General features: G+C 70.4%; 58 protein-coding genes (1 of these 58 cut by a window edge). 27 read left to right on the forward strand and 31 right to left on the reverse strand.

Features of this window, described 5'->3' with window-relative positions:
- Positions 1-97 precede the first annotated feature (97 nt).
- From RTL41_RS11760 to mmcB, 4 genes are all read left to right on the forward strand, one after another.
- The gene (locus RTL41_RS11760; RefSeq protein WP_312164575.1) at positions 98-421 is read left to right on the forward strand and encodes a YnfA family protein; all 324 of its coding nucleotides are present in this window, start codon (positions 98-100) and stop codon (positions 419-421) included.
- A 101-nt stretch (positions 422-522) separates the two neighbouring features.
- Positions 523-1,653: a ferritin-like domain-containing protein gene (locus tag RTL41_RS11765; RefSeq protein ID WP_312164576.1), complete on the forward strand. Its 1,131-nt coding sequence runs from the start codon at positions 523-525 to the stop codon at positions 1,651-1,653.
- A gap of 105 nt (positions 1,654-1,758) precedes the next feature.
- On the forward strand, positions 1,759-2,280 hold the full coding sequence (locus tag RTL41_RS11770) for a lipocalin family protein (protein WP_312164578.1): 522 nt from the start codon (positions 1,759-1,761) through the stop codon (positions 2,278-2,280).
- Between the two features lie 41 nt (positions 2,281-2,321).
- Complete coding sequence (gene mmcB, locus RTL41_RS11775; RefSeq protein ID WP_056024864.1) at positions 2,322-2,777, forward strand: DNA repair putative endonuclease MmcB; 456 nt, start codon at positions 2,322-2,324, stop codon at positions 2,775-2,777.
- On the opposite strand, the gene RTL41_RS11780 is transcribed toward mmcB, so the two are convergent.
- Positions 2,774-3,331, reverse strand: a complete 558-nt coding sequence (locus RTL41_RS11780) for an ActR/PrrA/RegA family redox response regulator transcription factor (RefSeq protein WP_312164584.1) — start codon at positions 3,329-3,331, stop codon at positions 2,774-2,776. The genes mmcB and RTL41_RS11780 overlap by 4 nt on opposite strands.
- Positions 3,332-3,411: 80 nt before the next feature.
- Positions 3,412-4,737 carry an ActS/PrrB/RegB family redox-sensitive histidine kinase gene (locus RTL41_RS11785; RefSeq protein ID WP_312164585.1) on the reverse strand — a complete coding sequence of 442 codons (1,326 nt, stop codon included), beginning with the start codon at positions 4,735-4,737 and terminating at the stop codon, positions 3,412-3,414.
- 148 nt (positions 4,738-4,885) lie between these two features.
- Here RTL41_RS11785 and RTL41_RS11790 point away from each other — a divergent pair, with 148 nt between their 5' ends.
- Complete coding sequence (locus tag RTL41_RS11790) at positions 4,886-5,491, forward strand: SCO family protein (RefSeq protein ID WP_312164587.1); 606 nt, start codon at positions 4,886-4,888, stop codon at positions 5,489-5,491.
- Between the two features lie 7 nt (positions 5,492-5,498).
- Here the strand turns inward: RTL41_RS11790 and RTL41_RS11795 are convergent, their stop codons facing one another.
- Positions 5,499-6,656 carry a hypothetical protein gene (locus RTL41_RS11795; protein WP_312164589.1) on the reverse strand — a complete coding sequence of 386 codons (1,158 nt, stop codon included), beginning with the start codon at positions 6,654-6,656 and terminating at the stop codon, positions 5,499-5,501.
- A gap of 127 nt (positions 6,657-6,783) precedes the next feature.
- Here RTL41_RS11795 and RTL41_RS11800 point away from each other — a divergent pair, with 127 nt between their 5' ends.
- The 3 genes from RTL41_RS11800 (at position 6,784) to RTL41_RS11810 (ending at position 10,981) form a co-directional block, all read left to right on the forward strand.
- On the forward strand, positions 6,784-8,055 hold the full coding sequence (locus tag RTL41_RS11800) for a polyhydroxyalkanoate depolymerase (protein WP_312164590.1): 1,272 nt from the start codon (positions 6,784-6,786) through the stop codon (positions 8,053-8,055).
- 9 nt (positions 8,056-8,064) lie between these two features.
- Positions 8,065-8,802 (forward strand): SprT family zinc-dependent metalloprotease, encoded by a 738-nt coding sequence (locus RTL41_RS11805; protein WP_312164592.1) that lies wholly within the window; start codon positions 8,065-8,067, stop codon positions 8,800-8,802.
- A 349-nt stretch (positions 8,803-9,151) separates the two neighbouring features.
- On the forward strand, positions 9,152-10,981 hold the full coding sequence (locus RTL41_RS11810) for a PBP1A family penicillin-binding protein (RefSeq protein ID WP_312164594.1): 1,830 nt from the start codon (positions 9,152-9,154) through the stop codon (positions 10,979-10,981).
- Positions 10,982-10,990: 9 nt separating this feature from the next.
- Here RTL41_RS11810 and RTL41_RS11815 read toward each other — a convergent pair whose 3' ends face one another.
- The gene (locus RTL41_RS11815; protein ID WP_312164596.1) at positions 10,991-12,958 is read right to left on the reverse strand and encodes a penicillin-binding protein 1A; all 1,968 of its coding nucleotides are present in this window, start codon (positions 12,956-12,958) and stop codon (positions 10,991-10,993) included.
- 188 nt (positions 12,959-13,146) lie between these two features.
- On the opposite strand from RTL41_RS11815, the gene RTL41_RS11820 reads away from it, so the two are divergent.
- From RTL41_RS11820 to RTL41_RS11870, 11 genes are all read left to right on the forward strand, one after another.
- Positions 13,147-14,631 (forward strand): FAD-binding oxidoreductase, encoded by a 1,485-nt coding sequence (locus RTL41_RS11820; RefSeq protein ID WP_312164598.1) that lies wholly within the window; start codon positions 13,147-13,149, stop codon positions 14,629-14,631.
- Between the two features lie 56 nt (positions 14,632-14,687).
- Positions 14,688-15,701: a MerR family transcriptional regulator gene (locus tag RTL41_RS11825; protein ID WP_312164600.1), complete on the forward strand. Its 1,014-nt coding sequence runs from the start codon at positions 14,688-14,690 to the stop codon at positions 15,699-15,701.
- 356 nt (positions 15,702-16,057) lie between these two features.
- Positions 16,058-16,399 (forward strand): CC_3452 family protein, encoded by a 342-nt coding sequence (locus RTL41_RS11830; RefSeq protein ID WP_312164602.1) that lies wholly within the window; start codon positions 16,058-16,060, stop codon positions 16,397-16,399.
- A gap of 168 nt (positions 16,400-16,567) precedes the next feature.
- Positions 16,568-16,855 (forward strand): hypothetical protein, encoded by a 288-nt coding sequence (locus RTL41_RS11835; protein ID WP_312164603.1) that lies wholly within the window; start codon positions 16,568-16,570, stop codon positions 16,853-16,855.
- A gap of 186 nt (positions 16,856-17,041) precedes the next feature.
- A complete protein-coding gene (locus tag RTL41_RS11840) occupies positions 17,042-17,596 on the forward strand; it encodes a F0F1 ATP synthase subunit delta (protein WP_312164605.1) in 555 nt (184 codons plus the stop codon).
- Between the two features lie 4 nt (positions 17,597-17,600).
- Positions 17,601-19,136 carry a F0F1 ATP synthase subunit alpha gene (atpA, locus tag RTL41_RS11845; protein ID WP_312164607.1) on the forward strand — a complete coding sequence of 512 codons (1,536 nt, stop codon included), beginning with the start codon at positions 17,601-17,603 and terminating at the stop codon, positions 19,134-19,136.
- 20 nt (positions 19,137-19,156) lie between these two features.
- On the forward strand, positions 19,157-20,026 hold the full coding sequence (locus tag RTL41_RS11850; RefSeq protein WP_312164609.1) for a F0F1 ATP synthase subunit gamma: 870 nt from the start codon (positions 19,157-19,159) through the stop codon (positions 20,024-20,026).
- 19 nt (positions 20,027-20,045) lie between these two features.
- Positions 20,046-21,638, forward strand: coding sequence for a F0F1 ATP synthase subunit beta (gene atpD, locus RTL41_RS11855; RefSeq protein WP_312164611.1), 1,593 nt, complete (start codon positions 20,046-20,048; stop codon positions 21,636-21,638).
- A gap of 5 nt (positions 21,639-21,643) precedes the next feature.
- The gene (locus RTL41_RS11860; RefSeq protein ID WP_312164613.1) at positions 21,644-21,910 is read left to right on the forward strand and encodes an ATP synthase F1 subunit epsilon; all 267 of its coding nucleotides are present in this window, start codon (positions 21,644-21,646) and stop codon (positions 21,908-21,910) included.
- A 199-nt stretch (positions 21,911-22,109) separates the two neighbouring features.
- A complete protein-coding gene (locus tag RTL41_RS11865; RefSeq protein WP_312164615.1) occupies positions 22,110-22,733 on the forward strand; it encodes a hypothetical protein in 624 nt (207 codons plus the stop codon).
- Positions 22,734-22,911: 178 nt separating this feature from the next.
- Complete coding sequence (locus RTL41_RS11870; RefSeq protein WP_312164616.1) at positions 22,912-24,843, forward strand: S9 family peptidase; 1,932 nt, start codon at positions 22,912-22,914, stop codon at positions 24,841-24,843.
- Between the two features lie 364 nt (positions 24,844-25,207).
- Here the strand turns inward: RTL41_RS11870 and RTL41_RS11875 are convergent, their stop codons facing one another.
- The 15 genes from RTL41_RS11875 to RTL41_RS11945 all read right to left on the reverse strand — a co-directional run bounded on the left by RTL41_RS11875 (position 25,208) and on the right by RTL41_RS11945 (position 38,494).
- The gene (locus tag RTL41_RS11875) at positions 25,208-25,972 is read right to left on the reverse strand and encodes an alpha/beta fold hydrolase (protein ID WP_312164618.1); all 765 of its coding nucleotides are present in this window, start codon (positions 25,970-25,972) and stop codon (positions 25,208-25,210) included.
- A 5-nt stretch (positions 25,973-25,977) separates the two neighbouring features.
- Positions 25,978-26,469 carry an RNA pyrophosphohydrolase gene (locus RTL41_RS11880; RefSeq protein ID WP_312164620.1) on the reverse strand — a complete coding sequence of 164 codons (492 nt, stop codon included), beginning with the start codon at positions 26,467-26,469 and terminating at the stop codon, positions 25,978-25,980.
- Positions 26,470-26,479: 10 nt separating this feature from the next.
- A complete protein-coding gene (locus RTL41_RS11885) occupies positions 26,480-27,631 on the reverse strand; it encodes a divergent polysaccharide deacetylase family protein (protein WP_312164622.1) in 1,152 nt (383 codons plus the stop codon).
- A 115-nt stretch (positions 27,632-27,746) separates the two neighbouring features.
- A complete protein-coding gene (locus tag RTL41_RS11890) occupies positions 27,747-29,144 on the reverse strand; it encodes a S41 family peptidase (RefSeq protein ID WP_312164624.1) in 1,398 nt (465 codons plus the stop codon).
- Between the two features lie 97 nt (positions 29,145-29,241).
- Positions 29,242-30,111, reverse strand: coding sequence for a peptidoglycan DD-metalloendopeptidase family protein (locus RTL41_RS11895; RefSeq protein WP_312164625.1), 870 nt, complete (start codon positions 30,109-30,111; stop codon positions 29,242-29,244).
- Between the two features lie 11 nt (positions 30,112-30,122).
- Positions 30,123-30,587, reverse strand: coding sequence for a 23S rRNA (pseudouridine(1915)-N(3))-methyltransferase RlmH (gene rlmH, locus RTL41_RS11900; protein ID WP_312164627.1), 465 nt, complete (start codon positions 30,585-30,587; stop codon positions 30,123-30,125).
- Between the two features lie 196 nt (positions 30,588-30,783).
- Entirely contained in the window at positions 30,784-31,197 is a 414-nt protein-coding gene (gene rsfS / locus RTL41_RS11905; RefSeq protein WP_312165112.1) for a ribosome silencing factor, read from the reverse strand.
- Between the two features lie 123 nt (positions 31,198-31,320).
- Positions 31,321-31,971, reverse strand: a complete 651-nt coding sequence (locus RTL41_RS11910; RefSeq protein WP_312164629.1) for a nicotinate-nucleotide adenylyltransferase — start codon at positions 31,969-31,971, stop codon at positions 31,321-31,323.
- Positions 31,972-31,986: 15 nt separating this feature from the next.
- Entirely contained in the window at positions 31,987-33,552 is a 1,566-nt protein-coding gene (locus tag RTL41_RS11915) for an aldehyde dehydrogenase family protein (protein WP_312164630.1), read from the reverse strand.
- Between the two features lie 67 nt (positions 33,553-33,619).
- Positions 33,620-34,744: a glutamate 5-kinase gene (gene proB, locus RTL41_RS11920; RefSeq protein WP_312164632.1), complete on the reverse strand. Its 1,125-nt coding sequence runs from the start codon at positions 34,742-34,744 to the stop codon at positions 33,620-33,622.
- Positions 34,741-35,790: a GTPase ObgE gene (gene obgE, locus RTL41_RS11925; RefSeq protein ID WP_312164634.1), complete on the reverse strand. Its 1,050-nt coding sequence runs from the start codon at positions 35,788-35,790 to the stop codon at positions 34,741-34,743. The genes proB and obgE overlap by 4 nt, the downstream gene beginning before the upstream one ends.
- Before the next feature lie 195 nt (positions 35,791-35,985).
- Positions 35,986-36,522: a GNAT family N-acetyltransferase gene (locus RTL41_RS11930; RefSeq protein WP_312164636.1), complete on the reverse strand. Its 537-nt coding sequence runs from the start codon at positions 36,520-36,522 to the stop codon at positions 35,986-35,988.
- Positions 36,523-36,655: 133 nt separating this feature from the next.
- Positions 36,656-36,922, reverse strand: coding sequence for a 50S ribosomal protein L27 (gene rpmA, locus RTL41_RS11935; RefSeq protein ID WP_312164638.1), 267 nt, complete (start codon positions 36,920-36,922; stop codon positions 36,656-36,658).
- Positions 36,923-36,950: 28 nt separating this feature from the next.
- The gene (gene rplU, locus RTL41_RS11940; protein WP_312164640.1) at positions 36,951-37,484 is read right to left on the reverse strand and encodes a 50S ribosomal protein L21; all 534 of its coding nucleotides are present in this window, start codon (positions 37,482-37,484) and stop codon (positions 36,951-36,953) included.
- Positions 37,485-37,576: 92 nt separating this feature from the next.
- Positions 37,577-38,494 carry a cation diffusion facilitator family transporter gene (locus RTL41_RS11945; protein ID WP_312164642.1) on the reverse strand — a complete coding sequence of 306 codons (918 nt, stop codon included), beginning with the start codon at positions 38,492-38,494 and terminating at the stop codon, positions 37,577-37,579.
- Positions 38,495-38,608: 114 nt separating this feature from the next.
- On the opposite strand from RTL41_RS11945, the gene RTL41_RS11950 reads away from it, so the two are divergent.
- Complete coding sequence (locus RTL41_RS11950) at positions 38,609-39,682, forward strand: GTP-binding protein (RefSeq protein WP_312164644.1); 1,074 nt, start codon at positions 38,609-38,611, stop codon at positions 39,680-39,682.
- A gap of 144 nt (positions 39,683-39,826) precedes the next feature.
- Here RTL41_RS11950 and RTL41_RS11955 read toward each other — a convergent pair whose 3' ends face one another.
- A complete protein-coding gene (locus RTL41_RS11955; RefSeq protein WP_312164646.1) occupies positions 39,827-40,258 on the reverse strand; it encodes a biopolymer transporter ExbD in 432 nt (143 codons plus the stop codon).
- 205 nt (positions 40,259-40,463) lie between these two features.
- On the opposite strand from RTL41_RS11955, the gene RTL41_RS11960 reads away from it, so the two are divergent.
- Positions 40,464-41,429: a WD40 repeat domain-containing protein gene (locus RTL41_RS11960; RefSeq protein ID WP_312164647.1), complete on the forward strand. Its 966-nt coding sequence runs from the start codon at positions 40,464-40,466 to the stop codon at positions 41,427-41,429.
- Here RTL41_RS11960 and RTL41_RS11965 read toward each other — a convergent pair.
- Complete coding sequence (locus RTL41_RS11965) at positions 41,426-42,091, reverse strand: nitroreductase (protein ID WP_312164649.1); 666 nt, start codon at positions 42,089-42,091, stop codon at positions 41,426-41,428. The genes RTL41_RS11960 and RTL41_RS11965 overlap by 4 nt on opposite strands.
- A gap of 79 nt (positions 42,092-42,170) precedes the next feature.
- Between RTL41_RS11965 and mtgA the strand changes: the two genes are divergently transcribed.
- Together mtgA and ald are read left to right on the forward strand one after the other, a co-directional pair.
- Positions 42,171-42,875 (forward strand): monofunctional biosynthetic peptidoglycan transglycosylase, encoded by a 705-nt coding sequence (mtgA, locus tag RTL41_RS11970; protein ID WP_312164651.1) that lies wholly within the window; start codon positions 42,171-42,173, stop codon positions 42,873-42,875.
- A gap of 54 nt (positions 42,876-42,929) precedes the next feature.
- Positions 42,930-44,048, forward strand: coding sequence for an alanine dehydrogenase (ald, locus tag RTL41_RS11975; protein WP_312164654.1), 1,119 nt, complete (start codon positions 42,930-42,932; stop codon positions 44,046-44,048).
- A 169-nt stretch (positions 44,049-44,217) separates the two neighbouring features.
- Here ald and RTL41_RS11980 read toward each other — a convergent pair whose 3' ends face one another.
- The gene (locus RTL41_RS11980; protein WP_312164657.1) at positions 44,218-44,925 is read right to left on the reverse strand and encodes a cytidylyltransferase domain-containing protein; all 708 of its coding nucleotides are present in this window, start codon (positions 44,923-44,925) and stop codon (positions 44,218-44,220) included.
- Between the two features lie 37 nt (positions 44,926-44,962).
- Positions 44,963-45,838, reverse strand: a complete 876-nt coding sequence (locus RTL41_RS11985; protein WP_312164660.1) for a bifunctional regulator KidO — start codon at positions 45,836-45,838, stop codon at positions 44,963-44,965.
- A 101-nt stretch (positions 45,839-45,939) separates the two neighbouring features.
- Here RTL41_RS11985 and RTL41_RS11990 point away from each other — a divergent pair, with 101 nt between their 5' ends.
- On the forward strand, positions 45,940-46,923 hold the full coding sequence (locus RTL41_RS11990; protein ID WP_312164662.1) for an XdhC family protein: 984 nt from the start codon (positions 45,940-45,942) through the stop codon (positions 46,921-46,923).
- 33 nt (positions 46,924-46,956) lie between these two features.
- Here RTL41_RS11990 and glp read toward each other — a convergent pair whose 3' ends face one another.
- The 6 genes from glp to moaA are packed head-to-tail and all read right to left on the reverse strand — an operon-like array spanning position 46,957 to position 50,887.
- Positions 46,957-48,147 (reverse strand): gephyrin-like molybdotransferase Glp, encoded by a 1,191-nt coding sequence (glp, locus tag RTL41_RS11995; RefSeq protein WP_312164664.1) that lies wholly within the window; start codon positions 48,145-48,147, stop codon positions 46,957-46,959.
- On the reverse strand, positions 48,144-48,614 hold the full coding sequence (gene moaC / locus RTL41_RS12000; protein ID WP_312164667.1) for a cyclic pyranopterin monophosphate synthase MoaC: 471 nt from the start codon (positions 48,612-48,614) through the stop codon (positions 48,144-48,146). Before moaC ends, glp begins: the two co-directional genes overlap by 4 nt.
- Positions 48,614-49,162, reverse strand: a complete 549-nt coding sequence (gene moaB, locus RTL41_RS12005) for a molybdenum cofactor biosynthesis protein B (protein ID WP_312164668.1) — start codon at positions 49,160-49,162, stop codon at positions 48,614-48,616. Before moaB ends, moaC begins: the two co-directional genes overlap by 1 nt.
- A complete protein-coding gene (locus RTL41_RS12010) occupies positions 49,159-49,611 on the reverse strand; it encodes a molybdenum cofactor biosynthesis protein MoaE (RefSeq protein ID WP_312164669.1) in 453 nt (150 codons plus the stop codon). The genes moaB and RTL41_RS12010 overlap by 4 nt, the downstream gene beginning before the upstream one ends.
- Complete coding sequence (locus RTL41_RS12015) at positions 49,608-49,847, reverse strand: MoaD/ThiS family protein (RefSeq protein ID WP_312164671.1); 240 nt, start codon at positions 49,845-49,847, stop codon at positions 49,608-49,610. Before RTL41_RS12015 ends, RTL41_RS12010 begins: the two co-directional genes overlap by 4 nt.
- 5 nt (positions 49,848-49,852) lie before the next feature.
- Positions 49,853-50,887, reverse strand: a complete 1,035-nt coding sequence (gene moaA, locus RTL41_RS12020) for a GTP 3',8-cyclase MoaA (RefSeq protein ID WP_312164672.1) — start codon at positions 50,885-50,887, stop codon at positions 49,853-49,855.
- A gap of 29 nt (positions 50,888-50,916) precedes the next feature.
- Here moaA and RTL41_RS12025 point away from each other — a divergent pair, with 29 nt between their 5' ends.
- Positions 50,917-51,525, forward strand: coding sequence for an NTP transferase domain-containing protein (locus RTL41_RS12025; RefSeq protein ID WP_312164674.1), 609 nt, complete (start codon positions 50,917-50,919; stop codon positions 51,523-51,525).
- Here the strand turns inward: RTL41_RS12025 and RTL41_RS12030 are convergent.
- Both RTL41_RS12030 and RTL41_RS12035 read right to left on the reverse strand, forming a co-directional pair.
- On the reverse strand, positions 51,522-53,708 hold the full coding sequence (locus RTL41_RS12030) for a xanthine dehydrogenase family protein molybdopterin-binding subunit (protein ID WP_312164676.1): 2,187 nt from the start codon (positions 53,706-53,708) through the stop codon (positions 51,522-51,524). The two genes, RTL41_RS12025 and RTL41_RS12030, sit on opposite strands and share 4 nt — an antisense overlap.
- A 14-nt stretch (positions 53,709-53,722) precedes the next feature.
- On the reverse strand, positions 53,723-54,187 hold the full coding sequence (locus tag RTL41_RS12035; RefSeq protein WP_312164678.1) for a 2Fe-2S iron-sulfur cluster-binding protein: 465 nt from the start codon (positions 54,185-54,187) through the stop codon (positions 53,723-53,725).
- Between the two features lie 119 nt (positions 54,188-54,306).
- Between RTL41_RS12035 and RTL41_RS12040 the strand changes: the two genes are divergently transcribed.
- On the forward strand, positions 54,307-54,618 hold the full coding sequence (locus RTL41_RS12040) for an MliC family protein (protein WP_312164681.1): 312 nt from the start codon (positions 54,307-54,309) through the stop codon (positions 54,616-54,618).
- On the forward strand, positions 54,619-55,255 hold the 5' portion of the coding sequence (locus tag RTL41_RS12045) for an NAD(P)-dependent oxidoreductase (RefSeq protein WP_312164683.1). Its footprint extends 257 nt past the window's final position; the window shows 637 of its 894 coding nt (coding positions 1-637); it begins with the start codon at positions 54,619-54,621; the stop codon falls past the right edge of the window.

Genomic DNA, 55,255 nt, shown 5'->3' on the forward strand with positions numbered 1-55,255 from the left:
AACGCCGTCCTCAGAGACCTAACAGCCCCAAAAACTCAACTGACTTGATGACACCCGAGGGGTTGCGGGGATGGACCCGCTGGCGCCATGTCCCCTCATGACCGCCATCGTCTACATCGCCGCCGCCTTGGCCGAGATCGCCGGGTGCTTCTCGTTCTGGATGTGGCTGCGCGAGGGCAAGCCGGTCTGGTGGATCGTGCCGGGCGTGGCCAGCCTGATGCTGTTCGCCTGGTTGCTGACCCTGGTGGACGCCGCCGCGGCGGGGCGGGCCTATGCGGCCTATGGCGGGGTCTATGTCGCCGCCTCGCTGCTCTGGCTGCTGGCGGTGGAGGGGGTGCGGCCCGACCGCTGGGACCTGATCGGGGCGGCGGTGTGCATCGCCGGGGCCGGGATCATCCTGCTGGGGCCGCGCGCGGCCTAGCTTTTGGCGGAAGATTACAAATCTGACGGGTGCGTCATTTTCCTTTGACCCCGCATAACATCGATGTTGGAGTTTCGCCCAAGGAACCAGGGAGAGACGTCATGGCCGCTGACGGCAACATCACCAAGGACATCCTCTACGACGCGGTGGCGCCGGACGACTTCGAGTCGATGCTCGACCTCGACCGCTACAACAACCGCTCCTCGGCGTTCGACAAGATCATCTCGGCGACGCACGACCACTTCTGGGATCCGCTGGACCCGAAATACATCGACTTCTCGGCGCCCTGGGACATGCAGAGCCAGCCGCTGATCAGCGAGGATCTGAACGTCGCGCTGCACACCGACTATGTGAAGGAACGGCTGAACACGCCCGAGCTGCGGGCGCAGTTCGTCAACAAGTCGCTGCTCTATTCGTTCTCCTCGATCCTGCACGGCGAGCAGGGGGCGCTGAACCTGTCGGCCAGCCTCTGCCACGTGCTGCTGGACCAGGGCGCGCAGGAGTACGCCGCCAACCAGACCCGCGAGGAGGCGCGGCACGTCACCGCCTTCGCCAAGTACATCAAGGCCCGCTGGGGCCGGCCGATCCAGTGCAGCAAGGTGCTGCAGGACCTGCTGGTCGACATCATCGGCAGCCCCGAGGTCTACAAGAAGATCATCGGCATGCAGATGCTGGTCGAGGGCCTGGCCATGGGCGCCTTCGCGACCTTCTACCAGAAGCTCAACGACCCGCTCGGCCGCCAGCTCATGCAACTGGTGATGACCGACGAGGCCTTCCACCACAAGTTCGGGAAGATCTGGGCCGACCGCACCATCCCGAAGCTGTCGGAGGCCGAGCACAACATCGTCGAGGACTGGGCCGCGCACTGCTTCCAGATCCTGCTGTTCAACCTGGTCTCGCCCAGCGAGCAGACGGCGCTCTACGAGGAGTTCGGGCTCGATCCGGCCAAGGTGCTGGAGGAGATCCAGACCATCGCCACGGACGACGTCCGCCGCGAGGACATGAAGGAATCCACCAACATCTTCCGGGTGCTGATCAAGACCCTGCTGAACGCCGGGATCATCACCGACCGCACCCGGGCCTTCTACGGCATGTATGTCGACATGGAGGAGCTGAAGGCGGAGGGCGACCGCATGGTCGGCGACGACATCGCCGAGGAGGGGATCAAGTACCTCCAGAAGATCAACTTCAAGGACCGCATCGCCGCCAACGTGACCCTGGCGGCGGAATAGGCGCGCCCGCCGCCGCGGAACGGCCAAAATTTGCGTTGATATTGTGTGGAGGCCCGCGAGAGATTCCGCGGGCCTTGCCGATTCCAACGAGATATTCCGTCAGTCATGCGCGTCCTTGCCTCCATGGTCCTCGCCTTCGTCCTCGCCGCGGGGTCCGCCATGGCCGCGCCTCCGGCGCCGACCCAGAAGATCGAGCTGACCCAGATGATGGGCCGCTGGTACGAGGTCGCCCGCCTGCCCAACAAGATCCAGACCGGGTGCCAGGGCGGCACGTCCGACTGGCAGCGGGCGGCCGACGGGTTCGCGGTGGTGCAGGCCTGCCACAAGGGCTCGCTGTCGGCGCCGGTGACCGAGTGGAAGGCCAAGGCCAAGGTCCTCGACCCCGCGACCAACGCCAAGCTGCAGATGACCTTCTTCAACGGCCTGGTGCGCCAGGAGTACTGGGTGCTCGACCACCGCGCCGACCAGGGCTGGCTGATCCTGGGCACCCCCGGCGGGCGCTCGGTCTGGCTGATGTCGCAGCGCCCGACCCTGCCGGCCGGCGTCAAGGCGCAGGCGGTCGCGCGGCTGAAGCAGCTCGGCTACGACGTCGGGCGCCTGGAATTCCCGCTGCCGGCCCGCAACTGACGGGTCTTGCACCTCGAACGAAACCGGAACATGGTTTCGGCATGGACGTCACCATCGTCACCGTCACCCGGCCGGAGATCACCGCCAACGTCACCCGCGGCGCGGCGCGGCTGCTGGTCGACCTGGGCTATGCGCCGCTCAGCGAAGTGACCCTGCCGAACGGGCGGCGCGCCGACCTGATGGCCCTGTCGCCCCGGGGCGAGATCGCCATCGTCGAGGTGAAGTCGGGGATCGAGGACTATCGCGTCGACCGCAAGTGGCATGAGTACCTGCCCTATTGCGACCGCTTCGCCTTCGCCGTGGCGCCGGAGTTCCCGCGCGAGATCCTGCCCGAGGAGCCGGGGCTGATCGTCTGCGACGGCTTCGGCGGGGCGGTGCTGCGCGAGACCCCGGTCACACCGCTGGCCCCGGCCCGGCGCAAGGCCCTGACCATCGCCTTCGGACGGCTGGCGGCGATGCGGGCGGCGGGCGTGGCGGCGGTGCAGCTCGAGGGCTAACGCGGGGCGCGCTTGGCGAGGATGCGCTGCAGGGTGCGGCGGTGCATGTTCAGCCGCCGGGCGGTTTCGGAGACGTTGTGGCCGCAGAGCTCGTAGACCCGCTGGATATGCTCCCAGCGCACGCGGTCGGCGCTCATCGGGTTTTCCGGCGGGGCCGGGGCCTCGTCCTTGCGGGCCAGCAGGGCGCGGGCCACGTCGTCGGCGTCGGCGGGCTTGGAGAGATAGTCGATGGCGCCGGACTTCACCGCCGCGACGGCGGTGGCGATGTTGCCGTAGCCGGTCAGCATGACGACCTTGGAATCGGGCCTGGCCTCGCGCACGGCTTCGACGACCTTCAGGCCGGTGCCGTCCTCCAGCCGCATGTCGAGCACCGCGTAGGCGGGAGGATGGGACTTCACCGCCGCCAGGGCCTCGGCGACGCTGCCCACCAGGACGATGTCGAAACCGCGTTGCTCCAGCGCGCGGCCCAGGCGCGTGCGCAGGGGCGCGTCGTCATCGAGGACGAGCAGGCTTCTGTCCGGAAGGGCGGCGATATCGGCGGAGAGATCGGTCATGCGCAACCTCCGATAGGGGCGTTCTTTTCACACGCTCCTGCGGCATCATGTCGCTGCTTGGCGCAGCTTCGCAAGTGTCTTCACGCTGAGGGGGCCTTCACTTCGATACGGGCGCGGGGCCATCGGGCCGCGACGATGGCGCCGCGCGGTCTACCGTTCTGGAAATTCACTGTGGCCCCGGTTCGTTCCAGCAGGGTCTTGGCGATGAAGAAGCCAAGGCCCATGCCGACATGGCCGGTCCGGCCGCCGGCGACGCCGGGGCGGCTGGTGACATAGGGCTCCCCGAGCTTCGACAGCACTTCGGGCGGAAAGCCGGGGCCGTCGTCGCGGACCTCGACGCCGACGTTCTCGGCGTCGAAGCGCACGGTGACCAGCACCTCGGATTCGGCGAAGTCGATGGCGTTCTCGACGAACGAGGTCATGGCGTGCAGCACCTCGGGCATGCGCCAGATGTCGGGGGCCGCGACGCCGGGGGCGCCGGAGACGATGGCCTCGACCCGCACGCCCTTCACGTCGGCCTGGGGCTCGATCACCTCATGGACCAACTGCAGCAGGCTCATCCGCTCGTGCACCTCGTCGGAGGCGGCGGCCGGGGCGTCGGTCAGGCGCCGGAGGATCTCGCCGCAGCGCTCGGCCTGGGCGATCAGCAGGTCGGCGTCCTCCTTGACGCTGGCGGTGGGCGCCTCGCGGGCCAGCTCCTTGGAGACGATGGAGATGGTCGCCAGCGGCGTGCCCAGCTCGTGGGCGGCGGCGGCGGCCAGGGCGCCCAGGGCCGACAGCCGCTGCTCGCGCGCCAGCACCGCCTGGGTGACGTCGAACGCCAGGGCCATGCGCGAGGACTCCTCGGCCGCCTGGCGGACGGTGCCGGCGATGACGATGATCCCGGCGATGTTGGCGATGGCGCAGCCGATCATGAACGCCATCGGCAGCTCGGCGTAGACGCCGTTCAGCCCCGGCAGCGGCGCGTGCACGAAGGCCAGCAGCACCGAGGCGGCGATCGCCAGGCCGGCCAGCAGGTTCACCGAGCGCGGGGCGAGGGTCGCCGCGCCCAGGGTCACCGGCGCCAGCAGCATCAGGATGAAGGGGTTGGCGGCGCCGCCGGTCAGGAACAGCAGCAGCGAGATCTGGCCGATGTCGAAGCCGAGCTGGGCCACCGCCTCCCAGCCGCCGATCAGCCGCTGGCCGGGGGAGGCGACGCCGGTCAGCAGGTTCACCCAGGCCGAGGCGCCGATCACCGTGAAGCAGAGGGTGTAGGGCGCGTCGAAGCCGAGCAGCAGGCCGCCGAGGGCGAAGACCAGCAGCTCGCCGGCGATGATCATCCAGCGCAGGGTGACCAGGGTGCGCATGCGCAGACGGCCGCCGCGGGTCCCGGCCAGGTTCCAGCCTTCGACCCCCCAGCCGGCCACGCCGAGGTCGGCGACGCCTTGCGCAGGATCGGTCGTTTGCCTATCGAGACCGCGCGACGGCTGCGACGGCGACGGGTTCCGGATGGACGCCATTATGCCGCGAGCATCGCGCCTAACGTCGCGCCTGACGAGCCCCAAAGGTCTGCCCATGTCCCGCCGCAACCTGATCCTCATCGCCGCCTGCGTCGTCGGCCTCGTCCTGATGGGCGCGCTGGCCTGGCGCGCGGGCGTGTTCGACGGCCAGGGCCCGGCCGCCCGCGGCTCGGGCGCGGCGCTGGTCGGCGGCCCGTTCCAACTGGTCGACCAGGACGGCAAGCCGGTGGACGAGAAGATCCTGAAGGGCAAATGGTCGGCGGTGTTCTTCGGCTTCACCTACTGCCCGGACGTCTGCCCGACGACCATGCAGGTCCTGGGCGCGGCCCAGCAGCAACTGGGTCCCAAGGCCGACAGGCTGCAGGTGGTGTTCATCTCGGTCGATCCCGAGCGCGACACGCCCGAGCAACTGAAGGCCTATCTCTCCAACGAGGTGTTCCCGAAGGGGACCATCGGCCTGACCGGCGCCCCCGAGCAGGTGGCGGCCGCGGCCAAGGCCTATCGCGTCTATTACAAGAAGAACGGCGAGGGCTCGGACTACCTGATCGACCACTCGACCCCGGCCTATCTGATGAACCCCAAGGGGCAGTTCGACCGGGTGCTGCCCTATGGCATCTCGCCGGAGGAAACCGCGCGCCAGATCGCCGACGCGATGCGCTAGGGACCTTTCAGCCGCCGGCGGCGGCCTCCAGCTCGCGAAGCCACGCGACGATGAGCGGCGCGGCGGACAGCATGGACGGATCATGGCCGACCGGCCCGACGTCGACGGCGCTCACCTTGCCGCCCCGGGCGCGCATGGATCGGGCGGCGGCGAGCGATTCCTCCGGGACGACGTCGAGGTCCGCCGATCCGTAGTAGAGCCGCACCGGCGCGCGCGGCGTCAGGTCGGTCAGGTCGTTGGCGGCGACGGCGTCCAGGAACCAGTGCGGCCGGTCATGGTCGAAGGCCTGCAGCAGGGCGGGGTCGAACATCGCCCGGGGGTCCTTCGGCAGCTCCGCCATGATCTGCTTGGGCGGGGTGCCGCTGAACAGCCGCTCGACCCGTTCGGCGTAGGCGGGGGTCAGGACGCTGTCCAGCGGGCGGCCATAGTGGTCGGCGTAGCCCCAGGCGAGATAGGCCAGATAGAGCGAGTGCGCCGGGGCGCCGCCCTTCATCGCCGCTGGCAGCGAGATGCGCCGCAGGTCGTAGGCGCCGGCGACGGCCGCCGCGCCCAGGACCGGCCGGCCTTCGTCCTCGAGCATGCGCAGGGCGGCGAGCGTGGCCCAGCCGCCTTCCGAGAAGCCGGCCAGGAACACCGGCGCGGCCGGCGCGCCTTCCAGCCGCCCGGCCGCCTCGATCATGGCGGTGACGGAAGGGCCGATGGCCTGGGCCACATAGTAGGGATGCCGGCCGGGCGCGGTTCCCATGCCCGGATAGTCGGGCGCGATCAGCATGTATCCGGCGCCGGCGAAGACGACGGCCGCGGCCAGGCCCGTGCCGTCGGGCTTCGAGGGCACGGCCGTGCGCGTGGTGGCGGTGCCGTGCTGGAAGCTCACCAGCCGGCGGGCGGGCGCGCCGCGCGGCAGCGCCAGGAGGCCGCTGAGCCGGACCGTTCCGCCGTTCCCGTCGCTCGCCGGATACTCCATGCGATAGCAGTCCACCGGGTAGGCGACGGATGCGCGCACGCCCGTCAGGCGCAGCAGGATCTTGGCTTCGAGCGTGGAAATCGTGCGGAGCGGGGTCAGCCGGACGCCCTCGGGCGCCGGTCGCGCCGGCGGGCTCATGCAGCCGGCCAGCAAGGCGGCGGCCGCCGCCAGCAAGATCGCCCAGGGCCAGATCGTGCGCATCGGTCGTCATCCCCGACAGCGGCTTGAGCGTCGCCAGCTTCACCTTGTCGCGTTTTCGAGCGGCTTTCCACTGGACTCCCTTAATCTTCGCCGTGCTATGCTGCGCCGCAGCAATGAGGACTCGGCGATGCTCTACACGCTCTATGAGGCCGGCTATTACGCCTCCACCCCGCTGCGCTGGGCCGCGCGGGCCACGCGAGACTTCTGGTCGTCGCCGCTCAATCCGGCCAAGGACTCCGATCTGGGGCGGCGGCTGTTCGCCGGTTCGGACCTGTTCGCCAACCTGACCCGCCGCTATGGCCGGCCGGACTGGAACGTCGATTCCGTCCGGATCGAGGGCGAGAACGTGCGGGTGCGGCCGACCGAGGTGTGGTCGACGCCGTGGGTGAAGCTGATCCACTTCAACCGCGACATGGCCGACATGCGCCGGGCCGGGCGCCGCGAGCTGGAGCCGGCGGTGCTGATCGTCGCGCCGCTGTCGGGCCACTATGCGACGCTGCTGCGCGGCACGGTCGAGGCCTTCCTGCAGGACCACGAGGTGTTCATCACCGACTGGTCGAACGCCCGCGACGTGCCGGTGATGGAAGGCCGCTTCGACTTCCACGATTTCGTCGACCACGTCCGCGACATGCTGCGCCAGATGGGCCCGCGCCCGCACGTGGTCGCCGTCTGCCAGCCGGGCCCGGCGGTGCTGGCGGCCGCCTCGCTGATGGCCGAGGACGGCGAGGACTGCCGCCCCGGGACCATGACCATCATGGGCTCGCCGATCGATGCGCGGCTATCGCCGACGGTGACCAACAAGCTGGCCGAGGAAAAGCCGTTCGCCTGGTTCAAGTCGACCATGATCGACACCGTGCCGGCGCCCTATCCGGGCATGGGGCGGCGCGTCTATCCGGGCTTCGTGCAGCTCTATTCGTTCATGTCGATGAACGCCGAAAAGCACCAGGACGCGCACCGGCGCTACCTGGAGGACCTGATGAAGGGCGACGGCGACGCGGCCGAGAAGCACCTGGAGTTCTACGACGAGTACCTGTCGGTGCTGGACCTGCCGGAAGAATTCTATCTCCAGACCATCGACTACGTGTTCCAGCAGTACCTGCTGCCGAAGGGCGAGCTGGCGCATCGCGGCCGGCCGATCCAGCCGGGCTCGATCAACGACATCGGCCTGCTGACCGTCGAGGGCGAGAACGACGACATCTCCGGCATCGGCCAGACCCAGGCGGCGCATGCGCTGTGCACCGGGCTGTCGGACGACTTCAAGGAGGACTATGTGCAGCCGCATGTGGGCCACTACGGGGTGTTCAACGGCCGCCGCTTCCGCGAGGAGATCTATCCGCGGGTGCGCGCGTTCATCCGCCGCATGGAAGGCGCTATCGAAAAGGCCCGCGACGCAGCCTAGGCTGGCGCCATGAGTCTCTTCGGCCGCTCGCTGGCGGACGGCGACCGGCTGGAGGTGGCCGGCGCCACGGTCCGCCTGAAGGTTCACAGCCGCGCGCGGCGGATCTCGCTGCGCCTCGACCGCACGAAGCGTGAGATCATCGCCACCGCGCCCTCGCAGCGGCGGCTGCCCGAGGCGGCGGCCTTCGCGCGCGACCGCGCCTCCTGGATCGCCGAGCGGCTGGCCGAGCTGCCGCAGGGCCAGCCCATCGCGCCGGGCATGACCATCAGCCTGTTCGGGACGCCGTGCCGGCTGGAGGCCAGCGACAGGCCGGCCCGGCTGCACGCCGCCACCGACGCGGCGCCGATGCGGATCAGCGCCCGCGGCGAGGGGGCGACCTTCGCCAACGCCGTGATCAGGATCATCAAGCGCGAGGCGCTGCGCGTCTTCACCGAGCGCACGACCTTTCACTGCGACCGGCTGGGGGCCAGGCTGCCCAGCGTGACCATGATGGACGCCCGCGCGCGCTGGGGCTCCTGCCGGCCGGGACTGCCCGGCAAGCCGGCGGCGATCCGCTATTCCTGGCGGCTGGCCCTGGCCCCGTTCGAGGTCGCCGACTATGTCGCCGCCCACGAATGCGCCCATCTGCTGGAGCTGAACCACGGCCCGAAGTTCTGGGCCCATGTCGGCGCCCTGGTCGGGGACGAGAAGCCGCACCGCGCCTGGCTGCGGGCCGAGGGCGCGCGGCTGCACGCGTTCGGGCGGTAGGGATGTCTCGTGTCCGTTGAGTTTTTGGGGCGGGGCCGCGCCTCATTCGTCAGGCGCGGCGCGAATGGGTCCCGGACAAGCCCTGCGGGCTTTCCGGGATGACACGGGGAGGAGACCCGCGACAAACGCGCCAAAGGCGCACTGGTGTTTCAAAATCCGCCGAGCAGCTTGCGCCAACCGCCACCGGAGAAAAACAGGTGTCATCAAGTCAGTTGAGCTTTTGGGGCTGTTAGGTCTCCGAGGACGGCGTCGTCGGGACGCGACCATTACCGCGAATTATCTTGGTTCCACCCCGAACCGGGGGGAGAAGGAGCCATGGCCGCGCGTGCGGCCGCCGGAGCCTTAAGACTTGATCTCCTTCGCGCTCGCCGCGGCGCTGTCGCTGACTGCGCCCGAACTGCCGCCGCTGCCGCCGATCAAGCGCGAGGCGCAGGTGGTCTATGTCGACCGCGCTGGCGCGGTGCTGGGGGTGCGGGGCGGCCGCTATGGGCCGCCGGTCGACACGGCCAAGCTGCCCGCCTATGTCCCCGCCGCCTTCGTCGCCATCGAGGACCGGCGCTTCTACGAGCACGGCGGGTTCGATCCGATGGGCATCGCGCGGGCCATCGTGGTCAACGCCGAGCAGGGCCGCGCGGCGCAGGGCGCCTCGACCATCACCCAGCAACTGGCGCGCAACCTGTTCCTGACCTCCGACCAGACCATGGAGCGCAAGGCCAAGGAGGTGATGTACGCCGTCCAGTTGGAGCGGACCTATTCGAAGAAGCAGATCCTGGGGCTCTATCTCAGCCGGGTCTATTTCGGCTCGGGGGCCTATGGGATCGAGCAGGCCTCGCGGCGCTATTTCGGCAAGAGCGCGGCCAGGCTGAGCCTGCGCGAGGCCGCCACCCTGGCCGGGGTGCTGAAGTCGCCGACCAACTACAATCCGATCGAGGCGCCGCAGAACGCGGCGGCCCGCGCCGACCTGGTGCTGGCCGCCATGGTCGAGACCGGCGCGATCACCCCGGCCCAGCGCAAGCAGGCCATGGCCCAGCCGCTGAAGCTGGCGGGCGGGGCCTACAGCTCATCGGCCAACTACTTCATCGACTGGCTGGACGGCCAGCGCCGCCAACTGGTCGGCGCGCCCAAGCAGGACATCATCGTCGAGACGACCCTGGACATGGAGCTGGAGGTCGCGGCCGCCGGGACGGCGCGGGCGGTGGTCGAGCGCTACAAGGCCCAGAACGTCAGCCAGGCGGCGCTGGTGGCGCTGGACGGCCAGGGCCGGGTGCGGGCCATGGTCGGCGGGATCGACTATGTCGCCGCGCCCTACAACCGCGCGGTCACCGCCCGGCGCCAGGCGGGCTCGGCCTGGAAGCCGTTCGTCTACCTGACCGCCCTGGAGGCGGGGCGCACGCCGGACATGACCGTGGTCGACGAGCCGATCACCATCGGCGCCTGGTCGCCGCAGAACTACAGCGACACCTATGCCGGGACCCTGACCCTGGAACAGGCGGTGGCGCAGTCGACCAACACCGTCGCCGTGCGGCTGGCCGACGAGGTCGGGCGCGGCAATGTGGCGGCCACGGCCAGGCGGCTGGGGATCGTCTCGGCGGTGAACACCGACCCGGCCATGGCGCTGGGCACCAGCCTGGTCTCGCCGCTGGAGATGGCCCAGGCCTATGGCGCGTTCGCCAACGGCGGCGACCGGGTCCAGGCCTATGGCATCGAGCGCATCCGCAGCGTCGGCGGCCAGGTGCTCTATCAGCGCAAGGCGGGCGCGGCGGTGAACGTGATCGGCAATCCGGCGCTGAGCGACCTCAACCGCATGCTGCGCGGCGTGGTCGCGGCCGGCACCGGGACGCGGGCGAAGATCCCGGGCTACGACCTGGCCGGCAAGACCGGCACCACCAGCGACTACAAGGACGCCTGGTTCGCCGGCTACACCGGCGGCTTCGTCACGGTGGTCTGGATGGGCGACGACAACGGCGCGCCGATGCGGCGGATCACCGGCGGCGGCGCCCCGGCCGAGCTGTGGCGCGGGTTCATGGCCACGGCGCTGAAGCGCAATCCGCCCCAGGCGATCCCATTCGGCCCGCCGCCGGCCGCGCCGCCGCCCCAGACCATCGAGACGTTGCTGGAGGCCCCGGAGGCCGCCCCGGCCACGGCCACGGCCGAGGTGATCGACGCGCCGCCGATCTAGCCCGCCGATCTAGAACGGGATGTCGTCGACCGGGACCTTCGGCTGCGGCGCCTGCGGCTGGGCCGCGGGCGGCCCGCCGATCCCGATCGCGTCGGCGATGCCGTCCACCAGGTCGCCGATCGGGTCGCTGGGGGCGGGCGGCGTATAGGTCCCGCCGGGAATGGCCTGGACCTTCAGGCGCGGCAGGGCCTGGCCCATGAAGTCGCGCCAGATGCCGGCCGGGGCGCCGCCGCCGCTCACCCGCTTCATCGGCTTGTTGTCGTCCTTGCCGACCCAGACCGCAGTGACGAAGCCGCCGGTGTAGCCGACGAACCAGGCGTCGCGGTAATCGCTGGTGGTGCCGGTCTTGCCGGCCAGGTCGTAGCCGGGAACCCTGGCGCGGGTCCCGGTGCCGCTGGTCACCACCTGGCGCATCATCTGGTTCATGTACTGCAGGGCCGGCGTGCCGACGACCTGGGTGCGCTCGGTCCTGGCGACGCTGTGGTCGTAGAGGATCTTGCCGCCGGCGGTGCGGATGCGCTGGATGCCGTAGCCCTTGGCCAGGAAGCCGCCGTTGGCGAACGGGGCGTAGGCCTGGGCCATCTCCAGGGGGCTGACCTCGACCGCGCCCAGCGCCATCGAAGGGTCGAGCTGGATGTGGGAGTTGACGCCCAGGCGGCGGGCGGCGGCGGCGACGTTGCCGGTGCCGACGTCGTTGGCCAGCCGCGCGGCGACGGTGTTGATCGACTGGGCCAGCGCGGTCTGCAGCGTCATCGGCCCGCGAAAGTCGTTGGTGTAGTTCCGCGGCGACCAGGTCCCGATCCTGATCGGCTCGTCGACCACCATGTCGCCGGGCGTGCGGCCGGCCTCCATGGCCGCCAGATAGACGAACGGCTTGAACGCCGAGCCGGCCTGGCGGCGGGCGGTGGTGGCGCGGTCGAACTGGCTGTCGGCGTAGCTGACGCCGCCGACATAGGCGCGGATGCGGCCCTCGCCGTCGATGGCGACCAGGGCGCCCTGCTCGACCCCCTGGGCCTTGCCGGTCTCCACGCCCTTGCGGATCGCCTGCTCGGCGGCGGTCTGGATCGGCAGGTCGAGGGTGGTCTCGACCACCAGGTCCTCGGTCGGCTCGCCGACCAGGCTGCGGACCTGGTCGTCGACCCAGTCGGTGAAGTACTGGGCGCGCTGGTTGGCCAGGGTCGGGTTGACCCGCACCGGGGTCTTGAAGGCCGCGTCGCGTTCGGCCGGGGTGATCGCGCCGATGCGGACCATCTCGTCCAGCACGATGGTGGCGCGGCGCTCGGCGCGGTCGGTGGCCGAGACCGGCGAATAGCGGCTGGGGCCCTTCATCATGCCGGCCAGCAGGGCGCTTTCCCCCAGGGTGAGCTGCGAGGCGGGCTTGCCGAAATAGCGCTGCGAGGCGGCCTCGATCCCATAGGCGCCGCCGCCGAAATAGACCCGGTTCAGGTAGAGGGCGAGGATCTCCTTCTTGGAGAACTTGGCCTCCAGCCACATGGCCAGGATCAGCTCCTGGGCCTTGCGCCGGTAGTTCTGGCTGGGGGTCAGGAAGAGGTTGCGGGCCAGTTGCTGGGTGATGGTCGAGCCGCCGCGCAGCGGGCCGCCCTTGTTCTGCATGTTGTAGATCTGCGAGCGCAGGATGCCCCACGGGTTGAACCCGGGGTGCCAGTAGAACCAGCGGTCCTCGATGGCGATGAACGCCTTGGGCACATAGGCCGGCAGCGTGTCGAGATCGACCGGCGGGGTGTTCTGGCTGCCGCGCACGGCGACGAGCGCGCCGGACTGGTCGAGGTACGACACCGAGGGCTGGCGCTGGACGTCATAGAGCTTGGAGGTGTCGGGCAGGTCGACCGCGAACACGGCGAAGAAGGCGACCACGAAGATCAGCCCCCAGACGCCCAGGACCGCGGTCCAGTAGAGAAGCGCCTGCAACGGGGTGCGCTGGGCCGGCCGGCGAGGGCCCGGTCCTGACTTGGCCATGTGTCGTCCTAAAGAGTTCGCCGATTACCCGCCCCGACGCGGAGAGATAACCTAGACGCACCAAATGCGCGACATGATTGATGGGAGGTGAACAAGCTTGGCTATCGGTCTCGCTCAAGGGGTCGGCTGTCCGCCGTCGCCGCCGAGGCTTGCCGATCGCGACCAGGCGGCGCAATGCTCAAGCTTAGGTGGTGTTTCGCGGGCGAGACTACATGCAAAACCTTTCGCGGCGCAGCGCGCTGGGCGTGACGGCGGCGGCGCTGGCGAGCCATGGGTGCAGCAAGCCCGCAGCGGAGTCCGGGATCGGGCTTGCGCTGAACGATGCGAGCGGCCTCAGTCCGACACGCGTGAAACGCCATTGGCGGCCGGGCGGCCGCGAGCGGAGTCTTGAGGATCTGCTTCGGCGCGAACTCGGCGACGCCAGGGCCGCCGGTCGGCCGGTCTGCGTCGGCGGCGCGCGGCACTCCATGGGCGGACAGAGCCTTGCCGCGGGCGGGACGGCGATCACCCTGGATCGGGGCTGGTGCGATCCCGACACTCAGGCGCAGACCTATCGCGCCAGCGCGGGCGTGCGCTGGAACCAGGTGATCCGCACGCTTGACCCGATCGGCTTCGCGCCGAAGGTCACCCAGGCCAACAGCGACTTCACGCTGGGCGGAGCCTTTTCGGTCAATGTCCACGGATGGGCAGTGCCGCAAGGGCCGATGGGGTCGACGGTGCGCGCCATCACCATGATGCTGGCGGACGGCGAGATCGTTCGTTGCTCGCGCGAGGAGGCGGCCGACCTGTTCCGGCTGGCGATGGGCGGTTACGGCCTGTTGGGCGTGATCATGGAGCTGGAGGTCGAGATGGTCCGCAACGTCCGGCTGGCGCCGCGCTTCAGCCGGATGACCGCAGACAGGTTTGGCCCGGCCTTCCACAAGGCGGTGCGTGAGGCGAGGACCAGGATGGCCTACGGCCGCGTGTCGGTGGGACGCGAGGGTTTTCTGGAAGAGGCCCAGATGGTGACCTATCAGGAGCTGCCAGGCGATCCGGCGCCGCTGGCCGAGGGTGAGCGCGATCCGCTCGACGGGATTACGCGTAGCATCTATCGCGCCCAGATCGGTTCGGACGCGGCGAAGGCGTTCCGCTGGTATGCGGAGACCGAGGTCGGGCCAGGTCTGCAAAAGGGGCCGACGACCCGCAGCCGGCTGATCAGCACCCCGGTCGAGGTGCTGGCCGAGCGCGATCCGCGCCGCACCGACATCCTGCACGAATATTTTCTGCCGCCGGATCGGCTGAGCGGATTCCTGGAAGCCTGTCGCACGGTGATCCCCAAAGCGGAGGGGGAGCTGCTCAACATCACCCTGCGCTATGTCGGGGCCGATCCGGACAGCGTCATGGCCTTTGCTCCCGGCGACCGCGTCGCGGCGGTGATGTCATTCTCCCAACGCAAGACCCAGGAGGCGGACGCCGGCTTCAAGGGCATGACCCAGGGGCTGATCGACGCTGCGCTGGCGCATGGCGGCTCGTTCTATCTGCCCTATCGGCTGCACGCGCGAGCGGACCAGTTGGATCGCGCCTATCCGCGGCTGGACGAGTTCCTGGCGGCCAAGCGTCGGTTCGACCCCGGCGGCCTGTTCCGGAATACGATGTGGGATCGCTACTTCGCTCCACGCCTCGCCGCCGCTTGACCCGGCCCCTGGGGCCGCTCCCATGAAGGCGACGGTCAGCGATGGCGAGGTGATTCGTGAGCGGTTCCGTTGAATTCCTGAGTGCTTCCGAGGCGGCCCGGCGGCTGGGCGTGTCGGCCAAGGCGCTGCGGCTCTACGAGCGGCGTGGACTGGTGACGCCGGTGCGCACGGCGGCGGGCTGGCGCGCCTATGGCCCGGGCCAGATGGCGCGGGCGGGCGAGATCGCGGTGCTGCGCGCGCTGGGCCTGAGCCTGGCGCAGGTGGCGCGGGTGCTGGACGGGGATCCGCGCGACCTCGAGCCGGCCCTGGCCGCGCACCAGGCGGCGCTCGAAGGCCAGGCCCGCGATCTGGCCGGGACGCTGGAGAAGGTCCGCGGGATGCGGGCCCGGCTGACCGGCGGCCAGGCGCCGGCCGCGGGGGACCTGTCGGGGCTGGTCGGCGCCGGGCCCAGCGTGGCCTTCGACCTGCCGTGGCCCTGGGGCGGGGAGCGGTTCGAGCTGCGCGACATCGCGCCCCTGACCTACATCGTCGGGCCGCTGGGCAGCGGCAAGACGCGGCTGGCCATGCGGCTGGCGCAGGAACTGCCGGGCGGCGGCTTCCTGGGGCTCGATCGCGGCAAGGAGGGGGCGTTGGCGCGGCTCGCGGCCGATCGGGAGCTCAAGGCGCGGGTCGAGCAGGTCCTGGCCTGGCTGGTCGAGGACGGCGCCCGCCCCAGCGAGGCCATGAGCGTCCTGCTGGTCGGCCTGGAGTTCGACGGGCCGCTGGTGGTCGACATGGTCGAGCAGGGGCTGGACGAGGACGCCCAGGCCGCGCTCATCGCGCACCTGCGCCGCCGCGCGCCCGGCCGGCCGCCGCTGTTCCTGATGACCCGCTCCAGCTCGATCCTGGATCTCGCGGCCGTGGGTCCGAACGAGGCGATCCTTCTCTGCCCGGCCAACCACGCCGTCCCGACCCGCGTCGCGCCCTGTCCCGGCGCCCCCGGCTACGAGGCCGTCGCCACCTGCCTGGCCCCGCCGGAGGTGCGGGCGAGGACGGAGGGCGTGATCGCCTGGCGGCCGGACGCGGCCTGACGGCGTGGTGAGCCCAGCTCACCAACCATGCGGCCAAAGCATCGTTTGATCGGCGGCGCTCGCCGTGGCGCACTCGGCTTCGAAAGGAGGGCGCCTGTCGCGCTGCCCGCCCCGGCGCAACCGGGCGTGGGAGGGGGCCGCTTACATGGGAACGACGTTATCCCATTGCACCCCCACATTTTCGCATAACCGCGGTGCGAAAAAAGCGGTTGCCGATGATCTTAACACTGTTATCTTAGCGATGCTTAGTTCAACTCGCGCGGCCGGTGGGGATACCGGCTGCGGAAATCCCGGATTGCGCCGAGCCGTGTCCCGCAAGGACTCGCCTTTTCTCCCCGATTGCTGGAGGGCTTTCGATGAAGCTCCGTACCCTCGCGGCCGCCTGCGCCGCCATGATGTCCGTCTCCTTCGCCGCCGGCGCGGCGATGGCCGACGACCCGATCACCGCCAAGCTGCAGACCCCGGTCGCCGAGAAGACCAAGTTCATCGCCGGCGGCGCCGTCTTCCTCTGTGAAGGCGACACCTGCCTGGCGGCGGCGCCGTCATCGCGCACCTACGGCGCCACGACCTGCAAGGAAGTGGCCAAGAACGTCGGCGCGGTCGTCTCGTTCGGCGGCGCGCGCAAGCAACTGGAAGCGGCCAAGCTCGAGCAGTGCAACACCGCGGCGCTGCCGGCCCAGCAGGTCGCCGGCCGCTAAGGCTGGCAGGAACCCAGGTTCGCGCAAATCTAGGCGCGCCTCCCAGCCGCTAGTCTAGTCGAGCCTGTAACTCGGGCGCCGGAAGCCATGCTCCGGCGCCCGTCTTTCTATGTGCGCATGGCCTTGGGCGCTTGGCCCCGGCCGACGCGGCGCTTATGACCGGCCGCCATGACCGACGACGTGATTTCCAGACAGACCATTTTCCCCGAAGGCCCCGCGGCGCTCGCGGGCCTGCTCGAACCCGCCCTGGCCCAGGCCGCCGGGCCGGACGCCGAACCCGTCTCCCTGACCATCGACTATGGCCTGGCCGCCCAGCCGGGCGCGGCGGTGAACGTCGAGGCGGGGGTGGACCGGGCGACCCGCACCCTAGTGTTCGCCTATGGCCGCGTGCTGAACGGGGAGGGCGCGGTGCTGGCTACCGGGGCCGCCGTGTTCCGTAGGGTGAAGGCCAGATAATACAAGGTGTCGCGGCCGGTTTGGTTGCGACGCCGAAAATCGCGTGCTATCAGGCGCGCGGCTTCGGGCCAGGGGCTTTTCCAGTCTCGATGGCCATTGTGCTTTTCCAAGCGCTTTCAAGCCTTTAGGGTCGCAGTGGAGATTTCTTCGCCGCGGCCTTTTGCGCGCACCGGGCGGACAAAATAAGTGGCGGACGATTCCAAGGCTTCGAATGTGGGCGGCAGATATGCACAAGCCCTGTTCGATCTCGCGAACGATGAAAAGAAATTGTCGGCCGTCGAGGCCGACCTCAAGGCGCTGAAAAGAATGAGCGCCGACAGCAAGGATCTGCGGACCTTGCTGGCCTCGCCGGCGTTCAGCGCCGACGACAAGGGCAAGGCCTTGGCCGCCCTTGGCGTGAAGGCGAAGCTTGATCCCACCACCCGCAAGTTCCTGGGACTGCTGGCCGCCAACGGCCGCGCCTCGGCCTTGCTCGCGGTGATCACGGCCTTCGAAAGCCTGGCGGCGAGCGCGCGTGGCGCGGTCTCGGCCCAGGTGACCACGGCCGTGCCGCTGACCCCGGCTCAATCCAAGGGCGTCGCCGCCGCGTTGCGAACCGCGCTCGGCAAAGACCCCGAAATCGAGACCCGCGTCGATCCGGCCCTCCTGGGCGGGATCAAGGTGCAGGTCGGTTCCCGTCTGTTCGATGCTTCGCTGCGTTCGAAGCTCGACTCCCTCAAGTTCGCCCTGAAGAGAGCGTAAGCCCATGGACATCCGCGCCGCCGAAATTTCGGCCATCCTCAAGTCGCAGATCGCCAATTTCGGCGAAGAAGCCGACGTCTCGGACGTCGGTTCGGTTCTGTCCGTCGGTGACGGCATCGCCCGCGTCTTCGGCCTCGACAACGTCCAGTCGGGCGAAATGGTCGAGTTCCCCAAGGCCGGCGTGAAGGGCATGGCCCTGAACCTGGAAAAGGACAACGTCGGGGTCGTGATCTTCGGCGAAGACCGCGCCATCTCGGAAGGCGACGAAGTCCGCCGCCTGTCGGAAATCGTGGACGTGCCGGTCGGCAAGGGCCTGCTGGGCCGCGTCGTCAACCCGCTGGGCGAGCCGATCGACGGCAAGGGCCCGATCCAGAACGTGGCCGAGCGCCGCCGCGTGGACGTGAAGGCACCGGGCATCATCCCGCGCAAGTCGGTGCACGAGCCGGTGCAGACCGGCCTGAAGGCCATCGACTCGCTGATCCCGGTCGGCCGCGGCCAGCGCGAACTGATCATCGGCGACCGTCAGACCGGCAAGACCGCCGTGGCGATCGACACCATCCTGAACCAGAAGTCGATCAACGAAGGCGATGACGAGAGCGCCAAGCTCTACTGCATCTACGTCGCCATCGGCCAGAAGCGCTCGACCGTCGCCCAGATCGTCAAGACGCTCGAAGAGCGCGGCGCGCTGGAATACACCATCGTCGTCTCGGCGACCGCCTCGGAACCGGCCCCGCTGCAGTTCCTCGCCCCGTTCGCGGGCTGCGCCATGGGCGAGTGGTTCCGCGACAACGGCATGCACGCCGTCATCATCTACGACGACCTTTCCAAGCAGGCCGTCGCCTATCGCCAGATGTCGCTGCTGCTGCGCCGCCCGCCGGGCCGCGAAGCCTATCCGGGCGACGTCTTCTATCTGCATAGCCGCCTGCTGGAGCGCGCCGCGAAGCTGAACGAAGACAACGGCTCGGGCTCGCTGACGGCGCTGCCGGTCATCGAAACCCAGGCCAACGACGTGTCGGCCTACATCCCGACCAACGTGATCTCGATCACCGACGGCCAGATCTTCCTGGAAACCGACCTGTTCTTCCAGGGCATCCGCCCGGCCGTGAACGTCGGCATCTCCGTCAGCCGCGTGGGCTCCTCGGCCCAGATCAAGGCGATGAAGCAGGCCTCGGGCCCGATCAAGGGCGAGCTGGCCCAGTATCGGGAAATGGCCGCCTTCGCGAAGTTCGGTTCGGACCTCGACGTCACCACCCAGCGCCAACTGGCGCGCGGCGAGCGCCTGACCGAGCTGCTGAAGCAGCCCCAGTACTCGCCGCTGAAGGTCGAAGAGCAGGTGGCGGTGATCTACGCCGGCACCCGCGGCTACCTCGACGGCGTGGCGACCGCCGACGTCGGCCGCTATGAGGCCGAACTGCTGGGCCGCCTGCACTCCAAGCACCAGGACATCCTGGACACCATCCGCACCAGCAAGGAGCTGAAGGCGGACACCGAGGCCAAGCTGAAGGAAGCTCTCGAAGCCTTCACCAAGAGCTTCGCGTAAGTCAGCGGGGCTTTTAGGAGATGGCCAGCCTCAAGGAGATGCGCAATCGGATCGGAAGCGTGAAAGCCACGCAGAAGATCACGAAGGCGATGCAGATGGTGGCGGCGGCGAAGCTTCGCCGCTCGCAGGACGCTGCGCAAAACGCCCGGCCCTACGCCCAGCGCATGGCTTCGGTCATCGCCAACCTGGCGGCCGGGGTGTCGGGCGACGGCGCCCCCAGGCTGCTGGTCGGCACCGGCCGCAGCGACCGCCATCTGGTGGTCGTGGCGAGCTCGGACCGCGGCATGGCCGGGGGCTTCAACACCTCGATCATCCGCGCCGCGCGCGAGCGGATCAACGAGCTGACCGGCCAGGGCAAGGACGTGAAGATCCTGGTCGTCGGCAAGAAGGCCCGCGACCAGCTCAAGCGTCAGTACGGCGACAAGATCGTGGCCTTCTTCGAGGCCGGCGTTCCGTCGATGGCGAGCGCCCAGCCGGTGGCCGACAAGATCACCGAGCTGTTCGAAGCCGGCCAGGTCGACGTCGTGACCCTCGCGTTCAGCCGCTTCAAATCGGTTGTGTCGCAGGTTCCGACCCTGACCCAGCTCATCCCCGCCCAGGTTCAGGAGGGCGGCGCGACCGTCGACCTGAAGGGCGCGGCCTACGAGTACGAGCCGGGCGAAGAGGAAATCCTCGAAACCCTGCTGCCGCGGAACCTGACCGTTCAGGTGCTGTCGGCCATGCTCGAGAACCAGGCCGGGTTCTACGCCTCGCAGATGACGGCGATGGACAACGCCACCCGCAACGCCGGCGACATGATCGCCAGCATGACCCTGCAATACAACCGTTCACGCCAGGCGCAGATCACCAAGGAGCTGATCGAGATCATCTCCGGCGCCGAAGCGCTCTAACCCGAAAGAGTCCGAACCCATGGCTACGACCCCCAAGGCTCCCGCCAAGAAGCCCGCCGCCCCGAAGGCGGCCGCCGCGCCGAAGGCCGCCGCCGCCAAGGCCGCGCCGAAGGCTGCTGCTCCGAAGGCTCCCGCCGCCGCCAAGAAGACGACCGCCGCTCCGGCCGCCGTCGCCGGCGTCGCCACCGGCCGCATCTCGCAGATCATCGGCGCCGTCGTCGACGTCGAGTTCGAAGGCCACCTGCCGGCGATCATGAACGCGCTGGAGACCAGCAATACCGACCAGCGGACCGGCGCGCCGTTCCGCCTGGTGCTGGAAGTCGCCCAGCATCTGGGCGAGAACACCGTCCGCACGATCGCCATGGACACCACCGAGGGCCTGACCCGCGGCCAGCCCGTGACCGACACCGGCCGCAGCATCACCGTGCCGGTCGGCCCGGCGACCCTGGGCCGCATCATGAACGTCATCGGCGACCCGATCGACGAAGCCGGCCCGATCAACACCCAGTTCTACGCCCCGATCCACCGGGAAGCCCCGAGCTTCGCCGAGCAGTCGACGGCGGCCGAAGTGCTCGTCACCGGCATCAAGGTCATCGACCTGCTCTGCCCCTACACCAAGGGCGGCAAGATCGGCCTGTTCGGCGGCGCGGGCGTCGGCAAGACCGTGACCATGCAGGAGCTGATCAACAACATCGCCAAGGCCTACGGCGGTTACTCCGTGCTGGCCGGCGTGGGTGAGCGCACCCGCGAAGGCAACGACCTCTATCACGAGATGATCGAGTCGAACGTGAACCAGCCCGGCGGCGGCGGCGACAGCCGTTGCACCCTGGTCTACGGCCAGATGAACGAGCCCCCCGGCGCCCGCGCCCGGGTCGCGCTGACCGGCCTGGCCCAGGCCGAGTACTTCCGCGACCAAGAGGGCAAGGACGTGCTCCTCTTCATCGACAACATCTTCCGCTTCACCCAGGCCGGCTCGGAAGTGTCGGCGCTGCTGGGCCGCATCCCCTCGGCCGTGGGCTATCAGCCGACCCTGGCCACCGAGATGGGCAACCTGCAGGAGCGCATCACCTCGACCTCCAAGGGTTCGATCACCTCGGTCCAGGCCATCTACGTTCCCGCCGACGACCTGACCGACCCGGCCCCGGCCGCCTCGTTCGCCCACCTGGACGCCACCACCGTTCTGTCGCGCGACATCGCCGCCCAGGCCATCTTCCCGGCCGTGGACCCGCTGGACTCGACCTCGCGGATCATGGACCCGCTGGTGATCGGCGACGAACACTACGCCGTGGCTCGCCGCGTCCAGGAAACCCTGCAGGCCTACAAGGCCCTGAAGGACATCATCGCCATCCTGGGCATGGACGAGCTGTCGGAAGAGGACAAGCTGACCGTGGCCCGCGCCCGGAAGATCCAGAAGTTCCTCAGCCAGCCGTTCCACGTGGCCGAGCAGTTCACCAACATGCCGGGCATCTTCGTTTCGCTGGAAGACACCATCCGCTCGTTCAAGGCGGTGGTCGACGGCGAGTACGACCACCTGCCGGAAGCGGCCTTCTACAACGTCGGCACCATCGAAGACGCGGTGGCCAAGGCCGAAAAGCTGGCCGCGGAAGCCTAAGGATCATGGCTGGGAAGCTTCACTTCTCGCTGGTCTCGCCGGAGCGCGAACTGTTCTCGGGGGATGTCGACCAGGTCGACGCCCCGGGCACGGAAGGCGACTTCGGCGTGCTGGCCGATCACGCGCCGTTCATGACCACGCTGAAGGTCGGGCAGGTGAAGGTCTATAGCGGCGGCGCCGTGAAGGTCTTCGCCATCGAAGGCGGCTTCGCCGACGTGACGCCGGACGGCCTCACCATCCTGGCCGAACAGGCCTCGGAAGTGGCGGCCTAAAGAACAGCAGAAGGCCCCGACGCCGAGAGGCTCGGGGCCTTTTCATTCGAGTGGCGCGCGGTTGTGCCTGCGCCGCGCCCGCAAAATCCGCCTCGGATCGGTCCAATTGCTCCGCTAGTCTCTTGCTCCTCGTCTGGGGGGTTGCGAGGACCGGCCAGTTTCGAGTGTTATGCGGCACGTCTAGTTAGGGGATCCCGCCATGCGCACCGCCATCGTCAGTCTGATTGCTCTCGCCGGCCTCGCCACGGCGGCCAACGCCCAGCCCGCGCCCGAGGCCGCGCCCGCCGCGCCGGCGCCGGAAGCCGCGGCCGCCGAGCCGGCTCCCGCCGCCGAGGAAAAGACCTACGTGCTGCCGACCACCGGCGCCGAAGGCCAGATCATCGACGTCATCAACCGCGTCTGTAAGCCGCTGGTGAAGGGCGGGAACTTCGACCAACTGGCCGGCTCGCTCGGCTACAAGAAGAACAAGCGCGAAGGCACCTATGTCGGCACGCTGGTCGAGAAGCCCTACACCCTGACCATCAACCCGCAGGGCTCCAACAAGGACGTCTGCCGGCTGACGCTGAGCTACGCGATCGACGGCGAGAAGCCGATCATCGTCGGCCTCAACATCTTCTCGTACCTGCACAAGCCCGAGCTGCTGCAACAGCGGAACGACTTCGTGCCGGCCACCGACTACAAGCGCATCACCAACTCGTGGGAGTACTTCACCGACCACGAATCGATCGGCCTGGTGTTCCTGCAGTTGAAGAAGCCCGACGGCACGCCGGCCGGCAAGAACGCCGACCTCGGCGAAGTGCTGTACTCGGAACGCACGTTCTAGGCATTCGGCCGGCGCCCAGGCGTCGTGTCCGGTTTCAGGCGCGGGGGATCATCCCCGCGCCTTTGCCTTTTCCGGGGGGCGACCCCGTCGGCCCGGGGCCCTGGCCCACCCGGCGATTGACGAGCCGCGCGGGGCGCCGCCAGGGTCCTCCACACCTCGACTGTCTGGAGTTGCTTCGATGACGCTACGCGCCCTGCTGCTCGGCGCCGCCTTCGCCTTGGCCTGCGCCGCCGCTGCGCACGCCGCCGACCTGCCCGTGCGCCAGGTCGGCCAGATCGTCTATGACAACGTCCCGGAGACCCCGCCGGAGCTGAAGGCCGCGATCGCGCCCTACTACAACGCCCGCTCGGCGGTGTTCGAGGATTGGCTGGAGGACGGCTCGATCCTCATCGCCACCCGCTTCGGCGACGTGAACCAGATCCACCGCGTGGCCGCGCCGGGCGCCGCCCGCACGCAGCTGACCTTCTTTCCCGAGCCGGTGAACAGCGCCAAGGCCCAGCCGGGCGCGGCGCGCTTCGTCTATCCGCGCGACGTCGGCGGGGCGGAATACTACCAGGGCTATATCCGCGGCCTGGCCGGCGGCGAGGTCCTGCTGACCGCGCCGAAGACCCGCAACGCCGACTTCACCTTCTCGGGCGACGGCAAGCTGGTGGCCTGGAGCCAGGTCACGCCGGGCGATCCGAACTACGACATCATGCTGGCCGACCCCGACCATCCGGAGGGCCGCCGGGTGGTCCACGAGGGCAAGGGCGCGATGTCGGTGCTGGACTTCGCCCCGGACGGCCGGTCGCTGCTGCTCAGCCGGTACAATTCGGCGACCTTCGTGGAGCTGTTCGTGCTCGACATCGCCAGCGGCGCGCTGAAGCCGGTCGGTCCGGCCGGCCGCCAGATCGGCTACCGGGGCGGGGCCTTCACCGCCGACGGCGCCGGTGTGGTCACGCTCTCGGACGACAGGGCCGACATCGCTCGGCCCGTGGTGCTGGACGTCGCCACCGGCGCGGCCCGCGACCTGGAGCCGGGCGCCAAGTGGCCGGCCGAGGCCTTCGACCTCTCGCCCGACGGCGGCGTGATCGCCTACATGGTCAATGAGGAAGGCTATTCGAAGATCGTCCTGAAGGAGGTCGCCACCGGCAAGACCCTGCCGACCCCGGCCCTGCCGCAGGGCGTGCTGACCGGCCTGGGCTTCTCGCCGGACGGCGGGCAGCTCGGCTTCAGCCTGTCGACCTCGACCTCGTCGGGCGACGTCTGGAGCTTCGCCCTGGCCGACCAGAAGCTGGTGCGCTGGACGCAGAGCGAACTGGGCGGCCTGGACCCGGCCCGGTTGGTCGAGCCGGCCCTGTTCCGCTACCCGAGCTTCGACAAGCGCTCGATCCCGGCCTTCATCTACAAGCCGGCCGCCCGGCCGGGCGAGAAGCTGCCGGTGATCATCCAGATCCACGGCGGGCCCGAGGGCCAGGAGCAGCCCAGCTTCAACCCGCGCCGCCAGTCGTGGGTCAACGAGGTGGGCGCGGCGGTGATCATCCCCAACGTCCGCGGCTCGAGCGGCTACGGCAAGACCTACCTCGACCTCGACAACGCCGAGAAGCGCGAGGATTCGGTCAAGGACATCGGCGCCCTGCTGGACTGGGTGGCCAAGCAGCCCGACCTGGACGCCAGCCGCGTGGCGGTCGTCGGCCAGTCCTATGGCGGCTACATGGCGCTGGCGGCGGCCGCGCACTACAACGAGCGCATCGCCGGGGCGATCGACCTCTACGGCATCTCCAACTGGAAGACCTTCCTGGAGAACACCGAGGGCTATCGCCGCGACCTGCGCCGAGCGGAATACGGCGACGAGCGCGACCCGAAGATGGCCGCCGTGTTCGAGAAGATCTCGCCGCTCAACATGAGCGCGAAGATGAAGAAGCCGATGATGATCTATCAGGGCGCCAACGACCCGCGCGTACCGCAGTCGGAGTCCGAGCAGATGGTCGCCAGGCTGCGCGCCCAGGGCACGGAGGTCTGGTACGTGCTGGCCAAGGACGAGGGCCACGGGGTCAGCAAGAAGCAGAACGCCGAAGCCGTCCGCGCCAGCGAGATCGTGTTCCTGAAGACGGTGCTGGGGACGAAGTAGGGCCGATCAGATCCCTCCTCGGAGGGGGACCGCATTTCCTCCACGGTTCGTCATGGCCGGGCCGCCAGGTCCCGGCCATCCATAGACGCCGAGCTTTGTCGAGAATCTCCGGCGCGTATGGATCCCCGGCACGCTTGCGCGGCCGGGGATGACGATCGGAAGATGTGGGGCAGGGCGATCGCGGATGGTTTTCCTCCCCCATTCATGGGGGAGGGGGACCGGCGAAGCCGGTGGAGGGGGCGGGCCTCAAGCTCGGCGCCGGCCGCTCGCCCCCTCCACCACCTTTCGGGCGGTCCCCCTCCCCCGCTTCGCAGGGGAGGAAAAAGGGGTGCGATCGCCCTATCCCAGAGGGGGCATCTGGCGTTCAGGCGGGGACCGCTTCCAGCCAGCCCTGGGTGATTTCGGCGATCTCCCGCCAGCCGGATTCGGCGACCAGCCAGTGGCTCATGCCGGGGGCCTCGATGAACTCGGCGCCCAGGCGGCCGGCGGTCTGGCGCACGGTGGTCGGCGGATGCACCACGTCGCGCTCGCCGCCGATCACCAGGCAGGGCGCGTCCAGCGGCCCGGAGCCGACGCTGGTGGTCATGAACGGGTCGAGCCACCAGTTCAGCGTCTCCCACAGCGCCCGGCCGCTCTCGGGGCGCAGGCGGCTCGCCACGGCCTCGCGCTCGGGGCCGGGCATGCGGTTGAGGCTGTAGGTGCGGGCCAGGCCGCGGTCGGGCGCGACGGCCTGCGCCCAGAACGGACCCAGGGCGTGCAGGCCAAAGGCGGTGATCGCCTCTTCCATCGACGAGGCCGCCACGCCCCAGGGCGCGGACGGGGCCAGCAGGATCATCGCCCGCACCGGCGCCCGGCGCGCGGCCAGGGCGCAGACCAGCCCGCCCATGGAGTGCCCGATCAGGATCGGCGGCTGCTCCTGGCCGGCGCAGAGCCTGGCGACGTCGCGGGCGTAGTCGGTGATCGAGACCCCGACTACCGCATGCGCGCCCTCGCCGGGGCCGTGTCCGCGCAGGTCGGGGGTGATGACCGCGTGTCCCGCCGCCTCGAACGGCTGGCGGAACTGCTCGAACGCCCAGCCGCCGCAGAAGGCGCCGTGGACCATGACAATCGGCGCTGCGGGAGAGTCCAACGCGTTCAGGCCGCGCGGCCGGGCTGGCCCGTGAAGACCTGGAAGGCGCGGACCACGGCCTCGTAGATCGCCTTCTTGAACGGCACCACCAGGCCGGGGGCCTCGTCGAGGCTGGCCCAGCGCCAGGCGTCGAACTCGGGGTGGCCGTCGCCGGAGAGGTCGATCTCGCTCTCCTGGCCGTCGAAGCGCAGGGCGAACCAGACCTGGCGCTGGCCCTTCCAGCCCTTGGCGATCTTCGAGCCGGTGTGGTCGGGCGGGAAGTCGTAGGCCAGCCAGTCGTCGGTGCGGCCCAGCAGGGTGGTGGTGACGACCCCGGTCTCCTCGGCCAGCTCGCGGCAGGCGGCGAGGTACAGGTCCTCGCCGGCGTCGACGCCGCCCTGCGGGAATTGCCAATTGTAGGGCGCGGAGGTCTGGAAGCGGCGGCCCAGCCACACCCGTCCATCGGGGTGGAAGAGCACCACTCCCACGTTCGGGCGATAGGCGGCGAGGTCGGTCATCTCATTCCATTTAGCGACGTGAGATCAAAGCGGAAGCCGGAGCTAGCTGATAGCCCCTAGATTCCACTGATTCAGCCCACTTTGCGACCTGGGACAGGGTCACCGGATAGGCGAAGCCCGAGCCCAGCGCCTGGCCGTGCTGCAGGGCGCCGGCCTCCACGGCCAGCAACTGCTGGTCGATGGCCTCGCCCGAGAGCTGCTCGTCGATGATGCGGGTGGCCGACGCGCGCATCGAACCGCCGCGGCGGGCGGCCTGGCCGTCGTCGATGAAGGCCAGGCCGCGGCCGCGCAGGGCGGTCTGGAAGGCGCTCATGCCGGCGTCGGAGGCCATGAACCGCGAGCCGAGATAGTTGGTCACCCCGAAATAGCCGGTGGCGCGCGAGAGCACCCATTCCAGCTTCTTGACCGTCTCCGAGCCCGGCGCGTCGGCCAGCAGGGTGTAGGGGCCTGGATCGTTGTCGGGATAGTCGCTGGGCTCCATCGGGGTCTCCAGCAGCACCTCGTGGCCGGCGGCGCGGGCCAGGTCGATCCAGCCCTGCAGCCCCTCGGCATAGGGCACGAAGGAGAGGGTGATCTCCGGGGGCAGGGCGTCGATGGCCTGGCGGGTGGCGGCGGCGTTGAGGCCCAGGCCGCCGATCACCAGGGCGACCTTGGGCCGGCCGTTGGCCGCGAAGGGCCGGGCATAGGCCTCGGCCGGGGTCCTGCCGTTCGCCGCGATGATCGGCAGCAGGCCGCTGGGCCCCTGGGAATGGAAGCCGGCCAGGGGGGCCTGGGGCAGGGGATCGGCGGCATGGAAGGCGCCGCCGCCCTCCATGGTGATGGTCGCCTCGCCGAACGCGGCGTCCGCCCCGATCGGGGTCTCCGAAAGCCGGAAGATGTCCTCGGTGACGATGGGCTGGCCGGTCGCCCGGGCCATGGCCTCGCGCCAGCCGTCCGGCGCGGCCTCGCCGCCGATCTTGGCCAGCGACAGGCGCACGACCGGCGAGCTCGCCTTCGGATCGCCGATCAGGGCGATCAGGGCCAGCAGCACGACCAGGAACAGGCCGCCCGCCGCGCTCGCGCCGACATAGGGATTTGCGAAGGCCCGCAGCGCGGCCTCGGAGAGCGGCGGCGCCGGCGCCGGCATGGCGATCGCGGGTGCGAGGTGCTTCTTTGAAAACATCACATGATCACGGAACGTTCCGGCATTGGAGCGTCCGCGAATATGGTTAACAAACGACTTATACAGTGAACGCCGACGCCGATTCCGTTAACCATCGGCGCCGGGTTCGAGCCGCTTACTTCTTGTCTGGAGAGGCTTTTTCCAGGACCGGCGCGCCCTTCGGCGACACCACCGCGGCCATCTTCGGTTCGGGCTTCGGCAGCTTGGGCGTGGCGGCCACCGATCCGTACTTCAGGACGTCCATCGCGCGGGCCAACTGGAAGTCGCCCTTGTCCTCGTCGAAGCCGGTCGGCGGGGCTTCGGCGGGGATGTGGGCGCCGCGGCGGGCCTTGCCCTCCTCGGCGTTGAGGGCGTTGCGGAACGAGGCTTCCGAGAACTGGAAGGCGCGGTTGGCGATGCGCTGGGCCTGGTCGCGGGTCTCGGCGACTTCCAGGTCCGGCTCGATGCCGGTCTTCTGGATCGAGCGGCCGGACGGCGTGTAGTAGCGGGCCGTGGTCAGCTTCAGCGCCCCGTCCATGCCGCCGCGCAGCGGGATGACGGTCTGCACCGAACCCTTGCCGAAGGTGGTCAGGCCGACCACTTCGGCGCGCTTGCGGTCCTGCAGGGCGCCGGCCACGATCTCGGCGGCCGAGGCCGAGCCGGAGTTAACGAGCACGACCATGGGCAGGCCGCCGGTCACGTCGCCGGCGCGGGCGTTGTAGCGTTCGATGTCGCGCGGATCGCGGCCGCGCTGGGAGACGATCTCGCCGCCTTCCAGGAACATGTCGGAGATCCCGACCGCCTGGTCGAGCAGGCCGCCCGGATTGTTGCGCAGGTCGAGGATCAGGCCCTTCATCTTCGGGTTCTTGGCCCGCAGGTCGGCCAGGGCGGCCTCGGCCTCGTCGGTGGTCTTCTCGTTGAAGCCCGAGACGCGCAGGTAGCCGTAGTCGCCCTCCATCTTGGCGGTGGCGGACTTGGGCTTGATCACCTCGCGGACGATCTTCACGTCGAAGGGATCGGACTTCTCGCGGGCGATGGTGAGGGTGACCGCCTCGCCGGGCTTGCCGCGCATCTGCTTGACGGCCTCGTTGACCGACAGGCCGAGCACGCTCTCGCCGTTGACCGCGGTGATGAAGTCGCCGGGCTTCACGCCGGCCTTGAAGGCGGGCGTGCCGTCCATCGGCGAGATGACCTTGACCACGCCCTCTTCGCTGGTGACCTCGAGCCCGAGGCCGCCGTACTCGCCGCGCGTCTGATCGCGCATGTCGTCGAAGGAGTCGGGGTTCAGATAGCCTGAATGCGGGTCCAGCGAGGTCAGCATGCCGTCGATGGCGGCCTCGATGAGCTTCTTGTCGTCGACCTCGGTGACGTACTGGCGCTCGACGGTGTCGAGCACGTCGCCGAACAGTTCGAGCATCTTGTAGGTCTTGATCTTCGGCGCCTGAGCCGAGGCGAGGGCCTGCTGGCTGACGTAGGCCATGGAGCCGGCGCCGAGCAGGAAGGCCGAAGCCCCGATCAGAAGATACTTACGCATGTCAGGCCCGATAGCCTCCCTTGGCGGCGAAACGGCGCCGCGCCGGACTTCCTGAACCGATGCTCCGCGCCAAATCCGGCGGAATTGGTTCGAACCTCTAGCTCAGCCCTTCCAGCCATCTGGCCGGATCGACCGGCGACCCGCGTTCGCGGACCTCCAGATAGAGTTCAGATGGGGAGTTTCGTCCATCCGTCATCCACCCGACAGGCGCGCCCGCCGCGACCGATTGCCCGACCCCCACGCTCGTTCGGTCCAGGCCAGCCAACACCAGATGGTAGCCACCGGCCAGCCGCAAGATCAATATGACCCCCCAGCCCTTAACGGGGCCTACAAACTGGACGAGGCCGCCGTCGGGCGCCGCGACCTGGGCGCCGTGCTCGGACGCCAGGGTGACGCCGGTGGCCGCGCCGCCGCCGGTCAGGGCGTCGCCATAGCGCTGGACGACCTCGCCCTTGACCGGGCGCAGCAGGCGGATCGGCGGGGTGATCGGGCCGCTCTCGACCGGGGCGGCGCCCGGGGGCGTGGCCTCCAGCCGCTCGCGGCGCTCGGCCAGTTCGGAGTCGGAGGTGAAGAGGGCCTCGCTGGCCACCGCCGCCAGCCGCCGCTGGCGGGCGATCTCGGTGGCCTCGGCGGCGTAGAGCCTGGCGCGCTTCTGCAGTTCCGGGGTGATGGCCTTGACCAGAATGGCCGCGCGCACGGCCTCGGTGGCGTCGCCGGGGCTGACCAGCAGGGCCGGCGGCGGATCGCGGCGGAACTGGGCCAGGGCGGTCAGCAGCCGGGCCATGCGGTTGAGGTTGCGGCCCTGCTCGGCGCTCAGCACCGTCTCGCGGACATTGAGTCGCTCCAGCCGCATCTGGCTGTCGGTGGCGGCATAGGCCAGGGCGCCGGCCGCCAGGGTCGCGGCGACGGCGCAGGTGGCGGGAAGCAGGACGCCGCGGCGCATCATGGAGCCAGGGATAGACCGCACGCCCCGCGTCCTCAATCGCGATGATAGGGGCTGCCGGCCAGGATGGTCACGGCGCGGTAGACCTGCTCGGCCAGCATGGCGCGGGCCATGGCGTGGGGCCAGGTCTGGGGGCCGAAGGCGAGCTTGCCGTTCGCCGCGGCCAGCAGGCCGGGATCGAGCCCGTCGGCCCCGCCGATGACGAAGACCAGCCGCCGGGCGCCGTCGTCGCGCAGGCGGGCGATCTCGGCGGCGAAGGCGCGCGAGGCCCTGGCGGTTCCGTGCTCGTCGCAGGCGATGACGTGGGCGCCGTCCAGGTGCGGGCGCAGCACCTCGGCCTCGGGGCCCTTGCCGGGCTTGCGGGACTCGACCTCGATCACCTCGACCGGGCCAAGGCCCAGCGAGCGTCCGGCCGCAGTGGCGCGGTCGACATAGAGCTTCACGAGTTCGACTTCGGGCGAACGCGGTAGGCGGCCGACGGCGAGGATCGTGATCTTCATGCCGTCTTTTCCTCCCTCATCGAGATGCAGGGCGATCGCACATGGCGCCGTCGCCTTGAACCCCGCATAGGCGGGCCGGGGGCCATGCGCGCAGGGTTTTCGGCAGAGCTCAGCGTCTATGGACGGCCGGGACCTGCCGGCCCGGCCATGACACCATAGGGGGAGGCGATACCCCTCCCCAGGAAGGGAGGAAGAATCAGCTCGCCGGCGTGCGGTGCGGGGCGTCGACCGACCAGATCTTCTCGATGTTGTAGAACTGGCGCACTTCGGGCCGGAACAGGTGGACGATGACGTCCCCGGTGTCGATCAGCACCCAGTCGCAATGCGGCAGGCCCTCGACGCGGGCCTTGCCGAGGCCCTCCTCCTTGAGGGCGCGCAGCAGGTGATCGGCCATCGCGCCGACATGACGGTGCGAACGCCCGGACGCCACGATCAATGCGTCGGCGACGGCGCTCTTGCCTTTCAGGTCGATGAAGACAACGTCCTGCGCCTTGTCGTCGTCCAGGCGTTGCAGGATCAGGTCTCCGAGGGCGACGATCTTCGCCTCGGTGTCGGAAGAAGCGCCGGAAACCGGGGCTTCGTGCGCTCTAGGCGCAGGGTCAGGGCTCAGCGGGGTCGCTCCTTTGTTGCCTCGCTAGGAGAGACATAGCACGGATTGGGCCGATTGGTCAGCCCAACTCTTCAAGCCGGGGGCCGGCGCGATCGTTCCCGGCCCGCGGCGATCGTGATCGGGCTATTTCGCCTGGCGCGCGCGCAGCGCCGTGGACGACTGGAAATTCAACGGTCCGGTCAGGAAAACCCAGCGCGGCGGCGACGTGCCGGGCAGCAGCTTGGCCTGCAGCAGCGAGACCCGCGCATGGGCGAAACGCCGCGCCGCGGGCGAGGAGCGGCTCTTCAGCGAGATCCAGGGACGCGAGACCACGGCGACCGGCACCTCGGCCATGATCTGGGTCCAGCCGCGCCAGCGGTGGAAGCTGGCCAGGCTGTCGGCGCCCATGATCCAGACGAAGTGGACGCCGGGAAAGCGGGCCTTCAGCGCGCGGATGGTGTCGATGGTGTACTGCGAGCCGAAGCGGGTCTCGGCGTCGCTGACGATCATGCTGCGGCCGCGGGCGAAGGCGCGCGCGCCGGCCATGCGGTCTTCCAGCCTGGCGGTCTCGCGGCTGGCCTTCAGCGGGTTCTGCGGGGAGACCAGCCAGACCACCCGGTCGAGCTGCAGCCGGCGGCGGGCGGTCTCGGCGACGTGGGCGTGGCCTTCGTGGGCCGGATTGAACGAGCCGCCATAGAGGCCCACGCGCATCCCCGGCCTCAGGTCGAAGCCGAGCCGCAGGGCGGCGGGACGCCCCGCCTTGGGCCGGCGCCTAGCGGGACCGGCGAACCACACAGGACCTACGCAGGTTCAAAGCGGCTTGGCCGTGGCGGGATTGCGGTCGAGGTCGAGGTCGTCCTGGCGGACCCGGGCGCGGACGGTGAAGACGCCGTCGCCGGACAGCACCCCGCCGCGGGCGAACAGGCGGCCGTGCTCCCAGTTCGAGAGGCCGAGCTCGGGGCGGTCGAGGGCGAACTGGCCGTCGACCCAGCGGGTGAAGCCGTCGCCGACGAACGGCGCGTTCACCGCGCCGTAGAAGCGCTCGTGCGCCGCGGGGTCCTGCGAGATCAGGCTGGCGGCGAACTGCGGGCTGTAGCGGTTGAAGAGGGCCACGGCCGCCTCGACGCTGTCGACCAGCACCAGGGTCAGTTCGGGGGTCTCCTCCCACTCCCACTCGCGGCCGAGTTCGCTCTGCGCCAGCAGCTCGACCTTGGGTTCCTCGACCTCGCCCTCGGCCCGGCCGACGAGGATGCGGGCCTCGCGCCAGGCGGCGGGCAGGGCGTCTTCCGAGCCCTCGACCACGTGCAGCTTCACATTGCGCCGGCGCTGGCCGGCGGCGTCTAGGGCGGCGAGGAACGCCGGGACCAGGGCGCCGGCGGCCTCGCGGACGATGGCGCAGACGTTGAGCGTGTTGCAGACCTTGCGGTCGAGCGAGTGGTAGACGGCGGCCTTGAAACGGGCCGGATCGGCGTCGGCGGCGGCCACCATCCAGGCGCCGCCCGTGCCGTGCAGGCTGACCGGGGCGCCGGCCTGGCGGGCGATGGCGCCCAGTTGGGCGACGGCGGGGCCCGAGCCGCGGGCCACGGCCAGGGCCAGGCGCTTGTCGGAGAACATCGCCCAGCCGGCGGCGTGCTCGGGGCTGTCGACCAGGGCGGCCGCGCCGGGCGGCAGGCCGGCGGCCTGCAGCGCCGGGTCCAGGGCGTGCTCGACGATGGCGCGGGCGGTGCCCAGGGCGTCGGAGCCGATGCGGAAGACCACGGTGTTGCCGGTGCGCAGGACGCCGGTGGCGTCGGCGAAGACGTTGGGGCGGCCCTCGAAGATGAAGCCGACCACGCCCAGGGGCGCGGCGACCTGCTCGACGCTCCAGCCGGGATGCTCGACCCGTTCGACCAGGCGGCCGCGGCCGACCTGGGCGTCGCGCCAGACGTGCAGGCCGGCGATCATGTCGGCGCGCATCGCCTCGCTGACCGCCAGGCGGGTAGTGGAGCGGCCGCGCGCCTGGGCGCGGGCGACGTCCTCGGCGTTCGCCTTGGCGATCGCGCTCCAGGCCCCGTCGTCGGCCAGGTTGGCGGCGAAGGCGTCGAAGAAGGCGGTGATGGCGGCGTCGCTCACCTGGGCGAGTTGGCCGAACGCCGCGTGGGCGCGGGCGACGGCGCCGGCGGCGATCGCCTGGACGGGGGCGGGGATGTGCAGCAGGTCGCCGGTCTCCTGGACCACGACCAGCCGGTCGCCCGCCTGGAAGGCCGCGGCCAGCCTGTCGGAGACATAGGCCACGCGGTCGCCGCCGAACGGGATCGGCATGCCGGCGACCAGGGTCTCCAGCTTGCCCGTCCGGGCTCCAGTCTCGGCCTTGGTGCTCGCCGCCGCGTCGTCCATCACGCGCCCTAATGCTCAGTTTGAGGTTTAGTAGGCCCCTTTGGAGCCCGTCGCAAATCCGTCGTGGTCAGGCCGGGGTCCGCGCCGACAGCGCCAGGTCGTCGGCGTGGATCATCGGGCCGGAGGTGAAGCCGAGCAGGGCCTCGATGGCGTCCGACTTCAGGCCGCAGATGCGCCCGGCCTCCTCGGAATCGTAGCGCGCCAGGCCGCGGCCGATCTCGCGGCCGGTTTCGTCGGTCACCACCACGGCGTCGCCCTTGTCGAAGCGGCCCTCGACGGCGCGCATGCCGGCCGGCAGCAGGCTCTTGCCGGTGGCCAGCGCCTTGGCCGCGCCGTCGTCGACGATCACCGCGCCGGAGGTGGCCAGCGAGCCGGCGATCCAAGCCTTGTAGGCGGCGGCGACCGACACCGAGGGCTCGATCACCGTCGCTTTCTCGCCGGCCTCGATGGCGGCGAGCGGGGCGGGGCGGCGGCCCAGGGTGATGATGGTGGCGCAGCCGGCCGACTGGGCTATGCGGGCGGCCATGATCTTGGTGGCCATGCCGCCGGTGCCGACCCCGGCGCTGGCGTTGGCGCCGCCGGCCATGGCCTCGATCTGCGGCGTCAGTTGGCTGATGCGCGGCAGGTGCTCGGCGGCCGGATGGCTGCGCGGGTCGGCGGTGTAGAGGCCGTCGATGTCCGACAGCAGGACCAGGGCCTCGGCGCGGATCATCTGGGCGACGCGGGCGGCCAGGCGGTCGTTGTCGCCGTAGCGGATCTCTTCGGTGACGACGGTGTCGTTCTCGTTGACCACCGGGATCACGCCCAGGCCCAGCAGGGTCGACAGGGTGGCGTGGGCGTTCAGCCAGCGGCGGCGGATCTCGGTGTCGTCGCGGGTGATCAGCACCTGGGCGGCGACCAGGCCGTGCGGCTCCAGCGCCTCTTCCCAGGCCCGCATCAGCGCCGACTGGCCGGCGGCGGCGCAGGCCTGCTTTTCCGGCAGGGTCAGCTTGCGGCGGCCCATGGCCAGGCGGCGGCGGCCCAGCGCCACGGCGCCGGAGGACACCACCAGCACCTGCTGGCCGCGGGCGCGCAGCCGGGCGACGTCGGCGGCGAAGGCGGCCAGCCAGGCGGCGTCAGGCCCGTCATCGCCCGCCACCAGGGCCGAGCCGACCTTGACGACGACCCGCTTGGCCTGCGCCAGTCCGCTCACGGGGTCCAGCCCGTGCCGCCGATCTGCTCGGCCTCTTCCTGGGCGATCTGCGCCTTGCGCGCGCGGACCAGGGCGTAGGCCTCGCGCAGCAGGTCCACGACGCCCTTGCCGGAGACGCCGGAGACCAGCCGGACCTTGCCGCCGACCGCTTCCTCGAGCGCCTCGCGCTGCATCTCGATGACGCTGTCGTCGAGGGCGTCGATCTTGCTGAGGGCGACGATCTCGGTCTTGTCGCCGAGTTCCTCGCCATAGGCTTCCAGTTCGCCGCGGACCGTGCGCCAGGCTTCGGCGACGTCGGTCTGGGTGGCGTCGACCAGGTGGATCAGCACCGCGGTGCGCTCCACGTGGCCAAGGAAGCGGACGCCGAGGCCCGCGCCTTCCGACGCGCCCTCGATCAGGCCGGGGATGTCGGCCAGGACGAAGCGCTCGCTGGGCGAGAGGTCGACCATGCCGAGGTTGGGGGCCAGCGTCGTGAACGGATAGTCGGCGATCTTCGGCTTGGCGGCGCTGGCGGCGGCCAGGAAGGTCGACTTGCCGGCGTTGGGCAGCCCGACCAGGCCGACGTCGGCGATCAGCTTCAGCCGCAGCCAGATCCAGCGCTCCTCGCCCTCCTGGCCGGGATTGGCGTGGCGCGGGGCCTGGTTGACCGGGCCCTTGAAACGGTCGTTGCCCCAGCCGCCGTTGCCGCCCTTGAGCAGCAGGATGCGCTTGCCGGGCGCGTCCATGTCGGCGATCAGGGTTTCCTTGTCCTCGTCCAGCACCTCGGTGCCGACCGGGACCTTCAGGACCACGTCGTCGCCGGCCGCGCCGTGGCGGTTGCGGCCCATGCCGTGGACGCCGGTGCCGGCCTTGAAGTGCTGCTGGTAGCGGTAGTCGATCAGGGTGTTGAGGCCGTCGACCGCCTCGATCCAGACGTCGCCGCCATGGCCGCCGTCGCCGCCGTCGGGGCCGCCGTACTCGATGTACTTCTCGCGCCGGAACGACACAGCGCCGCCGCCGCCGTTTCCGGAGCGGATATAGATCTTGCACTGGTCGAGAAACTTCATCGGGGCCTTTTGTAGCACAGAGGAGCGAAGGTCGAGGGTGGAGTAGGCATTTACCTCTCCGATCGTCATGGCCGGGCGTGTCCCGGCCACCCATGGACGCCGCGGCGGGAGAGCGTCGCGGGAGGACCTGAGCCTATGGGGCCCCGGCCTTCCGCTTCGCTTCAGCCGGGGATGACGAATGGAGAGGGTGTGGCCTCACGCCAGCCACACCATCATCCGGGTCGGGGTCGCCTGGCCGCCGCGGGCGACGGACGGGCGCAATTCGATGTCGCCGGTGTAGAGGAAGCCGGCCTTGCACAGCACCTGGCCCGAGGCCGGGTTGTCGGAGAAGTGGCCCGCGTGCATGTAACGCCGGCCCCAGGTCCGATGCGCCCAGACCAGCGCGCCCTGCGCCGCCTCGGTGGCGTAGCCCTGGCCCCAGTAGGGGCGGCCGACCCAGTAGCCGATCTCGCGTTCGCCGCCGTCCCGGGCGTCGAAGCCCAGCACGCCGATCGCGCCATGCTGCGGATGGTCGATGACGAACACCGCCTCGCGCGCGAGGTCGTTCTCGCCGGCCTTCTCGAGGAAGCCCTCGGCGTGCTCGACCCCATAGGGATAGGGCATGCCGGTGGTCATCCGCGCCACGTCGAAGTCGTTGGCGTGGGCCGCGATCCTGGCTGCATCGGCCTTGCGGGGCTTGCGCAGCCGCAGCCGCTGCGTCGTGATGACGGGCTCCAGTTCGATCGCACACATGGTCTACCTCCCGGCCCTCTGTCGGGGCCCTTCCAGAACGCAAAGAGGGGGAGTCCGGCGGTCCGGACTCCCCCTCGGAAGCTGTCTGCCCGGTCCGCCTTACGGCGAACCCGGTTTCAAGAGGTTCGCCTGATTATTCAGCCGCTTGGGCCACAACCACGTTCACGTAGGTGCGGTCGTCGCGCTTGGTCACGAATTTCACGGCGCCGTTGGCGGTCGCGAAGAGGGTGTGGTCCTTGCCCATGCCGACATTGTCGCCCGGGAAGAACTTCGTGCCGCGCTGGCGCACGATGATGTTGCCGCCGACGACAGCTTCACCACCGAACTTCTTCACGCCGAGGCGGCGGCCAGCCGAATCGCGACCGTTGCGCGAAGAGCCGCCAGATTTCTTGTGAGCCATAGCTCTCTCCTAACTCTCTAGTGCGCGCTTATTCGGCGGCGTCGTCAGACTTCTTGGCGGCGGCCTTCTTCGGCGCAGCCTTCTTGGCCGGGGCTTCGTCGGTCGCCGCAGCGGCCTTCTTGGCCTTGGCCGGAGCGGCGGGAGCCGCAGCTTCCAGCTCGGCGACCACGTTCTTCAGGTTGCGGGCGCGCGCGTCCAGCAGGGCCTTCGGGGTCAGGTCGACCGTGCCGTCCCACTTGGCGGTCTTGCCGGCGCCGGCGATCGAGGTCACGCGCAGCACGGTCTCCGACTGGCGGTGACCGCGGGTGCGGCGATAGCCCTGGCGGCGGATCTTCTTGAAGATCTTGATCTTCTCGCCGCGGCGGGTCTCGATCAGGGTGGCCGAGACGCTGGCGCCTTCGACCAGCGGCGCGCCGACCGTGACGGCTTCGCCATCGCCGAGCAGGAGGACGTCGCCGAACGCGACTTCCGCACCCGGTTCACCGTCGAGCTTTTCGACGACCAGCAGGTCACCGGCTTGAACCCGGTACTGCTTTCCGCCGGTTTTGATCACCGCGTACATCGTTGGCGCCTTGGACTATAGCAAAATGGATTGCGCCCGCGAGATAGCCCGCGGGCGAGAGGCGCGGACTTATACAGAGGGACCGTTGAGAGTCAACGCGCCTGGCGTGTTTCTACGGTCACATGACTCAGTCCGGGCAGACCGGCCAGCCGCGCGCGATAGGCCTCCGCGGGCAGCGGGCTCTGCGCCTCGACCACGACGATGGCCGCGTGGTGCCCGGGCCCCAGCCGCCAGAGGTGCAGGTCCAGCAGCCGCTCGCCCTCGGCCTCCATGCGCCGGCGGACCTCGGCGGTGAGGTCGGGCGAGGGATTGACGTCCAGCAGCACCGCGCCGGTGCGGGTCATCAGCCGCCAGGCGAAGTGGGCCAGCAGCACGGCGCCGGCCAGCCCCGCGAGGCTGTCGGCCCAGGGCCAGCCGAAGGCGCGCCCCAGCCCCAGGCCGACGATGGCCAGGGCCGAGACCGCGGCGTCGCCGGCCAGGTGCAGGTGGGCGGCCGAGAGGTTGAGGTCGCCGTCGCGATCGTGCGCGTGGCGATGCACCGGGCGCAGCAGCCACATGCAGACGAGGTTGATCGCCAGGGCGAGGCCAGCCAGGGCCAGCGCCCCGTCATAGGCCACCGGCGAGGGCGAAAGCACGCGGTGCCCGCTCTCGATGGCGACCAGCACGGCGCTGATCGCCAGCACCGCGGCGTTCGCGAACCCCGCCAGATAGCCGAGCTTGCCGGTGCCGAAGGAGAATCGCGGGTCCTGGGCGTAGCGGCGGGCCATCCGGTAGGCGCCGGCCGCGACGACCAGCGCGGCGACATGGGCGGCCATGTGCACGCCGTTGGCGATCAGGGCCATGGAGTTGAAGACCAGCCCGCCGCCGATCTGCGCCGCCAGGGTGAGCACGCAGATCCCGGCCACCAGCCAGGTCCGGCGCTCGTTGCGCGCATGGTCCGCGCCCAGATAGACGCGATCGCCCCGGAAGGCGTCCATCTGTCCTTGGCGTTCGGGGGCGGAGGCGGTCACGGTTGCTCTTATATATAGCGGCGGTCGGGGAGCGCGGTGTTATTCGATAACACCTATATGAGGTCAAGCGGTCCAAGGCCGCAGGCTGTTCCCTTCCACGCTATCAATGACTAGATGACGTCCATGACCGACAAGACCCCCGTCACCGTCCTCACCGGCTATCTCGGCGCCGGCAAGACCACGCTCTTGAACCGCATCCTCACCGAGGACCACGGCAAGAAGTACGCCGTCATCGTCAACGAGTTCGGCGAGGTGGGCATCGACAACGACCTCATCGTCGGGGCCGACGAAGAAGTCTTCGAGATGAACAACGGCTGCGTCTGCTGCACGGTGCGCGGCGACCTGATCCGCGTCCTGTCGGGCCTGATGAAGCGCAAGGGCAAGTTCGACGCCATCGTGGTCGAGACCACCGGCCTGGCCGACCCCGGCCCCGTGGCCCAGACCTTCTTCGTCGACGACGACGTGAAGGCCAGGACCCAGCTCGACAGCGTCACCGCCGTGGTCGACGCCAAGCACCTGCCGCTGCGGCTGGCCGATTCCCGCGAGGCGGTCGAGCAGATCGCCTTCGCCGACCAGATCGTGCTGAACAAGACCGACCTGGTCACCGAGGACGAACTGCGCAGCGTCGAGGCGGCGATCCGCCGGCTGAACCCGCTGGCGCCGATCCACCGCACCCAACGCTCGCAGGTGCCGCTCGAGGCGATCCTCGGCCGCGGCAGCTTCGACCTGGCCCGCATCACCGATGTGCAGCCGCAATTCCTGAATCCCGCCCACGGCGAGCCGGGCCACGTTCACGACGAGGACTGCGACCATGATCACGACCATCATCATCACCACGGCGATCATGACCACGGTCACCACGACCATGATCATGAGGACCATGCGGCGGCGGCGGGCATCCGCGGCGTCTCGCTCACGCTAGACAGGCCGATCCATGGCCAGCGGGTGACCAACTGGCTGAACCAGGTCCTCCAGGACCAGGGGCCGGACATCCTGCGGGCCAAGGGCATCCTCGACGTCCAGGGCGAGGACCGCCGCCTGGTGTTCCAGGCCGTGCACATGATCCTGGAAGGCGACTTCCAGGGCCAGTGGAAGGACGGCGACAAGCGCTACAGCCGCCTGGTCTTCATCGGCCGCAACCTCGACGAAGCCAAGCTGCGCGAGGGCTTCGAGGCCTGCGCGGCCTAATCCAACGATCGTCATGACAGGTCCGCGTCTATGGATGGCCGGGACCTGCCATGACGATCGGGGTGACGGCGGGGCCGTCGCGCAAAGAAAAAGGCCCGCCCGGGTTTCCCTGGGCGGGCCTTTCTATTTCGTCCGAAGCGCTGACTAGAGCTCTTCGTTGATCAGGGCGACCTGGAAGAAGCCGTTGCCCTGCAGGGTGTTCATCACCGCCATGAAGTCGCCGTAGCGAACGGTCCGGTCGGCGCGGATATAGACGCGCTCTTCGGTCGGTTCCGGCGTGTTCAGGATGCGGGTCAGGTCCGCGGGCAGGGTGTCGAGGCTGGTCGCGACGTCGCCGATGAACAGCTTGCCGCCCTGCTGAACGTTGATCAGCGTCGGCTCTTCGACCTTGGCGCCCGGGGGCGGCGGAACCGCCGGCGGCAGGTCCAGCTTGATCGACACCGTCGCAGCGGGGATCGACACCATGAAGATAATAAGGAGCACCAGCATCACGTCGACGAACGGCGTAACGTTGATGTCGCTGTTCTGGCCGAGGTCGAACTTGCCGCCGCCTCCGCCACCCAGCTTCGCACCCATATGAATTTCCTTCCCTTGGGCCCCTGGCTGAGGCCACCGCACAGTCGATGACACCCATCGCTAAACAAAATGCGATTGTAAAGCCCGAACCTGCGAACTGAGGCCCGCAAGAGGTCAGGCTTTGCGCGGCGCCTGCATGTGAGGCGCAAAACGGGTCGATTCCGCCTCTCGCCAAGATCGATGTTAGGCAGGTATGACCCGCGCCATGACTTTCCAGTTCGACGCCTATGTCACCGCGGCCCTGTTCGGAAAGGACAGGAAGGCCGTATTCGCCCTCGGCGACGGCTCCGTCCGATTCGAGTCGGGCGAGCAGATCGAAGCCCACGACGGGGCGGTTCTCTGCGCCTGCCTGCACCCCAGCGGCGAGGGCCTGATCACCGGCGGCGACGACGGGCGCGTCGTCTGGTCGCGGACCTCGGGCGCGACCGAGATCGCCCGGGTTCCGGGCCGTTGGATCGACTCGGTCGACGCCTCGCCGGACTCCAAGCTGATCGCCTTCTCCGCCGGCAGGGACCTGCACGTGCGCGACGCCGCCGACCCGGCCTTCGCCCGCGTCTTCACCCACGAGAAGTCGGTGGCGGACGTGGTCTTCGATCCCAAGGGCCGGCGCATCGCCGCGGCGACCTATGGCGGCGCCTGGCTCTGGTACGCCCGGATCGCCGAGCAGAAGCCCTATGTCCTGAAGTGGGCCGGCAGCCATGTCGGCCTGGCCTTCAGCCCCGACGGCAAGTTCCTGATGTCGGCCATGCAGGAGAACGCCCTGCACGGCTGGCGGGTCGCCGACGAGAAGAACCTGCGCATGGGCGGCTATCCGGTGAAGGTGAAGAGCATGAGCTTCGTGGCCAAGGGCCAGTTGCTGATCACCTCCGGCGCCAACGGCCTGGTGGCCTGGCCCTTCGCCGGCGCGACCGGCCCGATGGGCAAGCAGGCGGCCGAGGTCGGCTTCGACGAGAGCGCCATGGTCGTGCGGGTCGACGGCATGCCGGGCGGCCAGTGGGTCTGCGCCGGGCTCGACGACGGCCGGGTCTGGGCCTGCGACCTGGCCGGCCAGAAGATCGTGCCGCTCAAGGCCGAGAAGGGCGCGGCCGTCACCGCCCTGGCCATGAGCAAGGACGGGACCCGGGTCGCCTGGGGCGACGAGGACGGCGCGGCGGGCGTGGCGAGCGTTTAGTCTTCGAAACCCCTCAGCTCCCCCCAGACCTCGAACGGGTCGCGGGTGGAGCGGAAGCTGTTGATCGGCGCGGTTTCGTCGCGCCAGCCCAGGGCCATGCCGGAGAACAGCATGTGGTCGGCCGGCAGGCCCACCGCCTTGGCGACGCTCTGCGGATAGCGGGCCCAGTATTCCTGGGCGCAGGTGTCCAGCCCGCGCTCGGTCGCCAGCAGCATCACCGTCTGCATGTACATGCCCACGTCCGACCACTGCGGCGGGCCGACCTTGCGGTCGAGGCAGAAGAACAGGCCGACCGGGGCGCCGAAGAACTCGCCGTTGCGGGCGAACTGGCGCAGGCGGGCGGGCTTGTCCTCGCGCGGGATGCCGACCGAGGCGTATAGCTCCTCGCCGTTCTTGAACCGCCGGGTGCGGAAGGGCTCCCAGAGGTCGGGCGGATAGACGTCGTACTCCATCGGCTCGCCCATCGGATTGGCCGCGACCTGGGCCTTCAACTGCGCCAGCGGCGCGCCGGCCAGGGCGTAGACCCGCCACGGCTGCAGGTTGCCGCCCGACGGAGCGCGCGCGGCGGCCTCCAGGATCTCGCGCACCAGGGCGGCGGGCGGGACGTCCGGCCTGAAGGCGCGGACGGACTGGCGGGCGGCGACGGCGTCGGTGACGTTCACGGATTGCGTCCTTGCGGCTTGACCGGAAACCTGGGTCGAAGCATCGCTACTATCCGGCCGTCGGGTAAGGGCAAGAGTCTTGGCTAAGGCGTCTAAGGGGTTTTTCGGGCGGCTGATCGGGGGCCTGCTGCTGCTGGCCCTGGTGTTCGGCCTGATCGGCCCGGTGATGGTCACGGCCATCTACCGCTTCGTGCCGCCGCCGGTGACCTGGCTGATGATCCAGCGGGTGACCGAGGGCAAGGGCTTCGACCGCCGCTGGCGGCCGCTGGACCAGATCTCGCCGCGCCTGGTGCGGGCGGTGATCGCCGCCGAGGACGCCAAGTTCTGCCAGCACAACGGCTTCGACTTCGAGGCCATCGAGAAGGCCTACGAGGCCAACGCCAAGGGCAAGAAGCTGCGCGGCGGTTCGACCATCAGCCAGCAGACCGCCAAGAACGTCTTCCTGTGGCCGGGCCGCTCCTATGTCCGCAAGGGGCTGGAGGCCTATTTCACCGTCCTGATCGAGGTGATCTGGGGCAAGCCGCGGATCATGGAGGTCTATCTGAACTCCATCGAGTGGGGGCCGGGCGTCTACGGCGCCGAGGCCGCCGCCCGGAAGAACTTCGGGGTCGGGGCCGACCAGCTCACCCCGGCCCAGGCCGCGCGGCTGGCGGCGATCCTGCCCAGCCCGCTGAAGTGGCAGGCGGCCAAGCCGGGGCCCTATGTGAAGCGCCGCTCGGGCAAGATCGGCAAGGCCGCCGGGACCATCAGCCGCGAGGGCATGGCCGCCTGCGTCCTGGGTTGACCGGGCGCGGATATCCCCTCCAATGCCGCCCGAACCCCCAGCGGAGGCGGCTGCATGAAGGTCGGCGTTCCCAGCGAGATCAAGCCGAACGAGCATCGGGTCGGCCTGACCCCGACCGCCGTGCGCGAGTACGTCGCCCGCGGCCACCAGGTCGCGGTGCAGGCCGGCGCCGGGGCCGGGGCGGGCTATGCCGACGACGCCTATGTCCGGGCCGGGGCGAGCATCGCGCCCGACGCCGAGACGGTGTTTCGCGACAACGCGCTGATCGTGAAGGTCAAGGAGCCGCAGCCCGCCGAGTGGGCGCGGCTGAACGAGACGCACATCCTCTTCACCTACCTGCACCTGGCCCCCGATCCCGACCAGGCCGAGGGCCTGCTGACGTCGGGCTGCGCGGCCATCGCCTACGAGACCGTGACCGACGCGGCCGGCGGGTTGCCCTTGCTGGCGCCGATGTCGGAGGTGGCCGGGCGGATCGCGGTCTTCTCGGCCGGCGAGACCCTGCTCAAGCACAACGGCGGCATGGGGTTGCTGATCTCGGGCGTGCCCGGCGTGCCGCCGGCGCGGGTCTGCGTGCTGGGCGGCGGGGTGGTCGGCGTCAACGCCGCGCGCATGGCCGCGGGGCTGGGGGCCGAGGTGGTGGTGCTGGAGCGCTCGATCCCGCGCATGCGCCAGATCGACGACCTGTTCCAGGGGCGCATCCTGACCCGCTACTCGACCCTCGACGCGGTCGAGGAAGAGGTGCTGAAGGCCGACGTGGTGATCGGCGCGGTGCTGACGCCCGGAGCCTCGGCGCCCAAGCTGATCAATCGCGAGCAACTGAAGCGGATGAAGGCCGGCGCGGTGCTGGTCGACGTCTCCATCGACCAGGGCGGCTGTTTCGAGACCTCGCACCCGACTACCCACGCCGACCCGACCTATGTGGTCGACGGGATCGTCCACTATTGCGTGGCCAACATGCCCGGCGCCGTGCCGCGGACCTCGTCGGAAGCCCTGGTCCACGCCACCTTGCCCTTCGGCCTGGCCCTGGCCGACCGCGGGCTGGCGGCGCTGCGCGAGAACCTGCACCTGGCCAGGGGGCTCAACGTGCTGAAGGGCGCGGTGACCCATCCAGCCGTGGCCGAGGCGCTGGGCAAGGACTTCGTCGATCCGTTCGGAGCCTGGGCGAAGCGGTAGGCCGCCCTCCACCCGTGTCATCCCGGTTTGCGAAGCAAGACCGGGACCCATGAACACCGGATGGGTCAGGATGCGGCTCGGCCGCGCCCCATTCTTCGGATTCAGACGCGAATGGGTCCCGGTCTTCGGCTGCGCCGAAACCGGGATGACACAAGTGGAGGTTGCGTTGTCAGGCCGCCCAGCGGGCCAGGTCCTGGCGGCCCTGGGTGATGTCGAGCACGTCCTGCATGGCGAAGGCCGGGTCGGCCGCGTGCAGGGCGTCGTAGACCGCGCGGGCGAAGGCGAAGTCGGCCGGGGTCTTCACCCGCCAGTCCAGCCGCGAGAGGTCGCGCGGCGCGTGGTGATGCGCCTGGGCGAACAGGTCGGGCCGCGCGCGGATCTGGGCCAGCGGCGAGCGCGTGCCGGCCGATTGCGGGTCGGCCAGGGCGATCGAGGCGTTCAGCGCCGCGACGCTCGCCACCTCGACCTCCAGGCCCTTGGGATAGGTGCGCTCGACCCGGTTGGAGGCGTAGGCCGCGCCGGTAGAGAGCGCCAGGCGCACGATATCGTCGATGATCGCGGGATCGACGAAGGGGCAGTCGCCCTTGATGCGGACCAGGTGGGTCGGCGCGCTGGCGGCCTCGACGGTGCGCAGGAAGCGTTCGGCCAGGTTGCTGGCGGCCCCGCGCAGCACGCTCTGGCCGCGCGAGAGCAGATAGGTGGCCAGGGGATCGTCCACCGGCTCGACGCTGGTGGCGACGATCAGGCGCGAGACGGTGCGCGCGGCGCGGATGCGTTCGACCTGGCGCCAGACCATCGGCTCGCCGCGCAGCGGGGCCATCGCCTTGCCCGGCAGCCGTGCGGAGGTCATCCGGGCCTGCAGGACGGCGAGGATCATGGCGCGGCCTCCTTCGGGGGCGGGCGCGCGGGCGGCCTTAGGCGGCGGCCCAGGCGCGGGGATCGAGGGCGACCGGATCATCGATCGCCATCTCGTCCCAATCAAGGTCGGGGGGCGGGCTGGAGGCGGCCGCGATCACGGCCGACAGCTCGGCGGCGGAGGTGACGCCCACCAGCACGGTGGCGGCTTCCACGCGCGAGAGCGCGAAGCCCAGCGCCGCCTGCAGCGGGTCGGAACGGCCCTCGGCGATCAGCCGGCGGGCGCGGGAGATGCGGCTGGCGGCCGCCTTCAGGTGCGTCGGCGCGCGGTCCGGCGGCAGGAACAGCAGGCCGTTCAGGAAGATCGAGCGCAGGTGCACCTCGACGCCGATGCCGGCCAGGGCCGCCAGGGTGCCGTCGATCAGCAGCCGCTGGTCGAGCAGCGAGGCCGGGGCCTGGACGATGTCGGGGCGGAAGCGGCGGGCGACGCCCAGCGGATCGTCGGAGGCGAAGACCGAGACGCCGATCTTGCGGGTCAGGCCGGCGTCCTTCATCGCCTTCAGGCGGTTCCACAGCGCCATGCCGTGCGGCCCGAACAGGTCGGCGGCGCAGGGCACCAGGATGGCGTCGGCCTGCTCCACGCCCAGGCGGCGCAGGGTGGCGCGGGCCTCGGCCTCGACATAGTCGGGGCCGCGGTCGGGGCGCACGGTGGAGATCGAGACGCGGAACGGGGTCGGGCGCGGCAGCACTTCGCCCAGCGCCGCCTCGGCGACGCCCGAATGGCCGTCGACGTCCAGCACCGGCAGTTGCGCGCGCGCGGCGATGTCCAGGATGTCCCGGGCTTCGGCCTTGGGCGCGCGGCCGCGGACCAGGGTCGTCTGGTCGAGACCGAACTGTGCGGAGCCGAGGCCGAGCTTGGAGAGCGGTGAGGTCATGAAGCCGGTGACGCTGGATACGAAAGCGAGGAAGCGCCATCTTCGCGGCAATGCCTAAAGAACAGGTGTCTAGGACCTTTCCAGGGGGTTAAAGTCGAGCCATGCGTGAGCCGCTCCCCGAATGGCCGATGTTCGGCATGGCCGACGATGCGCGGCCCGCGCTACGCCAAGCCCAGCAACGGAATCTGCCCCTCGCCCTGGCGACCCTGACCTCGGTCGAGGGCGGCGGCCCGCGTCCGCCGGGCACGCAGATGGTGTTCGCCGACGGAATCGTCGCCGGTTACTTTTCCGGGGGCTGCGTGGAGAGCGACGTCGCCGATCACGCCTTCGCCTGCCTCGAGGACGGCGCGCCCCGGCGGCTGGTCTATGGCGCCGGCAGCCCCTGGCCCGACATCCAGTTGCTCTGCGGCGCGCGCATCGAGATCTTCATCGAGCGGGTGCAGCCGGGCGACCCGGCCCTGGCCGAGCTGCTGCGCGCCCAGGATGCGCGGCGGCCGGTGGTCTGGGTCAGCGACGGGACGCGGCGCGAATGCGGCCCGGCGCCCGCGCCCTGGGACGGCGCGATCGTCCAGGTCTACGAGCCGACGCCGCGGCTGGTGGTGTTCGGCGCCGATCCGACCGCCCTGGCCATCGCCCAACTGGGCGCCCAGGCGGGCATGGAGACCACCCTGGTGCGGCCCAAGGGCCCGCAGGCCCCGCCGCCGATCCCCGGCGTCGCCTATCGCCGCGACGAGCCGGCGCAGGCGCTGGCGGCGATCGGGACCGACGCCTGGACGGCCATCGCCATCGCCACCCACAGCCTCGACCTGGACCGCGAGGCGCTGGCCGCGGCCCTGCCCTCGGCGGCGGGCTATGTCGGCCTGCTGGGCGCGCGCAAGCGCCTGCCCGAGCGGCTGGCCCCGCTGCGCGCGGCCGGCTTCCCCGAGGCGCGGCTGCGGCAACTGCACGCGCCCATCGGCCTCGACATCGGCGGCAAGGCCCCGTGGGAGGTGGCGCTCTCGGTGATCGGCGAGATCACCGCCCTGCGCCATGCCCGCCTGGCCGAGGAGCCGCGCAAGGCGACCCCGAAGCGGGCGACGGCCTAGCTGTCCTCCCCGCTTGGGGGCGCACCTTGATCCTCACCCCCGCGCCAGGGGCAGCACCTCGACCAGGTCGCCCGCGGCCTGGGCCGGGGCGTCGGCGGGGCGGCGCAGCAGGGCGTCGGCGGCGGCGAAGACGGTGACCAGCGAGGAATCCTGGTCGCGGTAGGGCTCGGCGACCAGGCCCCCGTCGACGTGGTTGAGCTTGGCGCGCATCCAGTGCTCGCGCGACCCGTTGGCGCCCAGCGGCGCGGCCAGCCGGGCGCTGGCCATCGGCAGGTTTTCGGGCCCGCCCTGCATCTTCATGACGATGGGCTTGAGGAACAGTTCGGCGCAGACGAAGGCCGAGGCCGGGTTGCCGGGCAGGCCCAGCAGCCGGCGCCCGTCGCCCAGCACCCCGAAGAAGGTCGGCTTGCCGGGGCGGACATTGACGCTGGCGACCTTGAGCGACAGGCCCAGCGCCTGGGCCGCGGCCCGCACCAGGTCGTGGTCGCCGACCGAGGCCCCGCCGACGGTGACGATCAGGTCGGCGTCCGCATCGCGCAGGGCGGCGATCACCGCGTCCAGCTCGTCGCGGACCGGCTTGCACTTGAAGGCCAGGCCGCCCCAGCCCTCGACCATGGCGGCAAGGGCCGGCGCGCCGGAATCGTAGATCTGGTAGGGGCCCGGCGCGGCCGGCGCCTCGACGATCTCCTCGCCGGTGGACACGATCGCCACCCGCGGCCGGGCGTGGACGAGGACCTCGGCGCGCCCGGCGGAGGCCGCCAGGGACAACCGCCAGGGATCGATGCGGGTTCCGGCCCGCAGCAAGGTCTCGCCGGCCCGGAAGTCGCCGCCGGCCGGGCGCAGGTTGGCCCCGGGCGCGGAGGCCGGCACCGTGACCTGGTCGCCCTCGCGGGTGGCGTCCTCCTGGATGACGATGGTGTCGGCGCCCTTGGGCATGGCCGCGCCGGTGAAGATCCGCACCGCCTGGCCGGGCTGCAGCATGGCTTCGTAGCCGTGGCCGGCCGCGCTCTCGCCGGCGATGGCCAGGGTTCCGGGCGCGTCGGCGCTGCGCAGCGCCCAGCCGTCCATGGCCGAGGCGTCGAAGGGCGGCTGGTGGCGGATCGCCGCGACGTCCTGCGCCAGCACCCGGCCGATGGCGGCCTTCAGGGCGAGGGTCTCGCCGGCCAGGGGCGCGACCTCGGCCAGCATCCGCGCGCGGGCGTCCTCGACCGGCAGCAGCTTCATGCCCGCACCCAGTCGCCGGACTTGCCGCCGCTCTTGGCCAGCAGGCGCACGGTCTCGATGGTCATGGCTTTGTCGGCCGCCTTCAGCATGTCGTAGATGGTCAGGCAGGCGACCGAGACGGCGGTCAGCGCCTCCATCTCCACCCCGGTCCGGCCCGAGGTCTTGACCCGTGCGGTGACGGCCAGGCCGCCCTCGGCCGGGGCCACCCGCACCTCGATCTTGCTGAGCGCCAGCGGGTGGCACAGCGGGATCAGGTCGGCGGTCTTCTTGGCGGCCATGATCCCGGCGATCTCGGCGGTGGCGCGCACGTCGCCCTTCTTGGCGTCGCCCGACAGCGCCAGGGCCAGGGTGGCGGCGTCCATGCGCACGAAGCCCTCGGCGGCGGCTTCACGCGACGTGACCGCCTTGTCCGAGACGTCGACCATGTGGGCGCGGCCGGTCGCGTCGATGTGGGTGAGCTTGCTCACTACTTCTCCAACAGGCGGGGCATGAGCTCGACCATGTTGCAGGGGCCATGGCGGCTGTCGAGCTGGGCCGAGATCACCTTGTCCCAGCCATCCTTCACCGCGCCGTTCGAGCCGGGCAGGCAGAACACGAACACCCCGTCGACGATGCCGGCGACGGCGCGGCTCTGCAGGGTCGAGAGTCCGACCGACTGGTAGCTGACCAGGTGGAAGATCACCGAGAAGCCGTCGATCTTCTTGTCGAACAGCGGCTCGACCGCTTCGGGCGTCACGTCGCGGCCGGTGATGCCGGTGCCGCCGGTGGTGATGATCGCATCGACGCTGCCCGAGGCGACCCAGGCTTTGATCTGCTCGCGGATCTGGGCGACGTCGTCCTTGACGATGCCGCGGTCGGCCAGCTCATGCCCGGCGCCGACGATGCGCTCGGCCAGCACGTGGCCGGAGGTGTCGCTCTCCTCGTCGCGGGTGTCGGAGACGGTCAGCACGGCGATGCGGACCGGCTTGATCGCCTGGCTCTCGTCGATGCGGCCGCCGGGGGTGAAGGCGTTCATGGCTTGGAGGTCTCCCATCGGGCGATGTCGGCGTGGTCCTGGTCGCGCGGTTCGATCCAGCGCGCGCCGTCCGGGCCGGTCTCCTTCTTCCAGAAGGGGGCGCGGCTCTTCAAGTAGTCCATCAGGAAATCGCAGGCCTCGAAGGCCGCGCGACGGTGCGTGGCGGCGGCGGCCACGAAGACGATGGCCTCGCCGGGGGCGATCTTGCCGATCCGGTGGACGATGTGGACGTCGTCGAGCGCGAAGCGGGCCATGGCCTGCTCGGCGATCTGGCCGATCTGCGCCTCGGTGAAGCCGCGATAGGCCTCCAGCTCCAGCGTCGTGGTCGCGCCGCGCTCGGCGCGGGCCAGGCCGGTGAAGGTGGCGATGGCGCCGGTCTCGCTGCGGCCGCGGCTGAAGGCGCCGAGCAGGGCGCCGGGGTCGAAGGGCTGGTCGGTCAGGCTGATCATCCGCCGCTCATCGGCGGCAGGAAGGCGACCTCGGAGCCGGCGCCGAGCGCCGCGTCGCCGCGGACGATGGCCTGGTCCAGCGCCACCTGGACGCCGGGCCGGGCCAGCGCCTCGGCGAGGTCCGCGTCCTCGCCCGACAGCAGGGCGCGCAGGGCGGCGATCGAGGCGCTCTCGACCTCGCGCTCGCGCCAGCCGGCGATGTCGCTGAGGCGACCGAACAGCAGGACCCTGGCCATGACCCCTAGCCCCCGGTGGTCGACATGTGGCGCGCGACGGCCGGGGCCGCGGCGCGGGCGATCTGGAAGTCATGGCCCTGCGGCTTGGCGTTGATCGCCAGGCGGATGGCGTGGGCCAGGCCCTCGTCGTCGGCTCCGGCGCGGATCACCGCGCGCAGGTCGCTGGCGTCCTCGCGGCCCAGGCAGGTGTGCAGCGTGCCGGTGCAGGTCAGCCGCACGCGGTTGCAGCTTTCGCAGAAATTATGGCTGAGCGGGGTGATGAACCCCAGCCGCCCGCCGGTCTCCTCGACCCGCACATAGCGCGCCGGGCCGCCGGTGCGGTGGGCGATCTCGTTCAAGGTCCAGAAGCTCTCCAGCTCGCGGCGGACGTCCTTGAGCGACAGGAACTGGTCGCTGCGGTCGACCTCGATCTCGCCCAGCGGCATGGCCTCGATCAGGGTCATGTCGCAGCCGCGGGCGTGGGCCCAGGCGATCAGGTCGGGCAGTTCGGCGGCGTTGGCGTCCTTCAGCGCTACGGCGTTGATCTTCACCGCCAGGCCGGCGGCCAGGGCCGCGTCGATGCCGGCGATGACCTTGGGCAACTGGCCGCCGCGGGTCAGGACGCGGAACCTGGCCGGGTCCAGGGTGTCCATCGAGACGTTCACCCGCCGCACGCCCACCCGAGCCAGGTCGGCGGCGAACTCCTCCAGCCGCGTGCCGTTGGTGGTCAGGGTCAGCTCGTCCAGCGCCCCGCTCCGCAGGTGCCGCGAGAGGTTCTCGAACAGGCCCATCACCCCCTTGCGCACCAGCGGCTCGCCGCCGCTGATCCGCAGCTTGCGGGTCCCCAGGGCCACGAAGGCCGAGGCGATGCGGTCCAGCTCCTCCAGGGTCAGCACCTGGGCCTTGGGCAGGAAGGTCATGTGCTCGGACATGCAGTATACGCAGCGCAGGTCGCAACGGTCGGTGACCGAGACGCGCAGATAGCTCACAGTCCGGCCGAAGCCGTCGATCAGCGGCTGGACGCGGGCCTCTTGCGGCGATGCGGCGTCATAGGGCGTCATGCTGACCATAAGATAGAGGGGAACACGGTTTGGCGACAGGGGCGCCCGAATTCGAGGCTGTGGTCCTGGCCGCCGGCGCGGGCCGGCGGTTCGGCGGCGGCAAGCTGCTCGCGCCTTGGGCAGGCGGCGCCTTGCTGGACGGCGCCCTGGCCGCGGCGTTCGCTGCCCCGGTAAGGCGCGTTATCGTCGTCACCGGGGCGGACGGGGAACAGGTGGGGGCCGCGGCCCGCGCATTTGCCGTTCGTTTAGGCGCCCAGGACCGGCTGCTGGTGGTCCACGCGGCCGACCACGACGAGGGAATGGGCGCCTCGCTGCGCCGCGCCGCCGCCGTGCTGCCCGCCGATTGTGCAGGTGCGTTCGTTTTCCTGGGAGACATGCCGCGCGTGCCCCATGGCGTGCTGGAAAGCCTGGCGCGCGCGGTCCGCGCCGGGGCGCCCGCCGCCGCGCCGGTGTTCGAGGGCCAGCGCGGCCATCCGGCGCTGATCGGCCCTGCGCTGCTGCCGCAACTCCTCACCCTGCAGGGCGACGCCGGCGCCCGCGCGATCCTGAAGGACCTGGGACAGCGGCTCGCCCTGGTGCAGGCCCCCGACGACGGCGTGCTGTTCGACGTCGACCAGCCGGGCGACCTCAGCCGCTAGGCCTTGACGAACGGCTGGCTCAGGGTCGGCTGGCCGGTGAGGGCCAGCAGGGCGTTGGCCACCGCCGGGCCGATCACCGGGGTTCCGGGCTCGCCCACCCCGCTCGGCGCATTGCCGGACGGGACGATGTAGGTCTCCACGCTCGGGGCCTCGGAGTTGCGCAGCACCCGGTAGGTGTCGAAGTTGCCCTGCTCGACCACGCCGTCCTTCAGGGTGACCTCGCCGTACAGCGCCGCCGACAGCCCGTAGCAGGTCCCGCCCTCCATCTGGGCGGCGATCTGGTCGGGCGAGATCGCCGTGCCGCAGTCGATGGCGGTGACCACGCGGCCGACCTTGGGGGCGCCGCCGTCCAGCTTGACCTCGGCCACCTGGGCGACCACCGAGCCGAAGCTTTCGTGCACCGCCACGCCGCGGGTCCAGCCCGCGGGCGCTGGGGTCGTCCAGCCGGCCTTCTCGGCGGCCAGGTCCAGCACCGCCAGGTGCCGGTCGGCGCCGGCCTTGGCGTAGAGCGCACGGCGGTACTCGACCGGGTCCTTGCCGGCCCGGCGGGCGAGCTGGTCGATGGTGTGCTCCATCACATAGGCTGTATGGGTCGCGCCCACCGAGCGCCACCAGAGCACCGGCACGCCGGAGTCGGGCATGATCAACTGGGCGTCGACGATCGGCGTCGCCTTCAGGTACGGCGAGCCCAGGGTCCCCTCGACCGCCGTCTCGTCCAGCTTGGGCTGGCCCATGGGCGAGCCCTTCATCAGGGTCTGGGTCACCACCCGCTGGCGCCAGCTTGCCGGGTAGCCGTCCGGGTCCAGGGTGACGCGCACCGTATGGTGGGTGATCGGCCGGAAGTAGCCGGCGGCCATGTCGTCCTCGCGGGTCCAGACCAGCTTCACCGGCCGGTCCTTGCCGACCTTCTTGGCGATCTCGACGCACTCGGCGACGTAGTCGGACTGGAAGTTCGCCCGCCGGCCGAACGAGCCGCCGGCGAACAGGGTCTCGATCTGCACCGCTCCGGGCAGCATGCCGACGATCTTGGCGGTGTTGAGCTGGTCGATGGTCGGGATCTGCGAGCCGAAGGTCAGCCTGGCCTTGCCGCCGCTGACCTGGGCCACGCAGTTCATCGGCTCCATGGTCGCGTGGGCCAGGAACGGGAAGTCGTAGGCCGCCTCGAAGGCCTCGCCCTTGACGGTGGCGATGTCGCCCTTGGTCTCGAAGGCCTGCCATTTCTCCTTGTCGGCCGGCTGGGCCTTGCCTGAGGCCAGGTCCTTGTAGCGGGCCAGGATGGCGTCGGAGGACCGGGTCTCGGCCGCGTCCTCGTTCCAGGTCACCTGCAGGGCCTCGCGCCCCTGCTTGGCGGCCCAGGTGGTCTCGGCGACCACGGCCACGCCGCTGGGGATCTGGTAGACCTCGACCACGCCGGGGACCTTCCTGGCCTCCGCAGCGTCGAACGAGGCGACCTTGGCCCCGAACTTCGGGGCGTGGGCGACCATGGCGACCAGCATGTTCGGCAACTGGACGTCCTGGGTGAACCTGGCCGTGCCGTCCGACTTGGCCTGGGCGTCCTTGCGCCGCACCTGGTCGGTCCCGATCAGGCTGAAGGCCTTCGGATCCTTGAGGACAGGCGTGGCGGGCGCCGTCGCCTGGGCCGCGTCGGCCACCAGTTCGCCGAAGCCCGCGCTCCTGCCCGAACCTGCGTGGGAGAGGACGCCGTCCTTCACCGTGATCTCGCCGGCCGGCACGCTCCACCGGTTGGCGGCGGCCTCGACGAACATGGCGCGGGCCGAGGCGCCGGCCTTGCGTAGCTGGTCCCAGGAATTGGAGATCGCCGAGGAGCCGCCGGTGCCCTGCACGCCCATGCCGGTGTTGGCGTAGGTCTTGGCGATGGCCGGGGCCTGCTCGACCCGGACCCTGGACCAGTCGGCGTCCAGTTCCTCGGCGACGATGGCCGCCAGGCCGGCGTGATTGCCCTGGCCGAACTCGATGTGCTTGGAGACGACGGTGACCACGCCGTCCGGCGCGATCTTGATGAAGGGGCCGAAGGCGCCGAAGTCCTGCTTGGCGCCGATCGACAGCAGGTCGCCGGGCGAGCAGGCCCCGACCACCAGCGCGCCGCCCACCAGGGCCGCGCCGACCACGACGTCGCGGCGCGTGGCGCCGGCGAGGTCGGAATTCTTTACCGGAGCGTTCATCGGCGGCTTCCCCTTCAGGCCTTGACCGGCTGCGGCGCGCCGGCGGCGTCCTTGATCGCGGCGCGGACCCGCTGATAGGTCCCGCAGCGGCAGATGTTGCCGTCCATGGCCGCGTCGATGTCGGCGTCGGTGGGCTTCGGATTGGCGGTCAGCAGGGCGGCGGCCGACATGATCTGGCCCGACTGGCAGTAGCCGCACTGGGGGACGTCGTGCCTGACCCAGGCCTGCTGCAGCGGGTGGGCGCCGCCCAGGCCCTCGATGGTGGTGATCTTGCTGGCGGCGAGCGCCTCGATCGGGGTCACGCAGGCGCGGATCGCCTGGCCGTCGACCATCACCGTGCAGGCGCCGCACTGGGCCATGCCGCAGCCGTACTTCGTGCCGGTGAGCTGGAGCTCGTCGCGCAGCACCCACAGCAGCGGCGTGTCGGGCGCCGCCTTCACGGCCAGGGGCTTGCCGTTGACGTCGAGAGTCATGGCCATGGGTGTGCCTCCGCGATGTGAGCGTGCGCTCATCTAACGGCGTTTAGAGCGACCGGTAAAGGGCTGCGTTTCGCGCCGACCACGGCTAGGCTGGGGCGCGTGACAGTCAGGGGACCTGGATGCTGAAGGTGATGCTCGCGGCCGGCGCGCTGCTCGCCCTGGCCGGATGCGCCAGCGTGGCGCCGCAGGACGCGACCGATGCGCCCCAGGCCTATGCCTGCGCCGGCGGCAAGGCCTTCACCGCCGCCTACGACCTCGCCGGCGACAAGGCGCGGGTGACGGCGGGCGGGCGCACCTACAGCCTGCGGCATGTCCGCTCCGGTTCGGGCGCGAAATACGCCGGCGGCGGGGTGGAGCTGTTCAGCCAGGGCGACGAAGCCACGCTGTCGGGGGCCGCCGGCGCGCCCTATCGCAACTGCAAGACCGGCTAGGTGGACGCCTTTCCCGCCTTCTTCCCGCTCAGCGGCCGCACGGTCGTCATCGCCGGCTCCGGCGAGGCGGCGCAGGCCAAGGCGCGCCTGCTTGCGGGCTCTCCGGCCAGGATCGTGCGGCTCGAGGGACCCGAGGCGGCGCTGGCGCAGTCCTATGCCGGGGCGGCGCTGGCCTTCGTCGCCAGCCCCGACGACGCCTTCGCCGAGGCCGCCGCCGCCGCCGCCCGCGCGGCCCACGTGCCGGTCAACGTCGTCGACCGCCCGCAGCTTTGCGACTTCACCACCCCGGCGGTGATCGACCGTGGCGAGGTGGTGGCCGCGATCGGCACCGGCGGCGCCTCGCCGATGCTGGCGACCATGCTGCGCGCCGACATCGAGCAGCGCGTGCCCGAGGGCGCGGGCCGGGTCGCGGCGCTGTTCCGCCTGCTGCAGGACGAGGTCCGCGCCGCCCTGCCGGAGCTGCACGCGCGCCGCGCCTTCCTGCGCGAGGCCCTGGCCGGCCCCGCCGCCGCCGCGGCCATGGCCGGCGACATGGACGGCGCGACGCGGCTGCTGCGCCAGGCCCTGGCCGGGGGCGTCGCCGCCCAGGGCCGCGTGCGGATCGTGACGGGACGCGGTCCCGCCGACCTGCTGACCC

This window comes from Phenylobacterium sp. (assembly GCF_031984885.1).
Lineage (GTDB): Bacteria > Pseudomonadota > Alphaproteobacteria > Caulobacterales > Caulobacteraceae > Phenylobacterium.

Coding starts and splice junctions, on each gene's coding strand:
- RTL41_RS12010 (WP_312164669.1), bottom strand. CDS start 49,611: ATGATCAGCCTGACCGACCAGCCCTTCGACCCCGGCGCCCTGCTCGGC.
- RTL41_RS11865 (WP_312164615.1), top strand. CDS start 22,110: ATGCGCACCGCCATCGTCAGTCTGATTGCTCTCGCCGGCCTCGCCACG.
- RTL41_RS11950 (WP_312164644.1), top strand. CDS start 38,609: ATGACGTCCATGACCGACAAGACCCCCGTCACCGTCCTCACCGGCTAT.
- RTL41_RS11930 (WP_312164636.1), bottom strand. CDS start 36,522: ATGTGTGCGATCGAACTGGAGCCCGTCATCACGACGCAGCGGCTGCGG.
- RTL41_RS11915 (WP_312164630.1), bottom strand. CDS start 33,552: ATGGACGACGCGGCGGCGAGCACCAAGGCCGAGACTGGAGCCCGGACG.
- RTL41_RS11850 (WP_312164609.1), top strand. CDS start 19,157: ATGGCCAGCCTCAAGGAGATGCGCAATCGGATCGGAAGCGTGAAAGCC.
- RTL41_RS12015 (WP_312164671.1), bottom strand. CDS start 49,847: ATGGCCAGGGTCCTGCTGTTCGGTCGCCTCAGCGACATCGCCGGCTGG.
- RTL41_RS11835 (WP_312164603.1), top strand. CDS start 16,568: ATGACCGACGACGTGATTTCCAGACAGACCATTTTCCCCGAAGGCCCC.
- atpD (WP_312164611.1), top strand. CDS start 20,046: ATGGCTACGACCCCCAAGGCTCCCGCCAAGAAGCCCGCCGCCCCGAAG.
- moaA (WP_312164672.1), bottom strand. CDS start 50,887: ATGACGCCCTATGACGCCGCATCGCCGCAAGAGGCCCGCGTCCAGCCG.
- RTL41_RS11770 (WP_312164578.1), top strand. CDS start 1,759: ATGCGCGTCCTTGCCTCCATGGTCCTCGCCTTCGTCCTCGCCGCGGGG.
- RTL41_RS12030 (WP_312164676.1), bottom strand. CDS start 53,708: ATGAACGCTCCGGTAAAGAATTCCGACCTCGCCGGCGCCACGCGCCGC.
- obgE (WP_312164634.1), bottom strand. CDS start 35,790: ATGAAGTTTCTCGACCAGTGCAAGATCTATATCCGCTCCGGAAACGGC.
- atpA (WP_312164607.1), top strand. CDS start 17,601: ATGGACATCCGCGCCGCCGAAATTTCGGCCATCCTCAAGTCGCAGATC.
- RTL41_RS11985 (WP_312164660.1), bottom strand. CDS start 45,838: ATGACCTCACCGCTCTCCAAGCTCGGCCTCGGCTCCGCACAGTTCGGT.
- RTL41_RS11790 (WP_312164587.1), top strand. CDS start 4,886: ATGTCCCGCCGCAACCTGATCCTCATCGCCGCCTGCGTCGTCGGCCTC.
- RTL41_RS11830 (WP_312164602.1), top strand. CDS start 16,058: ATGAAGCTCCGTACCCTCGCGGCCGCCTGCGCCGCCATGATGTCCGTC.
- RTL41_RS11795 (WP_312164589.1), bottom strand. CDS start 6,656: ATGCGCACGATCTGGCCCTGGGCGATCTTGCTGGCGGCGGCCGCCGCC.
- RTL41_RS12040 (WP_312164681.1), top strand. CDS start 54,307: ATGCTGAAGGTGATGCTCGCGGCCGGCGCGCTGCTCGCCCTGGCCGGA.
- RTL41_RS11960 (WP_312164647.1), top strand. CDS start 40,464: ATGACTTTCCAGTTCGACGCCTATGTCACCGCGGCCCTGTTCGGAAAG.
- moaB (WP_312164668.1), bottom strand. CDS start 49,162: ATGAACGCCTTCACCCCCGGCGGCCGCATCGACGAGAGCCAGGCGATC.
- RTL41_RS11990 (WP_312164662.1), top strand. CDS start 45,940: ATGCGTGAGCCGCTCCCCGAATGGCCGATGTTCGGCATGGCCGACGAT.
- ald (WP_312164654.1), top strand. CDS start 42,930: ATGAAGGTCGGCGTTCCCAGCGAGATCAAGCCGAACGAGCATCGGGTC.
- RTL41_RS11885 (WP_312164622.1), bottom strand. CDS start 27,631: ATGTTTTCAAAGAAGCACCTCGCACCCGCGATCGCCATGCCGGCGCCG.
- RTL41_RS11815 (WP_312164596.1), bottom strand. CDS start 12,958: ATGGCCAAGTCAGGACCGGGCCCTCGCCGGCCGGCCCAGCGCACCCCG.
- RTL41_RS11805 (WP_312164592.1), top strand. CDS start 8,065: ATGAGTCTCTTCGGCCGCTCGCTGGCGGACGGCGACCGGCTGGAGGTG.
- RTL41_RS11870 (WP_312164616.1), top strand. CDS start 22,912: ATGACGCTACGCGCCCTGCTGCTCGGCGCCGCCTTCGCCTTGGCCTGC.
- rpmA (WP_312164638.1), bottom strand. CDS start 36,922: ATGGCTCACAAGAAATCTGGCGGCTCTTCGCGCAACGGTCGCGATTCG.
- RTL41_RS11780 (WP_312164584.1), bottom strand. CDS start 3,331: ATGACCGATCTCTCCGCCGATATCGCCGCCCTTCCGGACAGAAGCCTG.
- RTL41_RS11760 (WP_312164575.1), top strand. CDS start 98: ATGACCGCCATCGTCTACATCGCCGCCGCCTTGGCCGAGATCGCCGGG.
- mmcB (WP_056024864.1), top strand. CDS start 2,322: ATGGACGTCACCATCGTCACCGTCACCCGGCCGGAGATCACCGCCAAC.
- rplU (WP_312164640.1), bottom strand. CDS start 37,484: ATGTACGCGGTGATCAAAACCGGCGGAAAGCAGTACCGGGTTCAAGCC.
- RTL41_RS11800 (WP_312164590.1), top strand. CDS start 6,784: ATGCTCTACACGCTCTATGAGGCCGGCTATTACGCCTCCACCCCGCTG.
- RTL41_RS11765 (WP_312164576.1), top strand. CDS start 523: ATGGCCGCTGACGGCAACATCACCAAGGACATCCTCTACGACGCGGTG.
- RTL41_RS11860 (WP_312164613.1), top strand. CDS start 21,644: ATGGCTGGGAAGCTTCACTTCTCGCTGGTCTCGCCGGAGCGCGAACTG.
- RTL41_RS11880 (WP_312164620.1), bottom strand. CDS start 26,469: ATGACCGACCTCGCCGCCTATCGCCCGAACGTGGGAGTGGTGCTCTTC.
- RTL41_RS12035 (WP_312164678.1), bottom strand. CDS start 54,187: ATGGCCATGACTCTCGACGTCAACGGCAAGCCCCTGGCCGTGAAGGCG.
- RTL41_RS11955 (WP_312164646.1), bottom strand. CDS start 40,258: ATGGGTGCGAAGCTGGGTGGCGGAGGCGGCGGCAAGTTCGACCTCGGC.
- RTL41_RS11980 (WP_312164657.1), bottom strand. CDS start 44,925: ATGATCCTCGCCGTCCTGCAGGCCCGGATGACCTCCGCACGGCTGCCG.
- RTL41_RS11890 (WP_312164624.1), bottom strand. CDS start 29,144: ATGCGTAAGTATCTTCTGATCGGGGCTTCGGCCTTCCTGCTCGGCGCC.
- glp (WP_312164664.1), bottom strand. CDS start 48,147: ATGAAGCTGCTGCCGGTCGAGGACGCCCGCGCGCGGATGCTGGCCGAG.
- rlmH (WP_312164627.1), bottom strand. CDS start 30,587: ATGAAGATCACGATCCTCGCCGTCGGCCGCCTACCGCGTTCGCCCGAA.